Origin of the sequence: Streptomyces sp. KL116D (assembly GCF_030766975.1) — a bacterium.
Classification (GTDB): Bacteria; Actinomycetota; Actinomycetes; order Streptomycetales; family Streptomycetaceae; genus Streptomyces; species Streptomyces longispororuber_A.
Map to the genome: position 1 here is coordinate 1 of NZ_JASERH010000132.1, position 47,359 is coordinate 47,359.

Genomic DNA, 47,359 nt, shown 5'->3' on the forward strand with positions numbered 1-47,359 from the left:
GTCTTGCTGGTCTTGCTTTTCGCTTTCCGGCCTTTCGGCCTTCCTGCGGTGTTGACTCTATCAGATCCTTTCGGGCCTGATTCCCAGTCAACTGGGTTTGCCTTCGCAGCTGTTGGGCCGTTCCGACGAGTGAGACTTTAGCGGAATCCCGGCCCCCGACCTAATCGGGGTCCCGCTCTTTCGAACGTGGATTCCTCATTTCGCAAAAGCGCGCACAAAGACACGACGAAAGCTCGTCGAGCGTTTGAGTAGTTCTTGCGGAATGGTTGTCCGGGGACCGGCCAGAGGCGGCGCTCACGTCGGACAACTCGGAGAACACTACGTATCGGCCCGGGGCGTGTCAACTCGGTGCCCCGGGCCGACGGGCGGTCAGCTGTTGTTGCCGGAGGCCAGGGCGCGGCTGCGGTCGCGGGCGGCTTCGAGGGCGGCGATGAGGGCGGCCCGTACGCCGTGGTTCTCGAGTTCGCGGATCGCGTTGATGGTCGTGCCCGCGGGGGACGTGACGTTCTCGCGGAGCTTGACCGGGTGTTCGCCGCTGTCGCGGAGCATCGTGGCCGCGCCGATGGCGGACTGGACGATCAGGTCGTGGGCCTTGTCGCGCGGGAGGCCGAGGAGGATGCCCGCGTCCGTCATGGCTTCGACCAGGTAGAAGAAGTAGGCGGGGCCCGAGCCGGAGAGGGCCGTGCAGGCGTCCTGCTGGGACTCCGGGACGCGGAGGGTCTTGCCGACCGAGCCGAAGATCTCCTCGGCGTGGGTGAGGTGGGCCGCGGTGGCGTGAGTGCCCGCCGAGATGACCGACATCGCCTCGTCGACCAGCGCCGGGGTGTTCGTCATGACGCGGACGACCGGGGTGCCCGCCGGCAGGCGCTCCTCGAAGAACGTGGTGGGGATGCCGGCCGCGCCGCTGATGATCAGGCGGTCGCCCGGGACGTGCGGGGCGAGTTCCGTGAGGAGGGTGCCCATGTCCTGGGGCTTCACCGTGAGGATCAGGGTGTCGGCCTGCTTGGCCGCTTCCTGGTTGGTGACCGGGGTGACGCCGTAACGGGTGCGCAGTTCCTCGGCGCGCTCCGGGCGGCGGGCCGTGACCATGAGGTCGGCCGGGGCCCAGCCGCCGCGGATCATTCCGCTGAGGAGGGCTTCACCGATCTTGCCCGTGCCGAGCACGGCGACCTTGTGGCGCGTGGTCTGGGCGGTCGTCTCGCTCATGTGGTCGTGGGCCTTCCGTGTGCGTCGTCGTCCCGTCTCGTTCACGGGCATCCTCGCACCGGGCCGGACCGGGGCAGTGGCGCGTTTCGGTGGGCGGACGGGTCAGGGGGTGCGGCGGCGGAGGGTGGCGGCGCCGAGGGCGAGGACGAGGGTCGCGCAGCCCGCGACGATCAGGGCGTCTCGGATGTAGGTGGCGGTGAGGTCGGTGTGGTGGAGGACCTCGTTCATGCCGTCGACCGCGTACGACATGGGGAGGACGTTCGAGATCGCCTCCAGGACTGGCTGCATGCGGTCGCGCGGGGTGAACAGGCCGCAGAGGAGGAGCTGGGGGAAGATCACCGCCGGCATGAACTGGACGGCCTGGAACTCGGAGGCCGCGAAGGCGGAGACGAAGAGGCCGAGAGCCGTGCCGAGGAGGGCGTCCAGCAGGGCGACCAGGAGGAGCAGCCAGGCCGAGCCGGTGACGTTCAGGTCGAGGGCCCAGAGGGCGAGGCCGGTGGCCAGGGCGGACTGGATGATCGCCAGGGCGCCGAAGGCGAGGGCGTAGCCGCCGATCAGGTCCGCTTTGGCCATGGGCATGGCCAGGAGGCGTTCCAGGGTGCCGGTGGTGCGTTCGCGGAGGGTGGCGATGGACGTCACCAGGAACATCGTGATGAGCGGGAAGATGCCGAGGAGCGAGGCGCCGATGGAGTCGAAGGTGCCGGGGCTGCCGTCGAAGACGTAGCGGAGCAGGAAGAGCATCACGCACGGGACGAGCAGCATCAGGGCGATGGAGCGCGGGTCGTGGCGGAGCTGGCGCAGGACGCGGCTCGCGGTGGCGGTGGTGCGGTGGACGTTCATGACGGGCTCCGGGTGGGGTGCGCTGCGTTCGCCTCGTCGACGAGGTGGAGGAAGGCCTGTTCGACCGTGTCCGTGCGGGTGCGGGTGCGCAGGGCGTCGGGGGTGTCCTCGGCGAGGATCTCGCCGTCCCGCATGAGGAGCAGGCGGTCGCAGCGCTCGGCCTCGTCCATCACGTGGGACGAGATGAGGAGGGTGGTGCCGTTCGTCGCGGCGAGGTGGTGGAAGAGGGTCCACAGGTCGCGGCGGAGGACCGGGTCGAGGCCGACGGTCGGCTCGTCGAGGACCAGGAGCTCGGGGGTGCCGAGCAGGGCGACGGCCAGGGAGACGCGGCTGAGCTGGCCGCCGGAGAGGTTGCCGGCCAGGGCGTTCTCGTGGGTGGTGAGGTCGACGTCGGTCAGGACGCGGGTGACGTCCGCGCGGCGGCGGTCGGCGTGGGCGCGGCCGGGCAGCAGGATCGCGGCGAAGTAGTCCAGGTTCTGGCGGATCGTCAGGTCGAGGTAGACGGACGGGGCCTGGGTGACGTAGCCGACGCGGGAGCGCAGGGTCGGGTGGCCCGCGGGCCGGCCGAGGACGGTGAGGGTGCCGGTGACCTTGGCCTGGGTGCCGACGAGGGCGCGCATCAGCGTGGACTTGCCGCAGCCCGAGGGGCCGAGGAGTCCGGTGATCCGGCCGCGCGGGACGGTGAAGTCGATGCCGCGCAGGACGGTGTGGGGGCCGCGGACGACGGTGAGGCCGGTGGCGTGGACGGCGGGGGTGGTGGCGGTGACGGGTTCCCGGGCGGTGGTGCCGCGGGGGCCCGTGGGTTTATTCATCACATGATGAATAATTCTCCGTGCGGGAGCCCGCGTCAAGGGTGGTGGGGTGGTGGGTGCAGGCCCGGGTGCTGGTGTGGGTGTGCGTGCCGGTTCGCGTGCGTGGGTCAGGGGCGGCGTACGACCGTGAGGTCCACGGCGTACGCGTCCTCGACGATGCCGTCGGGGAAGAGCCGCAGCAGTTCCGCGCGCTCGTCCGCCAGGACCGGTGCCGACTTCTCCGGGCCCATCACCGCGAAGTACGAGCGGCTGCCGAGGTGGGCCAGGTGCAGGTCGACCGGGATGCGGCGGATCCAGTGCAGGCGGTGGAGGACGGGCTCGGGGGCCGGGGTCAGGCCGAGGGAGGCGATCATGCCCGGGGCGTCGCCGCTGACGCCGTGGCGGTGGTAGCCGGGGAGGCGCTTCTGGAGGCGGGCCTCCTGGGCGGCGATCCACTCGACGTCCGGGTCCGGGACGTTCCACCACAGGGCCAGGGCGCCGCCGGGGCGGAGCACGCGGAGCGCCTCCGGGACCGAGTGGGACGGGTCGGTCCAGTGCCAGGACTGGGCGTACGTGACCAGGTCGACGCTCCCGTCCGCGAGGGGGAGAGCGTCGCCGATGGCGCGCAGCAGGGGGACGTCGGGGAGGCTGTGGCGGAGGCGGGCGCCCATGCCGGGGCCGGGTTCGACGGCGATGACGTGGGCGCCGCGGGCGCGCAGCAGGGCGGTGGCGATGCCGGTGCCCGCGCCGACGTCGACGACGCGGCTGCCGTCGAGGCGCAGGTCCGCGGCGGATTCGACGGTGTCGAAGAGCTGGGGTGGGTAGCTGGGGCGGGCCGAGGCGTACTGGTCGGCGACCGTGTCGAAGGAGAGGGCGAAGTCGGGGTGGGCGGCCGGGTGGGTGTCGTCCGTCATGGCGTCATCCGTGCGTCATCCATGGCGTCATCCTCCTGGGAGCGCGGGCCGTCTGTCGTCGGCTCGGCGTGCTTCTGCCTGCCCTGTTTCCGTTTGCTCTCCGCCTGCTTCTGTCTGCCCTGTTCTTGCTGTTCTCCGCCTGCTTCTGTCTGCCCTGTTCTTGCTGTTCTCCGCGCGCTCCCGCCTCTTCTCCGTCTGCTGCTACTTGCGCTTTTTCTTGGCCGGGTTGCCGGTGCGGCGGTTGGTGCGGCGCTCGTACTGTTCGCGGGCCGTCTCGTACTCCTGCCGGCGCAGCTTCTCGCCCGGGGCCTCCGTCAGGCAGCGCAGGGCCCAGGCGAGCAGGACGCCGACGAAGCCGATCATCAGGAAGCCGCGCAGGGACGCCTGCTTCTCGGCGTCGGGGCGCTCGGAGAAGGCGCCCCAGGTGCGGGTGAAGGCGAGGGCGCTGCAGATGGCGAACATCGCGACGACCAGGATGTTCACGAAGGAGCCGACGTCGGCGACGGCGAGGCCCTCGTAGGCGAACCGCAGGACGAAGCAGCCGGCGGCCGCGGCGACGAGGGCGCCCACGCAGACCGCGGCGCGGCGCAGCGCGTAGTTGCCGCTGTGGTCGACCCAGGTCGTCCCGAAGAATCGGATCTCCTCGGGGCGGGGGCCGGGGGTGCTGGTGTCGGGGGTGCCGGTTTCGTCGCTCACCAGTCGATTATCACCGGGGCGGCGCGCGATGGGCGCGGGCCGCCCCGGGGTGGGTCAGGCGCAGCGGGGGGCCACGTAGCCGTCGCTGCCGGTCTTCACGTAGGCGTCCGAGACGTACTCGCCGACGCCGATGTTGTCCCAGACGCTCGACGTGCCGTACGGGCCTGTCACCTTCTCACCCGGCCGCTGGCAGAAGATCGCCACCTTGGCGCCCACCGGCAGCACGCGCACCGTGCGGTACTGGGTGCCGGGGCCGCTGCGGACGTTCACGCTGTAGCCGGGCGCCACCGGGTAGTACGTCTGCTGCGCCGCAGCGGGCGCGGCGGCCGGGGTGGCGGCCGCCGCCGGCACGGTCACGGCCGCCGTCGTGAGCAGGGCTCCCGCGGCGACCCCCGTGAGCAGTACCGCTCTCGTTCCCCTGAACCTCATGTGTGTTCCCCTCCGTCTCCGTACGGGCCGATCCGGTCGCCCGGTCGGCAGGTGGTCTCCGTGGTCGAGTCCCGGTCAGGCGCAGCGCGGCGCCACGTAGCCGTCGCTGCCCGTCTTCACGTAGGCGTCCGAGACGTACTGGCCGTTGCCGATGTTGTCCCAGAGGTTCGTGGTGCCGTACGTGCCGGTGACCCACTCGCCGGGCTTCTGGCAGTTGATCGGCACGCTCGCGCCGAGCGGCAGCACGCGCAGCAGCTGGTACTGGGTGCCCGGGCCGCTGCGGACCTTCAGGCGCACGCCCGACGCCACCGGGTACCGGTGGGCCGCCTCTGCCGCTGCGATGTCCGCCGCGTCTGCCGCGGCTATGTCCTCGACTGCTTCCGGTCCGTTCCCAACGGCCATGTAGGCCACCCCCGTTGAAAGATCCGTCCGTCGCCCCGTGCGACCCGCGCAGGCTAGCAAGCCCCTCCGGCATCGCACGCACCATCGACTAGGCTCCGTGCGTCGCGCTTGCGGACTCAGAACACGGGGGTGGACGATGCCGCCGCTGCGCAGCACCGGACCTGGCCGGGAAGCGGAACAGCCGGGGTACGCCGGTCGCTACCGCCTCGAGGAGTGCCTCGGGTCCGGCGGCATGGGCGTGGTCCATCTGGCCACGTCCGCATCGGGCCTGCGCCTGGCCGTCAAGGTGGTGCACGCCGAGTTCGCCGCGGATCCCGAGTTCAGGGCTCGTTTCCGGCAGGAGGTCAGCGCCGCGCGCCGGGTCAGCGGCGCCTTCACCGCGCCCGTGGTCGACGCCGACCCGCATGCCGAACTGCCGTGGATGGCCACGCTGTTCATTCCCGGCGACACCCTCTCGGAGCAGGTCAAGCGGAACGGTGCGCTGAGCGCCGCTGACGTGCGCAGACTGGGGGCGGGGCTGGCCGAGGCGCTGCGCGACATCCATCGCGTCGGCGTCGTCCACCGCGATCTCAAGCCGAGCAACGTGCTGCTCGCGGCCGACGGGCCCAAGGTCATCGACTTCGGCATCTCGCGCCCGGCCGACAGCGATCTGCGCACGGAGACCGGGAAGTTGATCGGCTCCCCGCCCTTCATGGCACCCGAGCAGTTCCAGCGGCCGCGCGAAGTGGGGCCTGCGGCGGACGTGTTCGCGATGGGCGCGGTGCTCGCGCACGCCGCGACCGGGCGCGGCCCCTTCGACTCCAACAGTCCGTACGTCGTCGCGTACCAAGTGGTCCACAACGAACCGGACCTGGCCGGGGTGCCGGACGATCTGGTGCCCTTGATCCTCCGCTGCCTGGCCAAGGACCCCGCCGACCGCCCCTCCCCCGCCGAGGTGATGGAGGCCCTGCAGCAGCCCGCGGCCACGCCCCGCATACCGGCGCAGCGGCGGCCGGACCCGCATGAGCTGGTCCCGGAGCCGAAGGGCGCCGACGGTGTCGGGCCCGGTGTGCGGACGCCTTCCAAGGTGCGGCCCGGGACCGTCGTCACGCGGCTGCGCGGCAGACGCTCCCGGGTGATCCTGGCGGCCGCCGTCGGCGTGCTGCTGGTCGCGGGCGCCGCCGCGGCGGCCGTGGGGACGCTGTCCTCGGACGACCCGGGTGCGCCGGACGGGAACCGGCTCGCCGCGGAGCCGGCCCGGTTCCAGCCCTGGAGCACCCGGCTCGGCTCGGCGGAGGGACTGCCGCCGGTGTGCGCCGCGGGGGCGGGCGCCCTGTACTGCGCCACCTTGGGCGGGGTCACCACGCGCCTCGACCCTGCGGACGGCCGGACCGTGTGGCGGCACTCCACGGGAGCGACGTCCACCGCGTCCGTGACGGTGTCCGGCGGCCTGCCGCACCTCGTCTCAGGGAACCGCCTCGCGGCGCTCGATCCCCGTACGGGCAAGGCGCGCTGGACCGTGGACACGACGGCGTACGCGGCCGTCGTGCACTCCTCCGACAGCACGCTGCTCGTCGCGGACGACGGAATGGTCCGGGCCCTGGACAGTGCGACGGGGCGGCCTCGGTGGACGAAGGAGATCGGCGGGCTCGGGACGCAGTGGGTGGCCGGTGCCGCGGGGACCTTCTTCGCCGCCACGCCCACGGACGACGGCTCGGCCACGACCGTGAGCGCCGTGTCGGCGAGCGACGGTGCCGTGCTCTGGACCGCCCGGGCCCGCGGCGGGCTGCGCCCCTTCGCGGCCGGGGCCGGAGCCGTGCACCTGCTGTCGGTCGACGCCGAACAGATGACAGACGCGGTCGTCCGGATCGACACGAAGAGCCGGGCGGTGCACCGCGTGGTCCTGCCCACCCCCGTCGACCAGGCGGAGGCCACCGAGAGCGGCGGCACCGTCTACGTCTACGCGGCCGGGGGCGCGCTCCTGGCCGTCGACACCCGCGCGGCGACCGCGGCGCGGGACGCCGTGCGCTGGCAGCGGGACACCTCGGTCAGCCGCCCCTCGCGACCGGTGGCGGCGGACGGCCGGCTCTACTTCACGTCCCCCGACGGCCGCCTCCTCGCCACCTCCGTCACCACCGGCACCCCCCTCGGCCAGACCCGCCCCCGCCCCGCCGCCCGGCCCGACCGGGTGGTCGGGGAGTTGGGGGCGCCGGTGGTGGTGGGTGGGCGGGTGTACGGGAGTGGGCCCGACGGGAGTGTCTTCGGGGTGGCCGGGAGCCGCCCCGGAGACTGGTGAGGACGGGGTGGCCGGGAGCCGCCCCGAAGACTGGTGACGTGACCTGTGACGGGTGACCTGCGGGGTCAGCCCAGCTTGGAGACGTCGCGGACCGCGCCGCGGTCGGCGCTGGTGGCCATCGCGGCGTAGGCGCGCAGGGCCGCGGAGATCTTGCGCTCGCGGCCCTTCGGGGCGTACACGCCGTTCAGGGCCTCGCGGCGGGCCGCCAACTCCTCGTCCGTGACCAGGAGTTCGATCGTACGGTTCGGGATGTCGATGCGGATGCGGTCGCCGTCCTCGACGAGCGCGATCGTGCCGCCGGACGCCGCCTCGGGCGAGGCGTGACCGATCGACAGGCCCGACGTGCCGCCGGAGAAGCGGCCGTCCGTGACGAGCGCGCAGGCCTTGCCCAGGCCGCGGCCCTTCAGGTACGAGGTCGGGTAGAGCATCTCCTGCATGCCGGGGCCGCCCTTGGGACCCTCGTAGCGGATGACGACGACGTCGCCCTCCTTGACCTGCTGCGTGAGGATCTTCTGGACGGCCTCCTCCTGCGACTCGCAGACGACGGCCGGGCCCTCGAAGGTCCAGATGGACTCGTCGACGCCGGCCGTCTTCACGACGCAGCCGTCCTCGGCCAGGTTGCCCTTGAGGACCGCGAGGCCGCCGTCCTGGGAGTAGGCGTGGGCGACGTCGCGGATGCAGCCGCCGGCCGCGTCCGTGTCGAGGGAGTCCCAGCGCTTCGACTGGGAGAAGGCGGTGGCGGAGCGCTCGCAGCCGGGGGCCGCGTACCAGAGGTCCTCGGCCTCCGGGGAGGCGCTGCCGCTGCGCACGTCCCAGGTGTCGAGCCACTCCTTGATCGAGGGGCTGTGGACCGTGTGCACGTCCTCGTTGAGCAGACCGCCGCGGTACAGCTCGCCGAGGATGGCGGGGATGCCGCCGGCCCGGTGCACGTCCTCCATGTAGTACGTCTTCGAGCCCGCGACGTTCGGCGCGACCTTGGCCAGGCAGGGGACGCGGCGCGAGACGGCGTTGATGTGGTCGAGGTTGTAGTCGACCTCGGCCTCCTGCGCGGCGGCCAGCAGGTGCAGGATCGTGTTCGTGGAGCCGCCCATCGCGATGTCCAGCGCCATCGCGTTCTCGAACGCGGCGTGGGTGGCGATGTTGCGCGGCAGGACCGAGGCGTCGTCCTCGCCGTAGTACCGCTTGGTCAGCTCGACGACCGTGGCGCCGGCCCGCTCGTACAGCTCCTTGCGGCCCGTGTGGGTGGCCAGCAGCGACCCGTTGCCCGGCAGGCTCAGGCCGATGGCCTCGGTCAGGCAGTTCATCGAGTTGGCGGTGAACATGCCGGAACAGGAGCCGCAGGTCGGGCAGGCGTTCTCCTCGATGCGGAGGATGTCCTCGTCGGAGATCTTGTCGTTCACGGCCTCCGACATCGCGTCGACCAGGTCGAGCGTGCGGACGGTGCCGTCGACGAGGGTGGCCCGGCCGGACTCCATCGGGCCGCCGGAGACGAAGACCGTCGGGATGTTCAGGCGGAGTGCCGCCATCAGCATGCCCGGGGTGATCTTGTCGCAGTTCGAGATGCAGATCAGGGCGTCGGCGCAGTGGGCCTCGACCATGTACTCGACCGAGTCCGCGATCAGGTCGCGGGAGGGCAGGGAGTACAGCATGCCGCCGTGGCCCATCGCGATGCCGTCGTCGACGGCGATCGTGTTGAACTCGCGCGCGATGCCGCCGGCCGCCGTGATGGCGTCGCTGACGATGCGGCCGACGGGCGCCAGGTGCGTGTGACCTGGCACGAACTCGGTGAACGAGTTGGCGACCGCGATGATGGGCTTCCGGCCGATGTCCGCACCCGGTACACCGGAGGCTCGCATCAGGGCGCGGGCGCCCGCCATGTTGCGGCCGTGGGTGACTGTGCGGGACCTCAGCTCGGGCATCGTCGCTCGCTCCTTCAGACAGAACTGACAGGTGTACGAGCCTACGCCGAGGTTCCGAGGCCCGGACAGGGTGTCCGAATGTCGGGACGATCGTCTCAGGATCGGCCGGTGACCTGAGAGCTTGCCGGCGAGCTCAGGGCCTGCCTGCGGGATCAGGACCTGCCTGCGGGCTCAGGACTTGCCTGCGGGCTCCGCGTGACCGGTGAGGTGGCCCTGGACGACGGGGGCGATCCGGGCGACGACCGTCTCCGGGTCCGCCGAGGCGAGCGGCTCCACCTTGATCACGTAGCGGAGCATGGCGGTGCCGACGAGCTGGGCCGCGGCCAGCGTGACGCGCAGTTCCGCCTCCTCGTCCGGGATGTCGAGGCGGCGGGCGATCCGGCCGAGCAGCTGGGCGGCGATGAGCCTGCGGAAGACGGCGGCGGCCGCCTCGTTGTTGACCGCCGAGCGCACGATGGCGAGCAGCGGGGTGCGGGTCGCCGGGTTCTCCCAGATGCCGAGGACGAACCGGGTCAACCGCTCCCCGATGTCGTCGAGCGGGCCCTCCTCCAGCACGGCCGGGGCCTGGAGCGCGGGCGCGAACGCCGTCTCGATCGACGCCGCGAAGACCTGCTCCTTGGTGCCGAAGTAGTGGTGCACGAGCGCGGAGTCGACCCCGGCGGCCTTGGCGATGCCGCGCACGGAGGCCTTCTCGTAGCCCCTCGCGGCGAACTCCTCGCGGGCCGCTTCGAGGATCCGGGTCCTGGTGTCACCGCTCTCGCTGCGCGCGGGGCGGCCGCGACGCCGGATCGGCTCGCTCATGAACGCGGCACCCGCATCGCGGACGCCAGGTGCAGCCGGGTGAAGGCGAGCGCCTCGGCGAGGTCGGCCTCGCGTTCGGCGCCGGACATCGCCCGTCGCGTGTTGACCTCGATGACCACGTGCCCGTCGAACCCGTTGCCGGCCAGCCGCTCCAGGAGCTCGGCGCACGGCTGCGTGCCGCGGCCCGGCACCAGGTGCTCGTCCTTGTTCGACCCGTTGCCGTCGGCGAGGTGGACGTGACCGAGGCGGTCGCCCATGCGGTCGATCATCTGCATCGCGTCGGTGCGGGCGGTCGCGGTGTGGCTGAGGTCGACGGTGAAGTGCCGGTAGTCGTCCTTGGTGACGTCCCATTCGGGGGCGTACGCGAGCATCTCCCGGTCCCGGTAGCGCCACGGATACATGTTCTCTACGGCGAACCGCACATCCGTCTCGTCGGCCATCCGCCAGATGCCGCCGACGAAGTCCCGGGCGTACTGGCGCTGCCAGCGGAAGGGCGGGTGCACGACCACCGTCGACGCCCCGAGCCGCTCCGCCGCGGCCTTCGCGCGCTGCAGCTTCACCCAGGGGTCCGTGGACCACACCCGCTGCGTGATCAGCAGACATGGCGCGTGCACGGCGAGGATCGGGATCTGGTGATAGTCGCTCAGCCGCCGCAGCGCCTCGATGTCCTGGCTCACGGGGTCGGTCCACACCATGACCTCGACGCCGTCGTAACCCAGGCGTGCGGCTATCTCGAAGGCCGTCGCCGTCGACTCCGGATAGACCGAGGCGGTCGACAGGGCGACCTTCGCATCCGGGATGCGCACCACTGGTTCTGCCACGGGGACAGAGTACGGGCCCCGGCATCGGCACGGGCGGCTCCGCCGGGGGTGGGTGGGCGGGATCACGTCCACCGCCCTGTCGCCGCGTCGCCGGGTGCGGGCCGGTGGGGGCTGGTCGCGCCCTGCGGCGCAGCCGGCTGATGACACAGCCCCGCGCCCCTCAGGGCACGGCTGCGCGCCGTGGTCGCGACTGGCTTGTTCGCCGACTGGAGGCGCGTCGTGGTTGCTCGCGCAGTTCCCCGCGCCCCTGGAGGCCTGCGGCCTCCTGGAGGCGCACGACGTGCGCCTTTCAGGGGCGCGGGGAACGGCGCGAGAAGTCCCACCGGCCCGCGCCCGGTGACGAAGAGTGGACGGCAGGCGCGTCCCGGGGTTCACACCCCGGGCAAGTGGTCCAGCCGGCGCAGGATGACGCCTTCCCGTAGCGCCCACGGGCAGATCTCGACCGATTCGACGCCGAAGAGGTCCATCGCGCCCTCCGCCACCAGCGCCCCGGCCAGCAGCTGACCGGCCCGGCCCTCCGAGACCCCGGGAAGCTCGGACCGCTCCGCCTCCGTCATCGCGGCCAGCTGCGGGACCCAGTCCTCCAGCGACTTGCGCTTCAACTCCCGCTGGACGTAAAGACCTTCGGCCGATCTCGCCGCCCCGGCCAACCGCGCCAGCTGCTTGAACGTCTTCGACGTGGCGACCACGTGGTCCGGCGCCCCGAACCGGCTGAACTCCCCCACCGTCCGGGCGATCTGCGCCCGCACGTGCCGCCGCAGCGCCTTCACGTCCGCCGGGTCCGCCGGGTCCCCGGGCAGCCAGCCGGCGGTCAGCCGGCCCGCGCCCAGCGGCAGCGACGCCGCCGCGTCGGGTTCCTCGTCGATCCCGTACGCGATCTCCAGCGATCCGCCGCCGATGTCGAGCACCAGCAGCCGTCCCGCGGACCAGCCGAACCAGCGCCGGGCGGCCAGGAACGTGAGCCGGGCCTCCTCGGCGCCGCTGAGCACCCGCAGCTCGACACCGGTCTCGTCCTTCACGCGCGCGAGCACCTCGTCGGCGTTGCTCGCCTCGCGCACCGCGGACGTGGCGAACGGCAGCAGGTCCTCGACGCCCTTGTCCTCCGCGGCCTCCAGGGCGCCCCGGATCGTGTCGACGAGCCGCTCCACCCCGTCGGGCCCGATCGCCCCGCGCTCATCGAGGAGTTGGGCGAGGCGAAGATCCGCCTTGTGCGAGTGCGCGGGCAGCGGGCGGGCGCCGGGGTGCGCGTCCACCACGAGCAGATGAACCGTATTCGAACCCACGTCGAGGACACCGAGTCTCATGTACGGAACGCTACTGCGCGTACGGGCGTTGCCGTCCGGCAAGGTCGGTACGGACTCCGTGACGCGCTTACTCTGGAACCGTGCCAAAGACGAAAAAGGCCAAGGCCGACAAGAGCGACAAGAAGTCCAAGTCGGCAAAGCAGAAGCAGAAGCAGGCCCCGACGACAGCAGGGTCCCAGGGGAGCCCGGACGAGAAGTCCATCGACTTCCCGCGGGCCTGGGTCGAGTTCCCGGATCCGGCGGACGACGAACAGGTCTTCCGCTGCGATCTGACATGGCTGACCTCTCGTTGGACGTGCATCTTCGGCAGCGGCTGCCAGGGCATCCAGGCGGGGCGCGCGGACGACGGCTGCTGCACGCTGGGCGCGCACTTCTCGGACGAGGACGACGAGAAGCGCGTCGCCGGGTACGTGGCACGCCTCACCCCCGACATCTGGCAGCACCACGACGTGGGCACGGAGACGGGCTGGGTGTCCAAGGACGAGGACGGCGAGCGCCAGACCCGTCCGTACAACGGCTCGTGCATCTTCCAGAACCGCCCGGGGTTCGAGGGCGGCGCGGGCTGCTCGCTGCACATCCTGGCGATCAAGGAGGGCCGCGAGCCGCTGGAGACGAAGCCGGACGTCTGCTGGCAGCTGCCGATCCGGCGCACCTACGAGTGGATCGACCGGCCCGACGACACCCGGGTGCTCCAGGTCTCGATCGGCGAGTACGACCGCCGGGGCTGGGGTCCTGGCGGCCACGACCTGCACTGGTGGTGCACGTCGGCGACCTCGGCGCACGGCGCGGGCGACCCGGTGTACGTCTCGTACCGCCCCGAGCTGACCGAGCTGATGGGCAAGGCCGGCTACGACAAGCTGGTCGAGCTGTGCGAGGAGCGCCTCGCGGTGCTGCCCAAGGGGCTGCCGCTCGTCGCTCCCCACCCGGCGGACCCGGCGGACCCCGCGTAACACCGAGCAACACCGCGTACTCGTGGGGCTCAGGGGGACTGCGTCGGCGACGTCGAGTCTCCCGGGCCCGACGGGTCGGTCGGCGCGGGCGAGGAGTCGGTGGGGGTGGGGTCGGGCTCGGACGGTGACGGGTCGCTCGGTGTCGGGTCCGGGTCCGAGGGCGTCGGATCACTGGGGGTCGGGTCCGGGTCGGACGGCGTCGGATCGCTCGGCGTCGGGTCCGGGTCGGGACCGCCGGTGCCGGGGCCGGGCCCCGGTGCCCCCGTGCCGGAGCGCCCGTAGCCCTCGATGGAGATGACGGCCCCGGACGGATCGATCCCGACGCGGGCGCTCCAGTGCCCCTCCGGCTCCCGGAGGTGGTCGACGTAGACCCGGACGGTGACCGACTCGCCGGGCCGCAGCGTGCCCGACGCCTGGCTCAGGTACAGCCAGGACGCCCGGGTGTACGCGGACCAGTGCACGGCCGAACTGCCGGACGCGGTCAGCGTGACGAGCGTCGTGTCGCCGCTGGGCTGGGCCTCCACGGTGAGCCGGCCGGGGCCCGTGCCCGCGCGCGTGGGCGGCGAGATGACCTCCACGGAGACGTCGGGCGAGCGGCTGCCGTTGGTGAAGCGGGGGTCGGGGGTGGTGCGCGCGTTGCCCGCGTTCTCGTACGCGTCGCCGGTCCGCTCCCCGCCCAGCTCGTCGGCCTCGCCCAGCTCACTGGCGCTCACCGAACGTCCGTCGGTGCCCTCGCCGGTCTGCGGCGCTCCCCGGTAGGCGGCCCACAGCGCGAGGACGGGCGCGGCCACCACGGTGGCGACGACGGTCGTCGTGACGGCTCGCGCGCGGAGCCGGTCGCGCCGGGCGGCCCGGTCCTTCGGATCCATCGGGAAGCCGCGCCGGTCGAAGCGCGGGGCGCCCGGGTGCGGGGCGTGCATCGCCTGGTGCAGGGCCGTGCGGGGCGCCTCCACGAGGGGCAGCGCGGCGGGGGTCACGGAGGTGCCTGGCCAGGTGCCGGGCGCGGCGCGCTCGGCGGTGCGGCGGCAACGCGGGCAGTCGTCGACGTGCCGGACGAGCTCGCGGCGCAGGGCGGCGGACAGCAGCAGCTGGTTGTCCCCGGTGAGGCGGGCGACGCTGGGGCAGGTGCCGGTCTCGACGACGGCGAGCGCGGCGCGGGTCCGCTCGACCTCGCAGGCGGCGGCGGAGAGCAGCTCGCGGGTGACGCCGGGGTCGGTGCCGAGGGCGGCGGCGACCTCGCGCGGGGAGAGCTGGTGACGCACGGCCAGTTCGAGCGCCTCGCGCTGCTCCGGGGTCGTGCCGGCCGCCTCCGGCCAGGCGAGCTGGGCGAGTTGGCGGCGGCGCTCCTCCTGGCGGAGCGCGTCCGGGGCCGGGGCCGGGTCCGGCTGCTGCTCGGCGGGCGGCCGCCGGTCGGTCCTGCCCGTGGCGTGGCTGCCCTGCCGCCTGCGCTTGGCCTCCGCGAGGCGGCGCAGGCAGGACCAGCGGGCCAGCGCGTACAGCCAGGCCCTGCGGTCGGCGTCGGACCCGGCGGACGGGGCGCGGCCACCGCGCCGCTCGGCGAGCGCGAGGGCGTCCCCGAGGGCGCCGATCGCCTCGTCGTGGTCGCACAGGACGGAGAGACAGTAGGTGAACAGGCCGTCCAGATATGGCTCGTAGCGGACGGGCGGGCGCTGGGGAACAGCGCGCGGCACCGGCCGCCTCGCCCCGGCGCGGTGCGCCCGGTGTGCGCCGGTGGTGTGCGTGGGGGGTTCCGGCCTGCTGCTCATCACCCGTGCGACCGTAGGGGGCGGGTGGAGTCCCTTCCGCCCCCTTGAGCACATTTAATCCTTACGGGTGAAACGATCCCTCAAAAGGGGACAGGAACCGCGGATTCCGTGGCCAGTACGGCTACGCGGGGCAACCGACAGCGGCACATGGCAGGGGCGATGGCCGTCGGACGGCGGTCGTCGGCCGCGTCGGCCGCGTCGGCCGCGTCGGCCGCGTCGGCCGCGTCGGCCGCGTCGGCCGCGTCGGCCGCGTTGTCAGTGGGGCCCGCTACGGTTCCCTCCATGGCTGCCCGTACCAAATCCGCGAAGGACCGTCCGTCGTACCGCTGCACCGAGTGCGGCTGGCAGACGGCCAAGTGGCTGGGCCGCTGCGCCGAGTGCCAGGCGTGGGGGACGATCGAGGAGTACGGCGCGCCCGCGGTGCGCACCACCGCGCCCGGCCGCGTCACGACGTCCGCCGTGCCCATCGGCGAGGTGGACGGCAGACAGGCCACGGCCCGCTCCACCGGGGTGCCCGAGCTGGACCGGGTGCTCGGCGGCGGTCTGGTCCCCGGCGCGGTGGTCCTGCTCGCCGGCGAGCCCGGCGTCGGCAAGTCCACGCTGCTGCTCGACGTCGCGGCCAAGTCGGCGAGCGAGGAGCACAAGACCCTCTACGTGACGGGTGAGGAGTCGGCCTCCCAGGTGCGGCTGCGCGCCGACCGCATCAAGGCGATCGACGACCACCTGTACCTGGCGGCGGAGACCGACCTCTCCGCGGTCCTCGGCCACCTGGACGCGGTGAAGCCGTCGCTGCTGATCATGGACTCCGTGCAGACGGTGGCCTCGCCGGAGATCGACGGGGCGCCGGGCGGCATGGCGCAGGTGCGCGAGGTGGCCGGGGCCCTGATCCGCGCCTCCAAGGAGCGCGGCATGTCCACCCTGCTCGTCGGTCACGTCACGAAGGAGGGCGCGATCGCCGGCCCGCGCCTCCTGGAGCACCTGGTCGACGTGGTGCTGAACTTCGAGGGCGACCGGCACGCGCGGCTGCGCCTGGTCCGCGGCGTCAAGAACCGGTACGGGACGACGGACGAGGTCGGCTGCTTCGAGCTGCACGACGAGGGCATCACGGGTCTCGCCGACCCCAGCGGCCTCTTCCTGACCCGGCGCGCCGAGCCGGTCCCCGGCACCTGTCTGACCGTCACCCTGGAGGGCCGCCGTCCCCTGGTCGCCGAGGTCCAGGCCCTCACGGTCGACTCGCAGATCCCCTCGCCGCGCCGCACCACCTCCGGCCTGGAGACGTCCCGCGTCTCGATGATGCTGGCCGTGCTGGAGCAGCGCGGCAGGATCAGCGCCCTGGGCAAGCGGGACATCTACTCCGCGACGGTCGGCGGCGTGAAGCTCTCCGAGCCCGCGGCCGACCTGGCCATCGCGCTCGCGCTCGCCTCCGCCGCGAGCGACACCCCGCTGCCCAAGAACCTCGTGGCGATCGGAGAAGTGGGCCTTGCGGGCGAGGTCAGGCGGGTCACGGGCGTCCAGCGCCGGCTGGCCGAGGCACACCGGCTCGGGTTCACGCACGCCCTCGTACCGGCCGATCCCGGCAAGGTCCCGCCCGGTATGAAGGTCCTGGAAGTCGCCGATATAGGGGACGCGCTGCGGGTGCTGCCGAAGAGCCGTCGCCGAGAGGCCCCACGGGAGACGGAGGAGCGCCGGTAGACTTTGCCCTGGTCTCGCCCGTGCGTACGAACGTGACGAACTCCAGGGCACCCCACAGTCTGCGATCCGGAGGAGTGCAGTGGCAGCCAACGACCGGGCGTCAGCTCCCGGCAAGTCCGGCGGGAGCTCCAGCGTGGACGGTCTGATGCGCGCCGCGCTGAGCGCGGTCGCGCCCGGCACCGGCCTGCGCGACGGCCTGGAGCGCATCCTCCGTGGCAACACCGGCGGGCTCATCGTCCTCGGCTCCGACAAGACGGTCGAGTCGATGTGCACCGGTGGCTTCATCCTCGACGTCGAGTTCACGGCCACGCGCCTGCGCGAGCTGTGCAAGCTCGACGGCGGCATCGTCGTCTCCTCGAACCTGGACAAGATCCTGCGGGCCGGCGTGCAGCTGGTCCCGGACCCGACGATCCCGACCGAGGAGACCGGCACCCGGCACCGCACGGCGGACCGCGTCAGCAAGCAGGTCGGCTTCCCGGTCGTCTCGGTCTCGCAGTCGATGCGGCTGATCGCCCTGTACGTGGACGGACAGCGCCGCGTCCTGGAGGACTCGGCGGCGATCCTGTCCCGGGCGAACCAGGCGCTGGCGACCCTGGAGCGGTACAAGCTCCGGCTCGACGAGGTCGCGGGCACGCTGTCCGCCCTGGAGATCGAGGACCTGGTCACGGTCCGGGACGTCACGGCGGTCGCCCAGCGCCTGGAGATGGTGCGCCGCATCGCCACCGAGATCGCCGAGTACGTCGTCGAGTTGGGCACCGACGGCCGACTGCTCGCCCTGCAGCTCGACGAGCTGATCGCGGGCGTCGAGCCCGAGCGCGAGCTCGTCGTGCGGGACTACGTGCCCGAGCCGACGGCCAAGCGCTCCCGCACCGTGGACGAGGCACTGACCGAGCTGGACGCGCTGCACCACGGCGAGCTGCTCGAACTGCCCATCGTGGCGCGGGCGTTGGGGTACACGGGCTCGCCCGAGGCGCTGGACTCGGCGGTGTCGCCGCGCGGCTTCCGGCTGCTGGCGAAGGTGCCGCGGCTGCCGGGCGCGATCATCGACCGTCTCGTCGAGCACTTCGGCGGACTGCAGAAGCTGCTCGCCGCCAGCGTGGACGACCTGCAGACGGTCGACGGGGTCGGCGAGGCCCGGGCGCGCAGCGTCCGCGAGGGCCTGTCCCGGCTGGCCGAGTCGTCGATCCTCGAACGCTACGTATAGCCGCGTAACCGCGTAACCGTATGGCCGCGTAGCCGTGCAGCCCGGACCGATCCGTCCGGGGCCGCTCAGTCGGCTGCGTCGGCTCAGTCGGCCTTCAGCACGAACGACGCCTGCGCCCCGGCCAGTTGGGCCGCCTTCACCTCGACCAGGTACGTGCCGGCCCCGGCCGCTCCCGCGGAGGGCGTCGCGCACTGCGGGGCGCTCGGCCGGCGGTCCCACGTCAGCGCGTGCGTGACCTTGCCGCCCGCCGGCACGCGCAGCAGCAGGGTGCCGGAGCCCGCCGGGCAGTCCTCGGACGACCAGAACTTCTTGTCGCCGTCCGCCTTGGTGATCGTCACCACGGCGCTCTTCGGGCCGAGATCGACCTTGCAGGACTTGTCCGTCGAGTTCTTGGCGATCAGTTCGAGCTTCGGCTTCTCGCCGGGGGTGTACGCGTTGTGGACGCTGCGCACGGACAGGGCGACGCCGCCCGCCGTGCAGTCGGGCAGGCTGGAGCCGGCCGGGACCTGGTCGCCCGCGGACGAACCGCCGCCACCGCCACCGCCGTCGCCCGCGTCACCGCCCGCCGAGTCGTCCGAACCACCGGAGCCACCGGAGCCGTCGCCCGACCCGTCGCCCGAGCCGTCACCGGAACCGGAGCCGGAACCGCCCGACTCGTCCCGCCCGCCCGGGTGTTGGCTGATCGCGGGGCCGGTGCCGGAGGGCCCGGGCGTGATCGACTCGGTCGGGTGCTTGCCGTTGGACCCGTCGGCGCCGTTGTTCCCGCCCCCGCCGCCCAGGTTGACGATCCAGAGGACCAGCAACGCGAGCAGCGCGAACACGGACAGCAGAACGGCCCTCCGTCGCCAGTAGATGGAGGAGGGAAGCGGCCCGATCGGATTGCGCAGAGATCCCACGGCTCAAACCTTACGAGAGATCGGGCCGTTGTCCGGCGCCCACCCGCCGCCTCGTCCCGCAAGTTTTCCGGATCATCATCACGCGGGGCCTTCCGCGGGCGCTCCGGGACCCCTGTCGATCGTCAGGTGAGGTGCGCGACCATCGCAGGATGTGACGCGCCCCGGTCATTGCGTACTGTCCGTGACCATGGGAACCATCGACTCCGATCTCTATCGCGGCATCACCGAATTCGCCCACGACACTCCTTCGTGGTTTCAGCATCTGATGGAGGTGTGGACGGAACTGGGTCTGCTCTTGTTCGCCGTGCTGTTCGTCGTCGCCTGGTGGCGGGCGCGGCGCGGCGATCCGCGGGCCCTCGCCGTCGCGGTGCTCGCGCCGCTGGCGACCGCGGTGGCGTACGTGTGCAGCGAGTTGATCAAGTCGGGGATCGACGAGGAGCGGCCCTGCCGGGCGGTCGCCGGGGCGCTGCCCTCCCTGGTCGACTGTCCCGTCTACGGGGACTGGTCGTTCCCGTCCAACCACGCCACCATCGCCGCCGCCGCGGCCGTGGGCCTGGCGCTCGCCTGGCCGAAGGTCGGGTGGCTGACGGTGCCGATGGCGATCCTCATGGCGTTCTCCCGGGTCTTCGTCGGCGTGCACTACCCGCACGACGTCGCGGCGGGCCTGCTGCTCGGCACCCTGGTCGCGCTCCTCGTCGTCCGGCTGCTGACGCGGCCGGGGGCGCGGGTGACCGAGGCGATGCGGGGGTCGGGGAACGGGCTCGTGCGGTGGTTCGCGGGTCCCGGCCCGGCCGGCCGCGGCCACGCCTCCGTCCACGCCCAGGGGCAGCAGCCGCGGCACGCCGCGCACCGCCGCTGAACCGCCCGACGAGAGACGGCCGCTGACGTGATGTCACCTGCACCTGGGTCAGCAGTCCCTACGTCAGCAGTCCCTACGTCAGCTGCCCCTACGTCAGCAGCCCCGCCTCGTACGCCACGATGGCCGCCTGGACGCGATTCCTGACCTCCAGGCGGTCCAGGACCGCGCTGACGTACGCCTTCACCGTGCCCTCCACGAGGTGCAGGCGCTCGGCGATCTCCGGGTTCGACAGGCCCGCGCCGACCAGGCCGAGCACCTCGCGCTCGCGCGGCGTGAGCGCCGCGACGCGCTGCCGGGCGGCGGCCTCGCGGGTCAGGCGGCCGCCCCCGAGGCCGTCGATGACGTGCCGGGCGACCTTCGGCGACAGGAACGCGGCGCCGTCCGCCACCGCCCGTACGCCCGACATCAGTTCGTGCGGATCACCGGACTTGAGCAGGAAACCCGTCGCGCCGCCGCCGAGGGCGCGGGCCACGTACGCGTCCTCGGAGAACGTGGTCAGCATCGCCACCGCCGTGCCGGGCACCGTCGCCGTGATCTCCTCCGCCGCCGCGAGGCCGTCCAGGCGGGGCATGCGGATGTCGAGGAGCGCCACGTCCGGGCGGTGGGCCTGGGCGAGGCGGACGGCCTCCCGGCCGTCGGCGGCCTCCGCGACCACGTCGAAGTCGCCGCCCGCGGCGAGGATCGCGCTCACCCCGGCCCTGATCATCGCCTCGTCGTCGGCGAGCAGGACGCGGATCCGTCCTGCGCTCAGCGGGCCCATTCGCGCTCCTCTTCCTGTACCTGGTCGGCGGTGCCCGCCCTGGGGATCACCGTCTTGTCGATGAGGGTGTGCGCCGCGTCGTCGTCGAAGCAGAGCCTGAAGTGCTCGACGGGCACGAAGAGTTCGCCGCTGGACCGGTAGTAGCGGCAGTCCGCGTGCGCCGGCGGCGGGGTGGGCGCGCGCTCGACGGGCGGGTCGGTGATGGTGCGGCCGGGCAGCCGGGACTCCACGTCGGCCAGCGGCGTCCCGACGCGCAGCTGGGCGAAGACCCGCGGGGTGAGGACGGCGTGGGTCTTCGTGTACGCGTACCAGGTGAACGCCCCGCCGATCAGGACGGTTCCCGCGACCGCGGCCGCCCCGAAGGCCAGGCCCACCCGGCGTCTGGCGGTGCGGCGGGCGTGCACGAACCCGGCGTCGGCGGGGCCGCCCTGCGGGGTGCCGGGCGCGGGCAGCCGGGCGCTCACCCGGAAGCCGCCCTCGTGCGGGCCCGCGTCGAAGGCCCCGCCGAGCGCCGTGATCCGGTCGCGCAGACCGAGCAGCCCGCTGCCGCTGCCGGGCGAGGCGGTGGCGGGGTGGGCCGGGCGGGTGTTGGTGACGGTGACCGCGGTGCCGGCGCCGTCCTGCCTGGCCTCCACGGTGACGGGGGCGCCCGGCGCGTACTTGGCGGCGTTCGTGAGGGCTTCCTGGACGACGCGGTAGGCGGTGCGGTCGTCCGTCTCCGGGGCGCTGACCAGCCGCACCGGGAGACCGGATCCGGCGGCCCGGTCGACGAGTTCGGCGACGGTCTCGCCGGGCGGGGCCGGGTCCTGTCGCCACCCGCCCGTCGTCCGCCCGGCGAGCGGGTCCTGCAGGCGTCCCGGGGGTCCCTCCCGCCTGAGCCGTGCGAAGCCGGTTCGAGGGTGGGGGAGCGTGCTCCCGGCGTGCCGGTCGCCGGCCTCCGTACCGGACGGGCTCGGGCCTGTGCCCGGTGCGGCGAGAGCGCGTGCCAGGCGTCGCGAGGCGGACGGGAGCGTGGCGACAGGGCCCAGTGGGGCCTGTTCGTCGTCGTCCTCGCGCAGCAGGCCGATGATGCCGTGCAGGCGGTCGGTGGCGTCGGAGGCGGCGGCGCGCAGTTCGGCGGCGGCCGTGCGGTGCTCGTCGGCGAGGCCGGGGGCGACCTGGAGGGCGCCCGCGCGCAGGGCGATGAGGCTGAGTTCGTGGCCCAGGGAGTCGTGCATGTCCTGCGCGATCCTGGCCCGCTCGCGCAGCCTGGCGCGGTCCGCGACGATGCGGTGCTCGCGCTCCAGCTGCTCGGCCCTGGCCCAGCCGGCGGCGGTCAGTTCCCGGCTCTGCCGCCAGTAGCGGCCGATGAGCCAGGGGAAGACCGCGCCGAACAGCAGCGTCCCCATGAGCACGAGCCACTCGGCGGCCGGGTCGACCTGCCGGACTGCGATCTTGGCGGTGCCGCCGGCGGCGAGCACGGCGAAGGCGAGGAGGGAGGGGCGGGCGGCGGGTGAGCGCAGGCCCGTCAGGTAGGCGAAGGCGGCGAGTGCGCAGCCGTAGGAGAGCGTGAACAGGGACGACGCGACGGCCAGGCCCGGCGCGGCCGCCAGCAGGAAGGCGGTGGCGGGCCGGCGGCGGTGCAGCGCGGTGGCGGCGCCGAGCGCGGCGATGCCGGCCAGCTGCTGCCAGGTGCTGTCGGGTTCGTGCAGGTGCAACCACTCGACGGCGAGGACCGGCAGGGCGAGCACTGCCCAGAGCGCCAGGTCCGCCACGAGGGTTCCGCGTCGGGCTCTCACTCCGTCGACGGTACAAGTGCGGACCCCGCGCGCACCGCTGCCGATCGTCAGGGGTGGTGCGCCCGCCGTGGCCACCGGGGGCTCCCCCGCCGAGGCCCCCGTCCGTGGCAGGATCGGCACTGCCATGACTGCGCCCACGAAGACCCCCACGCATCCCGATCTTCACGAACCCGTCATCGACTGGTTCACCGAGCACGCCCGCGACCTGCCCTGGCGGCGACCCGACGCAGGGCCGTGGGGCGTGATGGTCAGCGAGTTCATGCTCCAGCAGACCCCGGTGAACCGGGTGCTGCCCGTCTACGAGCAGTGGCTCGCCCGCTGGCCGCGCCCCGCCGACCTCGCCAAGGAGGCGCCCGGTGAGGCCGTGCGCGCCTGGGGGCGGCTCGGCTATCCGCGGCGTGCGCTGCGGCTGCACGGCGCGGCCGTCGCCATAACGGAGCGGCACGGCGGCGACGTCCCCACGGTCCACTCCCAGCTCCTCGCGCTGCCCGGCATCGGCGAGTACACGGCGGCCGCGGTCGCCTCGTTCGCGTACGGGCAGCGGCACGCGGTGCTCGACACGAACGTGCGGCGGGTGTTCGCGCGCGCCGTGACGGGCGTGCAGTACCCGCCGAACGCGACCACCGCCGCCGAGCGGAAGCTGGCCCGCGCGCTGCTGCCCGAGGAGGACGAGGTGGCGGCCAAGTGGGCCGCCGCGTCGATGGAGTTGGGCGCTCTGGTGTGCACGGCGAAGAACGAGAGCTGCCACCGGTGCCCGATCGCCTCGATGTGCGCGTGGCAGCAGGCCGGGAAGCCCGCGCACGAGGGGCCCGCGCGGCGCGGGCAGACGTACGCCGGGACGGACCGTCAGGTACGGGGCAAGTTGCTGGCCGTGCTGCGGGAAGCGGTGAATCCGGTTCCTGGTGCCGTGCTCGACCGGGTGTGGGACGAGCCGGTGCAGCGCGCCCGCGCCCTGGACGGCCTGGTCAGCGACGGTCTGGTGGAGCCGCTCGCGGGTGGTCTGTACCGGCTTCCGATGAGCTGACCGGGGCCTGTATTTAGGTCGTCCTTAGGTTCGTTACACAACCGACGGACAGCCGTGCGTTCGTCGAAGGCTGGAACGGACAACGCCGTGACAACGCCTCCGTAGCTTCTTCCTCGTAACCGCACAGGACCGGTGCGGACGGGGAACAGGCAGGAATCGGGAGGCGGTTGATCATGGCGCACGGCGGTGAGGTGCTCGAGTTCGAGGAGTACGTCAGGACGCGACAGGACGCCCTGCTGCGCAGCGCCCGTCGTCTGGTGCCCGACCCCGTCGACGCCCAGGACCTGCTGCAGACCGCCCTCGTGCGGACGTACGGGCGCTGGGACGGCATAGCGGACAAGCGCCTCGCCGACGCCTATCTGCGCCGCGTCATGATCAACACCAGGACCGAGTGGTGGCGCGCCCGGAAGCTGGAAGAGGTGCCGACCGAGCAGCTGCCCGAGTCCTCGGTCGACGACTCGACCGAGCAGCACGCGGACCGCGCCCTGCTGATGGACGTCATGAAGGTGCTGGCGCCGAAGCAGCGCAGCGTCGTCGTGCTGCGACACTGGGAGCAGATGTCCACAGAGGAGACGGCCGCCGCCCTCGGAATGTCGGCCGGAACCGTGAAGAGCACGCTGCACCGGGCGCTCGCCCGGCTCCGCGAGGAGCTGGAGAGCCGTGACCGCGAAGAGCTGGTGTCCCGCGCGCTCGAACGTGAGGAGCGGGAGCGTTGCGCGGCCTAGGCATACGTGCCTCTCGGATCCGTAGGGCCTTGAGACTTCTGAAGGCGGGGAGTTCGGCGATCGCCGGGCTCGCCGCCCTCGGGCTTTTTGTCGGGGCTCTGGCGTCCTGCTCGGCGGGCGGCACCGGCGCCCGCGACGAGGGCCCCGCCCGGACCGACCCGGTCGGCTCCACCCAGCCGACCACCACGCCCAGCGAGTCCGCCCCGGCGGCGTCGGACTCCCCGACGACGGTGAACGCGGTCCGGCTGGTGAAGGCCGACCCGCAGGTCAGCACCGACATCAAGCGCGACCTGAAGCCCTGCGTGGCGAACGAGTACCCGGTCGACGTGAGCTACGGAAACCTGACGGGCGGCGCGTCGAACGACGTGGTGGTGAACGTGATGACCTGCGGCGACGCCGTCGGCATCGGCACGTACGTATATCGCGACGAGGGCGGAAAGTACCAGAATGTCTTCCAGACGGAGGAGCCCCCGGTCTACGCGGAGATAGACCGGGGTGATCTGGTGGTCACCAAGCAGGTGTACGAGAAGGGTGACTCGGTCGCCTCTCCGTCGGGCGAGGAGGTCCTCACGTACCGCTGGAGCGGGGACCACTTCGCGCAGGAGAGCCGGATCCACAACGACTACAGCCACGCGGTGGACGGCGGGGCGTCCCCCGTCCCCACGGACGAGGGCTGAGACCGACCGAGCACGCACGAGTACCGAACGGAACGGGAGACCGCATGGCCGCCATGGGCGAGCGCAAGGGGGAGCAGACCCACGTCCTGTTCGTCGAGGACGACGACGTCATCCGCGAGGCCACGCAGCTCGCCCTGGAGCGCGACGGCTTCGTGGTCACCGCCATGCCGGACGGGCTGGCGGGCCTGGAGGCGTTCCGCGCCGACCGGCCGGACATCGCGCTGCTCGACGTCATGGTGCCGGGCCTGGACGGGGTCTCCCTGTGCCGCCGGATCCGGGACGAGTCGACGGTCCCGGTGATCATGCTGTCGGCGCGCGCGGACTCCATCGACGTCGTGCTGGGCCTGGAGGCCGGGGCCGACGACTACGTGACCAAGCCGTTCGACGGGGCGGTGCTCGTGGCCCGGATCCGCGCGGTGCTGCGCCGCTTCGGGCACGCGGGCGGCCCGTCGGCGGCCGGGGCGGGCGCGGCCGAGACGCCCGCCGACGCGTCCGGCGCCGTCCTGCACTTCGGCGACCTGGAGATCGACACGGAGGGCATGGAGGTGCGCAAGGGCGGCGAGACGGTGGCCCTCACGCCCACCGAGATGCGCCTCCTCCTGGAGTTCTCCTCGGCGCCCGGCACCGTCCTGTCCCGGGACAAGCTCCTGGAGCGGGTGTGGGACTACGGGTGGGGCGGCGACACCCGTGTCGTCGACGTCCACGTACAGCGGCTGCGCACGAAGATCGGCCAGGACCGCATCGAGACGGTCCGCGGCTTCGGCTACAAACTGAAGGCCTGAGCGGGCCGATGGGGAAGCGGATATGAGGGGGACGGCGGACACCCCGCACCCACACGACCCGGCCGACGACGGCGGCGGGGCGGCGCACACGGCTGCCCGGCGCCCGGCCGGACCCGACCCGGCCAGGTCCCCCTGGCCCCGCGTCCTGTCGCCGACGACCGGCCTCCCTGGCCCGCCGGCCCCGCGCAAGGGCGACGGCACGGGCGGCACCGGAGGCCCGGGCGGCACGGACGGGGCATCGCAGGCCGGCGGGGGCGGGCTGCTGCGGCGGCTGCTGCCGCGCCGGCTGCGCACCGGACTGCGCACCGGCGTGCGCTGGAAGATCAGCGTGGCCATCGCGCTGGTCGGCGCGCTCGTCGCGGTCGCGCTCAGCCTCGTCGTGCACAACGCGGCCCGCGTCTCGATGCTGGACAACGCACGGGACGTCCAGGACGAGCGGATCCAGTTCGTCCAGCGCCAGTACGAGGCGCGGGGCGGCAATCTGCCCGTCGGCTTCAAGGTCAACGATCCGACGATGCCGCGCGAGCTGCGCGCCAAGGCGCTGGACGGCCGCCGCGCCACGTACGTCTCGGAGCCGGCCAACGGCGTGCCCGACATCTGGGCCGCGGTCCCGCTGAGCAACGGCGACCTGCTGTCGGTGCACACCCGTTTCACCGACCGCAGCGCCACCGTCATGAAGGACCTCGACCAGGCGCTGATCATCGGGGCGATCTCGGTCGTCTTCGGTGGCAGCGCGCTCGGCGTGCTGATCGGCGGCCAGCTGTCCCGGCGGCTGCGCAAGGCGGCCAGCGCCGCCCGCGACGTCGCGCGGGGGCAGACCGAGGTCCGGGTGCGGGACGCGATCGGCGGCGTCGTGCGCGACGAGACCGACGATCTGGCGCAGGCCGTGGACGCGATGGCCGACGCCCTCAAGCAGCGTCTCGAGGCGGAGCGCCGGGTCACCGCGGACATCGCGCACGAGCTGCGCACTCCGGTCACCGGTCTGCTCACGGCGGCCGAGCTGCTCCCGGAGGGCCGGCCCAGCGAGCTGGTCAAGGACCGGGCGCAGGCGATGCGCACCCTCGTCGAGGATGTGCTCGAAGTGGCCCGGCTCGACAGCGCCGCGGAGCGCGCCGAGCTGCAGGACATCATGCTGGGCGAGTTCGTGAGCCGCCGGGTCGCGGCCCGCGCCGCGGACGGCGTCCGGGTCGACGTGGTGCACGAGTCGGAGGTGACCACCGACCCGCGCCGTCTGGAGCGCATCCTGTTCAACCTGCTGGCCAACGCGGCCAAGCACGCCAGACCGCCGATCGAGGTCAGCGTCGAGGGCCGGGTGATCCGGGTGCGCGACCACGGCCCCGGCTTCCCCGAGGAGCTCCTGGAGGAGGGCCCGAGCCGCTTCCGCACGGGCGCCGCCGACCGCGCGGGCCACGGCCACGGGCTCGGTCTGACGATCGCGGCGGGCCAGGCCCAGGTCCTCGGCGCCCGCCTCACGTTCCGGAACGTACGCCCGCCGGGCGGCGCCCCTGACACGCCCGCGGAAGGGGCGGTGGCGGTGCTGTGGCTGCCGGAGCACGCGCCGACCGCGACCGGCAGCTTCCCGATGCTGCGGCTGCCCGACACGAAGAAGTGACGGCGACGAGGACGTGACGGGGCGGCCGGGGCGCGGCTCCCGGCCGCGTCAGCCGCCCTGCCGTACGAGGGAGTCGGCCAGGCGTGCCGCCTCGTCCTCGCCCAGCGGGGCGTGCCCCAGCAGGAAGCGGTACCAGAAGACCCCGTAGACCTGGTCCACCATCAGGTCGAGATCGCAGTCCGCGGCGAGTTCGCCGCGCTCCCGCCCCCGGGCAAGGACCTCGCGCAGCGCCGACCGCCGGGCACCGGTGAACTCCCGCATCAGCTCGGCGAGATGCGGGTCGCGGGCGGACTCCCGCACCAGCGTGCGCAGGGCGGGGCCGACCGGCTCCGCCTGCGCGCCCGCGAACGTCGCGGCCACCACCGCGCGCAGGTCCTCGCGCAGCGAACCGGAGTCGCGCGCCGGCACGTCCTGCTCGGCCCGGCCGGTCAGCGCGTCGAGCAGCACCGCCCCCTTCGAGGGCCACCACCGGTACAGCGTCTGCTTGCCGACGCCCGCCTCGCGGGCGATCGCGTCCACGCCGACCGGCGCACCGTCCGCCTCCGCGAGCAGCCGCAGGGCCGCGTCGAGGACGGCGCGGCGCGCTTCCTCGTTGCGGCGGCGCCCCGTGTGGACCCGTTCGTTCATCCGTCCGCTCCTTGCGTCGATACCGCGATGCTCATCGTCCAGCGCCCCTTGACGAGACTACCGGTCTCGGTAACACTTACTTTATCGAGACCGACGGTCTCGTCAACAACTGAACCCCACGGGACACCGAGGACAGGGTCACCATGACTTCTGCAACACCCTCCACCACTCCCACCCACGCCGTCGTGATGGGCGGCAGCTCCGGCATCGGCGAGGCCACGGCCGCGCTCTTCGCCCGGGGCGGCGCCGAGGTCACGATCACCGGCCGCGACGAGAAGAAGCTGGCCGACGCGGCCGCCCGGATCGGCGGCAGCACCAGCACGCACCGCATGGACGCCACCGCGCAGGAGGACGTCGACGCCTTCTTCGCCGCCACGGAGCCGATCGACCACCTCGTCGTCGCGGTGAGCGGCGCGGCCGGCTCCGGCCCGTTCGCCGGCCTCGACCTGGCCGAGCTCGCCCACGGCTTCGACGCCAAGTTCTGGCCCCAACTGCGGATCCTCCAGGCGGCGTTGCCCCATCTGACGGAGCACGCGTCGATCACCCTCATCACCGCGGCCTCGGCCCGCGCCGCCTTCCCCGGCACCTCGGGCCTGGCCGCGATCAACGGCGCGCTGGAGGCCATGATCCCGCCGCTCGCCGTCGAGCTCGCGCCGCGCCGGATCAACGCCGTCTCCCCCGGCGTCATCGACACCCCCTGGTGGGACCGGGTGCCGGCCGAGCAGCGCGAGGAGCTGTTCGCCGGGCTCGCGGCGACCACCCCGGTCGGCCGCGTCGGCGCCCCCGAGGAAGTGGCCGCGGCCATCAACTCCCTGGCCACGAACGGCTTCATCACCGGCGTGGTCCTGGACTGCACCGGCGGGGCGAACCTGCCGACGGGCCGCTGAGCCGACGACGGCCGGATTGGCATCACGCCCATGACAGCACCGAGACCGGCCGAACAGCCGCCTGCGATACGGGAGTTGCCGCGCCGCGCCACCTGGTTCGAGCTCTTCTGCGACCTGGTGTTCGTGGCGGCGGTCGGACAGCTCACCCACCGCCTGGGCCACCATCCGAACGCCGCCACGATCGCGGCCGCCGCGGCACTCTTCGTACCGCTGTGGTGGACCTGGGTCCTGTACACGGTCCGCGCCAACCGCGCGGACCACGACCGCACCGTGCAGCGGCTGCTCACCACGGCCGGGCTCGCCGCGGTGGCCGGCCTGGCCGTCTTCCTCGGCCGGGTCGGCCACGACCAGGGGGCCGACACCGGCTTCGTCGTCTCGTACGTCTGCGCCCGGGCCGGTGTCGCCGCGCTGTACGCCTGGGACCTGCGCGGCGAGCCCCGGCTGCGCCGCATCACGACGGCGTACGTGACGGGGTCCGCGGTCACCGCGACGGTCTGGCTCACGGCCACGTTCACCCTCGAAGGACCGGCCCGCTACGTCACCTGGGGCCTCGCCATGACGGCGGAGCTGGCCCTGCCGCTGCTCGCCGGCCGGCGCCTGGCCGACAGTCCGGGCGACCCGGAGCACCTGCGCGAACGGTTCGGCCTGTTCACCATCATCGTGCTCGGCGAGTGCGTCCTGGGGTTCACGGGCGGCCTGGTCACGGCGCACCCGGCACCGGCGGCCGCGCTCACCGGGGCCGCCGCGTTCGCCCTCGCGGCGGGCCTGTGGTGGTCGTACTTCAGCGCCTCGGGCACCCGTCCCGGCGCCCACGAGGAACTCGCGGCGGGCGGCCGCCATCTGCACGTCTACGTCTTCGGGCACCTGCCGGTCCAGCTCGCGGTGGCGATCACCGCGGGCGCGGTCGGCGCGGCGGTGACCACGCGAGAGTCCCATCTGACCACGCCGCTCGCGGCCTGCGTCCTGGGCGGCACGGCCGTGTTCCTCGCGGCGACGGCCCTCATCAGGGCGAGCTTCACCGGCGTAGGGGAACGCGTGGTCCTGATCCGCCTCGCGACGTCGGCGGCCACGCTGTGCGCGCTGCCGCTGGCGGCGCGCCTCCCGGTGGCGGCGGGGCTGGCGCTCCCGGCGGCGCTGCTGGCGCTGTCGGTGGCGGCGGAGACCCCGGCTCACAGGAAGCGCCTGGAAGGCGGGCGAGGAACCGTACGAGCCACCACCGCGGACGCTGCCACCGCGGTGGACGCCGCGCCCACCGGCACCGCCGAGGCCCCCGCCTCCTAGGCGCACACCTCGCAGGCCCAGGCCCAGGCACACGGCAAACGGCCCCCGGTGCACCAAGCACCGGGGACCGTTCAGGCCGAGGGCAGCAGCTCCGCTCAGACGACGTCTGCCGTCGTCCCACTGCTCCGCGCGGCGTCCCCGGCCGCACGTCCCTCGGCCGGCTCGCGGTCCTGCTTCGGCGCCTTGTCCGGCCCGGCGCCGCGCAGCGTGACCTCCTTGACGAAGACCGCCGCGATCAGTGCGCCGATCGCCACCACGGCGCCCAGCATGAAGGCCGAGTGCGTACCGGACGAGACGGCGAACTGGTAGGCCTCCTTCACCGGCACCGGCAGCTTCGCCAGGCTCGCCGCGTCCAGCTGCGCCGAGCTCTCGGTGACCTTGCCGCCCAGCGCGCCGGCCTTCTCGGCCATGACGTCCTGCACCTTGTTGTTGAACAGGGCGCCCATGATGGCGACGCCGAACGAGGAGCCGAGCGTACGGAACAGGGTGGTGGACGAGGACGCGACGCCCATGTCCTTCATCTCGACGCTGTTCTGCGCGACCAGCATCGTGATCTGCATCAGGCAGCCCATGCCGGCACCGAGCACGGCCATGTACAGGCCGGAGGTGAAGCGCGAGGTCTCCGTGTCCATCTGCGCCAGCAGGAAGAGCCCGCCGATCATCAGGACGCTGCCGACGATCGGGAACACCTTGTACTTGCCGGTGTTCGTGGTCACCCGGCCGGCGATCAGCGAGACGACCATCATGGCGAGCAGCATCGGGAGCAGCAGCAGACCGGAGTTGGTCGCGGACGCGCCCTGCACGGACTGCTGGTAGAGCGGCAGGAAGAGCACCGCGCCGAACATCACGAAGCCGGTGATGAAGCCGATCACGGACATCAGCGTGAAGTTGGCGCTGCGGAAGATGTGCAGCGGCATGATCGGCTCGGCGGCCTTGGTCTGCGAGAACACGAACCCGACGAGCGCGGCGACGCCGATGCCGATGAGCTCCATGATCACGGCGGAGCCCCAGGCGTACTCGGACCCGCCCCAGGTGGTGACCAGGACGATCGAGGTGATGCCGACGGTGAGCAGGGCGGCGCCCAGGTAGTCGATCTTGCCGCTGGACCGCTTCTTCGGCAGGTGCAGCACGGCGGTGATCATCATGAGGGCGACGGCGCCGATGGGGAGGTTGATGTAGAACGCCCAGCGCCAGCCGAGGTGGTCGGTGATGGTGCCGCCGACCAGCGGTCCGCCGATCATGGCGAGGGCCATCACGCCGGCCATCATGCCCTGGTACTTGCCGCGCTCCCGGGGCGGGATCAGGTCACCGATGATGGCCATGACGCCGACCATCAGACCACCGGCACCGAGGCCCTGGACGGCCCGGAAGCCGATCAGCTGGCCCATGTCCTGGGCCATGCCGCTGAGCGCGGAGCCGATCAGGAAGATCACGATGGAGGTCAGGAAGGCGCCCTTCCTGCCGTACATGTCGCCGACCTTGCCCCAGATCGGGGTGGAGGCGGCGGTGGCGAGCGTATAGGCGGTGACCACCCACGAGAGGTGTTCGAGACCGCCCAGCTCGCCGACGATGGTGGGCATCGCGGTGCCCACGATCATGTTGTCGAGCATCGCGAGCAGCATGGCGATCATCAGCGCCATCAGAACGACCCGCACACTGCGTGGCTGCTTCACCTGCTCTTTGTCCTGTATCGCTGTCTGCGCCATGATCCCCACTCCCCCACGACCCGGATGAGATCCGGGACTTACTTGCCGCCCGGCTAGTTGCTTACAATGGGGACGGTAGAGCTCTAACTAGCCGGGCGTCAAGTAAGTTTTCTCCCAAGGGGCACGACATGGGCACGGGCATCAGCAAGCCGCAGCAACGGCGGGGGAACACCCGGCAGCGCATCCAGGACGTGGCGCTCGAGCTCATCTCCGAACAGGGCTACGAGAAGACGTCGCTGCGGGAGATCTCGGAGCGCCTCGGCGTCACCAAGGCCGCGCTCTACTACCACTTCAAGACCAAGGAAGACATCGTCGTCAGCCTCTTCAGCGACCTGATGACACCGATCGACGAACTGATCGCCTGGGCCAAGGAGCAGCCGCGGCCGATCTCCCTGGAGACCAAGCACGAGATCCTCGCCCGCTACAGCCTCGACCTCGCCAACGCCGCGCCGCTCTTCCGCTTCATGCAGGAGAACCAGGCCACGATGCGCGAGCTGAGCATCGGCGAGAACTTCAAGGACCGGATGAAGGACCTGCTCGACCAGCTGGTCCCCGAGGGCGTCTCGCTCACCGACCGGGTGCGCTGCTTCAGCGCGCTGTTCTCGATGCACGCCGGGATGTTCGTCCTCAAGGACGTCGAAGGCGACCCCGAGGAGAAGCGCAAGGCCATCCTCGAGGTCGCCACGGACCTGGTCACCCAGGCCCACCAGGGCTGAGCGCCCGTACGGTCAGACGCGCACGCCCTGCTTGTTCAGGAACGCGACCGGGTTCACGGCGGAGCCGTAGTTCGGCGTCGTGCGGATCTCGAAGTGCAGGTGCGGGCCGCTGGAGTTGCCGGTGTTGCCGGACAGCGCGATGTGCTGCCCCGTCGACACGGTCTGGCCGACGTGGACGTCGACCCGGGACAGGTGCGCGTACTGCGAGTACGTGCCGTTGGCGTGCTTGATCACGACGGCGTTGCCGTACGCGGGGCCGTCACCGGCGCCGTTCGGGCCGGTCTTGACGACGGTGCCGCCGTGCACGGCCTTGACGTTGGTGCCGATCGGCACGGCGAAGTCCTGGCCGGAGTGCTTGCCGGTGGACCACATGCTGCCGCCCTGCGCGTAGCCGGCGGAGAGCTTGTAGCCGGAGACCGGGTCGATCCAGGAGGCGGCCTTCTTGGCGGCGGCCTGCTGGGCCTGCTTCGCCGTGGCGGCGGTCTTGGCGGCGACCTTGGACTGGGCGGTGGCCTGGGCGGCGACGGAGGCGGCGGCCGAGTCCGGCAGCACGGTCGCCTGGGTGTCGGCGGCGAACGCGGCCCCGGTGCCCAGTACGGCGGAGACTCCGAAACCGGCGGCCACGACGGCGGCACGCTTGCGGAGCATCGACGTACCGGAACGGTGGGACAGGGTGCGCTTCGACATGCGGGAGACCTCTTCGAGCTGGGGGACATTCGGGTCCTGACGCCCGCCGGAACATGAGCGGACCCGGCGGGTACGAACGGACCCGGCACACGTCCTCGTGCTGCCGGGTCGGCCATCCCTTGGTAACCCCCACCCCGCCCCCCGCCCAAAAGCCCCATCTACTACGCAACCTCGTACCGCACCGCTCGCCCGATGGACGCTTGACACCTCCGCTGCGCCGCTCGCGCACTGCCGGATTTATCCCCCGATCCAGGGTTTAACCCCACTTCACGGACGCTCCCCCAAGGCCCACACGCCCTCGCCGCCCCACTCGACCCCGAAACGGACAAATCACCAGAACCCATCGACCCCGTAACAGCCACCCCGCGCCGCCCCTCATCCACTATTTCCCCTAGTACCGGACAAATCGCCTGTGCGGCATGTCACCGGGCGGCAAGATCCAACCGGGGGTGAATGTGACCGGGGCTACCCTCGGGGCGAGTTCCGGCGCAGCACGGCCACCACCAGCCGCACGAAGGGCAAAGCGACCGCCTGAGTGGGGTAAATCTCGCTAAAATCAAGGGACTTGCTCAGTTGCGCAGGACCGGGGGGACACATGGGCAACGCCACATCGGCCGACGTCGGCGACGGCGCGAACAGCACCGCACGAGGGGCTCACCGCAGCACCTTCGAAGGCATCGAGCTCGCCGACGCGGTCGCCTCCGTGCGCGACCAGCTCATCGAGGCAGCCGAGCGCGGGGCGGGCAAAGCCCTGTCCTTCGAGGTCGGTCCCATCGACATGGAGTTCGCTCTGGAGCTGCGTCGGGAGGCCAAGGGAGGCGGAAAGATCAAGGCCTGGGTCGCCGAAGCCGGTGCCGACGTCTCACGTGCCACCGGTCACACGCATCGGGTGTCCTTCACGCTCACCCCGCGCGACGCTGCGACCAATGCCCCCTGGAAGGTCGGCAGCACCCGCCCGACCGCCACCGACTCCACAGATGCCGCCTCCCCCTTCGGCCCTGCCGACGACGACCGGATCCCCCACCCTCACACCGGCGTATGACCCCGGCACGCCGCGCGGTCGCCGTACTGAGCGAGCTCCGCGGCAGCGGCGCCGCCCTCAACGCCCGCCTCGTCCTGACCTGCGCCCACGTCGTCGGCGCCGACCTCGCGCCCAAGGTCGCCCACCCCGACCACGGCGGTCTCATCCCCTCCGAGGTCATCTGGCGTGACGACGAACGGGACGCCGCGTTGCTGCACACGTCGGCGGATCTGCCCAGCACGGCGCACGTACGCGTCGGCCGCCTGGCCACCGACCGGGCACTGCCGGACTGCGAGATCGTCGGCTTCCCGGACATCCAACGGCACGGCACGGCCGGGCACCTGGCCGCCGACCAGTTCACCGGCACGGTGCTGCCCGCCGCGGCCCGCCCCCGCACCCTGCTCACGTTCGCCTTCGACCGGGCGCCGGCCGTGGAGCCGGCGGACGGCACGAGCCCGCTCGCCGGGCTGTCCGGCGCACCGGTCTTCGCAGGGGACGTACTCCTGGGCATCGTCACCGAGATCCCGCGGGGCCGCGGCCATCTGCGCGCCGAGGGCAGCCTGATCAGTGACCTGTCCGAATTGCCGAGCATCCCGTACGACCTCCCTGAGCCGGAGCCGATCAGCGACCACCATCCGCTCGACCGTGAGTACGAGCGCGAATACGCGCTGGCGGTCGCGAGCGCCTACCGGAAGATGAAGATCTTCGGCCTCGACGACCTCAGCCGTCGTGAGTCCGAGTGGGACCTCGACACCGCTTATCTGAGTCTGGAGGCGGCGCCCCGGACATCCGAGGCGGACGCACGCAACCTCGACACGGTCACGACCCGACGCCCTTCGTTCTCCGGACGCTCCGCCCAGCGGATCGACGCGCTCCTCGCGGACCGGCCGCGCGTACTGGTGCGCGGCGACGCCGGCGCCGGCAAGACCACCCTCGTGTGGTGGCTGGCCGCTCACGTCGCGGACGGCACCCTGGGGCCGCGCCTCGCCGAGCTCAACGGGCTGGTGCCGTTCATCGTCCCGCTGCGGACGCTACGTGCCCAGGCCGAGGCGTTCCCAGGACCCGCGCAACTGCCGTCGGTAGCCCGCCTGATGGTCGACGACCCGCCCCACGGGTGGGTCGGCCGGGTCCTCATGGCAGGCCGCGGCCTGCTGCTCGTGGACGGGCTCGACGAGGTACCACAGGCCGACAGGGAGGACGCCCACCGCTGGCTCGCCGCCCTTCTCACGCGCTATCCGCGCACCCGCTGCGTGGCCACGGTGCGCCCGTTGGCCGTCGAGCCGGACTGGCTGGGGGCGGAGAACTTCCAGGAGCTGCGCCTCCTGCCGATGCGGGACGAAGACATCCAGGAGTTCATCGCCTCCTGGCACCGCGCCGCACGACTGGACGACGACCCGGAGCTCGTGAGCGAGCTGGAGGCGGAGCTGTCACAGCAGTTCCGCCACAATTCCACCCTGCGCGACCTCGCCCGTACGCCCTTGCTGTGCGCGGTCATCTGCGCACTGCACCGCCGGCTCCAGGGCTTTCTGCCCGAGACGCGCTTCAAGCTGTACCAGTCGGCGCTGGGGATGCTGCTCGGCAATCGCGACATGCGGCGCCGGGTGGACGCCCCCGACGGCATCACCATGACGGTCGAGGAGCACCACCAGATCCTCCAGCGCATCGCGGTGTGGCTGGTGCGCGGCGGCCAGTCCGAGTTCACCCACGCCCAGGCCCTGCCGCAGGTGAAGATGGCGCTCGTCGGCATGGAACGGGTGCGCGTCCAGGGCATGCCCGAAGCGGTCCTCACCCACCTCCTCAACCGCTCCGGCCTGCTCCAGGAGCACGGCAACGACACCTACCAGTTCATCCACCGCACGTTCCAGGACTTCCTGGCCGCGAAGGAACTCGTCGAGAGCGGCTCACTGGCCGAACTCGTCCGCAACGCGGAGGACGAGCTGTGGCAGGACGTGATCCTGCTCGCCTCCGGGCACTGCCGGCGCGAGATCGGCGAGCTGCTCGACGATCTCCTGGAGAAAGCGGAGACCCCGCCCGCCTCGGACCGGCTCCGGGTCCAGCTCTACGTCCTTGCGGCCCTGTGCTCAGAGCACGCCGCATGGCTGGAGGCCGATCTACGGGACCGGATCCGGGACCGGATTTCCGGACTCGTGGCCATGATCACCGCAACGGAAGTGCCCCAGCTCGCCCGCCTCGGGCCCTACGTACTCTCGTTCCTTCCAGACCCCGAGAAGCTGGACCCCGCTCAGCAGAGCGCGATCGCCGACCTGGTCGGCAAAGTGGGCGGCCCTCAGGCCGTGCCGTACGCCCGCCGGCTCATCGACACTTCGGGCGTCTCCCTGTCGGCGCTCTCCCGCCTCGTCGGTGCGTGGGCGAACTTTCCCGCCGCTCCGTACCTGAGGGACGTCATCAGCCGGATGCCCGCGCGGGTCCCGATCCACGTCAGCACGCGGGAACAGCTGGGCCTGGTACACGAACTGCCCGGCAGCCGGGCCCTCGTCCTCAGCGGCCCCTTCACCTCGTCCGAACTGGACGAGACCCGCCTGCCGAAGACGCATCTCCTGCATCTACTGCGCCTGCCCGACCTCTGCGACCTGGATTTCCTTTGGAAGGCCGGCCGCGACCTGACGACCCTGAACATCAGCTCCAGCCTCCCCGCCTTGACCGACATCTCCGCTGTCGCGGGCCTGCCTGCCGTGGAGCAGCTCTCCCTCTCGCTCCGTACCGAGTTGCCGCCGGGCACCTTCGACTGGATCCCGGAGCTGTCCACCCTGCGCTCCCTGACGCTGGCCACACCGAGCGTCACGACGGTGGCGGCCCTGCCCGTGCATTCGGCCGTGACACGACTGGCCCTGCCGGATCTCCGCCTGATCGACACCCGGGGCCTCGAGGCCTGGGAATCTCTGACCTCGATCTCGGTGCACTCCCCGTTGCGCCCGATGCTGTTCTGGAATTTCGTGCGGGACTCGACCTCGATCGACACCGTTGAGACCTCGATGTTCTCGGTCGTCGGCACGACGGGGCTTCCCCCGATCCCGAACGTGACCACGCTGAGCCTGCGGGAACTCACCGACATGGACAGCGTCGAGGGCATCCTCGAGACGTTTCCGGCGCTGACGCACCTGCGCCTCAGGTCGAGAGTCGTCACCGCACAGACCGGGCTCGGCCGCTCCAGCCTGGCCCGGCTCCGCGCCACGCATCCACAGATTCGTTTCTCGATGTCGTAAATGCGGGTCCGTGCCCGAGAGGCGCAGACACGACAATGGGTGGCGCCGGGGCCGAAACCCCTGCACCACCCATGTCAGGCTTCACTCCGTACGGGAGCCGACAGCTCCCGGAGGGGCTACGCCTCCTTGCTCAGATTCGGACCCGCACCGCCACCAGCAGCCTGCTCGATCGGCGGGACGTCGGGGAGGGCCGACTTCTCCTCACCGCGGAAGGTGAAGGTCTTGTTCTCGCCCTCGCCCTCCGTGTCCACGACCACGATGTGCCCCGGACGCAGCTCGCCGAAGAGGATCTTCTCCGAGAGGGTGTCCTCGACCTCGCGCTGGATCGTGCGACGCAGCGGCCGCGCGCCCAGCACCGGGTCGTAACCCTTCTTGGAGAGGAGCTCCTTGGCGGACTGGGAGAGCTCGATGCCCATGTCCCGGTCCTTCAGGCGCTCGTCCACCTTGCCGACCATCAGGTCGACGATCTGGAGGATGTCGTCCTGCGTGAGCTGCGGGAAGACGACGACGTCGTCCACACGGTTGAGGAACTCGGGACGGAAGTGCTGCTTGAGCTCGTCCGACACCTTGTTCTTCATGCGCTCGTAGTTGGTCTTCGTGTCACCCGTGGCCGCGAAGCCCAGGTTGAAGCCCTTCGAGATGTCCCGCGTGCCGAGGTTGGTCGTCATGATGATGACCGTGTTCTTGAAGTCCACGACGCGGCCCTGGGAGTCGGTCAGGCGACCGTCCTCCAGGATCTGCAGCAGCGAGTTGAAGATGTCCGGGTGGGCCTTCTCGACCTCGTCGAAGAGGACCACCGAGAACGGCTTGCGCCGCACCTTCTCCGTCAGCTGGCCGCCCTCTTCGTAGCCCACGTAGCCGGGGGGCGAACCGAAGAGACGCGAGACCGTGTGCTTCTCGCTGAACTCCGACATGTCGAGGGAGATCAGCGCGTCCTCGTCACCGAAGAGGAACTCGGCCAGGGCCTTCGAGAGCTCCGTCTTACCGACACCGGACGGGCCGGCGAAGATGAACGAACCACCCGGACGCTTCGGGTCCTTCAGACCCGCACGCGTACGACGGATCGCCTTCGAGAGCGCCTTGACGGCGTCCTTCTGGCCGATGACCCGCTTGTGGAGCTCGTCCTCCATGCGGAGGAGTCGCGAGGACTCCTCCTCGGTGAGCTTGAAGACCGGGATGCCGGTCGCGGTCGCGAGGACCTCGGCGATCAGCTCGCCGTCGACCTCGGCGACGACGTCCATGTCGCCGGCCTTCCATTCCTTCTCGCGCTTGGCCTTCGCCGCCAGCAGCTGCTTCTCCTTGTCGCGGAGAGACGCTGCCTTCTCGAAGTCCTGGGAGTCGATGGCCGACTCCTTGTCGCGACGCACGCCCGCGATCTTCTCGTCGAACTCGCGGAGGTCCGGCGGCGCGGTCATCCGGCGGATGCGCATCCGGGAACCGGCCTCGTCGATCAGGTCGATCGCCTTGTCCGGCAGGAAGCGGTCCGAGATGTACCGGTCGGCCAGCGTCGCGGCCTGGACGAGGGCCTCGTCCGTGATCGAGACGCGGTGGTGGGCCTCGTAGCGGTCGCGCAGACCCTTGAGGATCTCGATGGTGTGCGGCAGCGACGGCTCCGCGACCTGGATCGGCTGGAAGCGGCGCTCGAGGGCCGCGTCCTTCTCCAGGTGCTTGCGGTACTCGTCGAGCGTCGTGGCGCCGATGGTCTGGAGCTCACCGCGGGCCAGCATCGGCTTCAGGATCGAAGCCGCGTCGATGGCGCCCTCGGCGGCACCCGCACCCACGAGCGTGTGCAGCTCGTCGATGAACAGGATGATGTCGCCGCGGGTGCGGATCTCCTTGAGGACCTTCTTCAGGCGCTCCTCGAAGTCACCGCGGTAGCGGGAACCGGCGACCAGCGCACCCAGGTCGAGGGTGTAGAGGTGCTTGTCCTTGAGCGTCTCGGGCACCTCGCCCTTGACGATCGCCTGGGCGAGGCCCTCGACGACGGCGGTCTTGCCGACGCCGGGCTCACCGATCAGGACCGGGTTGTTCTTGGTACGGCGCGACAGGACCTGCATGACGCGCTCGATCTCCTTCTCGCGCCCGATGACCGGGTCGAGCTTGGACTCACGAGCGGCCTGCGTCAGGTTGCGGCCGAACTGGTCGAGGACCAGGGACGTGGAGGGCGTGCCCTCGGCAGGACCGCCGGCGGTGGCGGTCTCCTTGCCCTGGTAGCCGGAGAGCAGCTGGATGACCTGCTGCCGCACCCGGTTGAGGTCTGCGCCCAGCTTGACCAGGACCTGGGCGGCGACGCCCTCGCCCTCACGGATCAGGCCGAGCAGGATGTGCTCCGTGCCGATGTAGTTGTGGCCCAGCTGAAGGGCCTCGCGGAGCGACAGCTCCAGGACCTTCTTGGCACGGGGGGTGAAGGGGATGTGGCCGGACGGGGCCTGCTGGCCCTGGCCGATGATCTCCTCCACCTGCTGGCGGACCGCCTCGAGCGAAATCCCGAGGCTCTCCAGGGCCTTAGCGGCGACACCCTCGCCCTCGTGGATCAAGCCCAGGAGGATGTGCTCGGTGCCGATGTAGTTGTGGTTGAGCATCCGGGCTTCTTCCTGAGCCAGGACGACAACCCGCCGCGCGCGGTCGGTGAACCTCTCGAACATCGTTAATCGCTCCTCAGAGCGGTCAGGCAGTAAGGGGGCTGTCCCCTCCCTGTCCTTCCGCAGCTTAGTCCCGCAAGCGGGGACCGCTCATTCCAACTGCCGACACCCGGCCGAGAACAAGAGGCTCCTCCTGACCCCGAACGCCGACAACTGCTCCAACCCGATGGTGCGAGACGATGTTCCCGCAGGCCAGGCAGATACCCGCACCGCCGCTACGCCGATGGCGAACGCGAGACGCCCAACCTGTTCGTGTCGCCCCTCTCACTAGGGATGTCTTACCCGCACTGACTGACACTCCATGCGGCGCGCGCCGGTTCCCTCCGCTACGGGCGAACATCCTTGCGCCATTGAACACTCCCTTACGCCCCCATTTCGGACACGCAGGGTATTCAGAACGCGACGTTGCGTAACTCCGGAGCCCCTCCGGCGGTTTCCCGGACATGGCCGCCCCCACTCCTCCCGCAGGCACCGCCACCACCGCCACCACCGTCCCCACCCCCCGTCGCCCGCTCGACGCCCCGGCGGGGACGGATCCGGTTCAGCAGTGGTACGAGGACGAGCTCGGCTGGGCCGCCACGGTGGGGCCCGAAGGGGTGCGGCTGCGCACGGGGCTCCGCTTCGACGTGCTGGAGCTGCCCGCCGACGCGGGCTTCGCGATGCTGCGCAGGTGCGATCCCCGGTCGCCGGTGGCGGTGCGTGGGGAAACGATGCAGCTACTGGTCGCCGCGGGGAGCGCGGACGAACTGCCGGGGCTGCTCGACTGGCTGGAATGGGGCACGCTGCCCCTCGACCTCGTGGGGATCGGGTCGGGCGGATTCATCGACGCGCCGACGCCCCCGGGATGGTCGGGCTCGCAGGAGGCCGCCGTGTGGGTGCGGCCCCCCGAGCCCGGACGCGAGATGGAACCGGTGCTTCCGGCTCTGACGACCCTGACGGCCGTCTCGACCTGGTCGGTCGTGGGGGGCGGTGGGGGCGCCCCCGATCTCGTACGACTCGTGGACACGGCGGCGACCCACTGCCACCGCGCCCGACTGCGCCGTGCATATACGGAGCCGACGCGTCAGCCGTTGGCCTTCTCGTAGGCCTCACGGATGGAGGCGGGGACGCGGCCCCGGTCGTTGACCTCGTAACCGTTGTCCTTCGCCCACGCGCGGATCTGGGCGGTGTCCTGGTTGCCACCGGACGCGGCGCGCGCCTTGCCCCGGCCGCCCGCGGCACGGCCACCGGTGCGACGGCCGCCCTTGACGTACGCGTCGAGGAGACCCCGAAGCTTGTCCGCGTTCGCGGTGGTGAGGTCGATCTCGTACGTCTTGCCGTCGAGCGCGAACGTCACGGTCTCGTCCGCCTCGCCGCCGTCGAGGTCATCGACAAGAAGGACCTGAACCTTCTGTGCCACCGGATTTCCTTTCATCGATATCTGAAGGGCCGGCCCCCCTGCGACCGCGGCCGCTGTTTCGCCGTCCCCTTGTTATATGCACTACTGCAGTACGTCGGAAAGCAAACCGCTTTTGCCGGAAAAACACAAACCCCTGGCCGAGATCCGGGAGAGATCCCGGAGTTGTACGCTGCCCGACCGGGGCCGAAAACATGCGCGTTTCGGACATAGGGACCGGGTCGTCTGTGCTTGCCGGAATACCGAACGCGACGATCACAGATGCAGAAGCATCCGGCTGTTGCCCAAGGTGTTCGGTTTCACTCGTTCGAGACCGAGGAACTCGGCGACGCCCTCGTCATAGGAACGCAGCAGCTCGCTGTAGACATCGGTGTCCACCGTATCGACGGGCGTCTCACCGATCTCCACGAAGCCGTGCTTGGCGAAGAACTCGACTTCGAAGGTGAGACAGAAAACCCGGCGAACGCCGATCCAGCGCGCCGTCTGCAGCAACTTCTCCAGGACCTGATGCCCCACGCCCGCGCCCTTGACCAGTGGATTCACCGCGAGTGTGCGGACTTCCGCCAGGTCTTCCCACATGATGTGGAGTGCGCCGCAGCCGACCACCTCGGCGTTGTCGTCGCGTTCCGCGACCCAGAACTCCTGGATGTCCTCGTAAAGCGTCACGGTGGCTTTGTCGAGCAGGATCCCCTGTCGGCTGTACGCGTCGAGGAGCCGGCGCACGGCCGGTACATCGGCCGTGCGGGCCCTGCGTACGGTGAGTGCTTTAGCGGCGGATTCGACGCCCGGGCCGACTTCGGGGAGCTCTGCTGGCATGACCGGACGCTATCGCCCGGGCCGCCCGGCCGCTTCCCCGGGTCCTGAGGGGACTTCCGGCGGCACTTCGGGCGGCACTTCGGCGGGGACTTCGGGCTGCACGATGCGCATGGCGTCCCGCAGGGCCTCGCGCTGCTGCGGCGACATCATGCCGAAGAAGGCGACCAGGGCCGCGGCGGGGTTGTCGCTCTGCGCCCATGCGTCGTTCATCAGCGCGGCCGAGTAGGCGGCCCGGGTGGAGACGGCCTCATATCGATAGGCCCGGCCTTCCGCCTCGCGGCGCACCCAGCCCTTCTGATGGAGATTGTCCAATACGGTCATGACCGTCGTGTAGGCGATGGACCGTTCCTGCTGAAGGTCCTCCAGGACTTCCCTGACCGTCACCGGGCGGTTCCACTTCCACACCCGTGTCATCACTGCGTCTTCGAGTTCTCCCAAGGGGCGCGGCACGAGCAGCACAATAGTGGGAGAAGCCGGTAATTCACCGTCGGACGTGGCGACAGGTATCGATCAATGACAAAAGGGGCGCCCTATGGGCGCCCCCATGCAGGGCTTCGCTGCTGGTCGCGGGCCGGTCAGGCGGTGGTGGCGTCCTGCTGGCGGGCGGCCTCGGCGCGCGCGATGGCGGCGTCGACGGCCGCGTCCTCCTTGGCCTTCCTGTCGCCGCCCTGCGACTTCACGATCGTCACGATCAGGCCGATGAAGAACACGGCCATCACTACCGGGGGCACGAGCGCGGAGACGTAGTCCATGCCCCCAGAGTAGCTAGCCCGCCGCCAACTCCTGCGGCGGGGCCGGTGGCTGTACGGGGCGGCGCTTGGGCGGGAACGCCTCGGACGGGGTGGGGACGGGGCGCGGCGGGGCCGGTTTGGGCTTGGCCGGCTGGTCGCCCGCGCCGAGGAGGCCGCCGGGCAGGGCGAGCAGGTGCGTGCGGGAGGCCGGGACGCGCGGCCGGTGCCGGGCCTCCAGGCGGTCCCGTACGCCCTGTTCGGCGAGGGCGCGGCAGCGGTCGAGCAGGGCCGCCGCGGCGGGGTTGCCGCGCAGGGCGCGCAGCGCCGCGAGGTCGTCGGCGCCGGGCCGGTGGTCCGCCGCCAGGGCGTCCTCCAGGAGGCTCAGGTAGCCGGTGACGGAGCCGGGCAGGGCGGCCCGGTAGCGGTCGAGGTCGGCGAGGAGGAAGGTCCGCATGCGGGCGGCCTCCTGCGTGGCGTCGTCGACCGACTCCGCGAGCCGGAGACAGTCCCGGACGTCCTTGTCCGAGGCGGGGCTGGGGTGGAGGGCGAGGGCGAGGGCGCGTCGGAGCACACGCAGCTCTTCTGCACCGAAGGCCATGCCGCCGCGGTTTCCGTAGGGCGTGGGCATGGAGCGACGGTACGGCCTATTACGGGCAAATCGGGTTAACCGGCAATTCCCGGGCGTTGCGCTTCGCCGGGTTGGGGTGGGTGCGCGCCGTGGGGGTGTGGGTGTGTCGTCGGGTGCGGGCCCGGTGGGGGCTGGTCGCGCAGTTCCCACCCAGCCGCGGACAGAGTCGGTCGCTCAGAGGCGGGAGACGTTCCGCTCGTAGACCAGGCGGAGGCCGATCAGGGTCAGCCACGGCTCGTGCTCGTCGATCACCGAGGCCTCACCCAGCACCATGGGCGCGAGCCCACCCGTCGCGATGACGGTGACGTCGTCCGGGTCGGTCGCCAGTTCCTTGGCCATCCGGTTCACGACCCCGTCGACCTGGCCCGCGAACCCGTAGACGATGCCCGACTGCATGGCCTCGACGGTGTTCTTGCCGATGACGCTGCGCGGGCGGGCCAGCTCGATCTTGCGGAGCTGCGCGCCGCGGACGCCGAGCGCCTCGACGGAGATCTCGATGCCGGGGGCGATCACGCCGCCCGTGTACTCGCCGCGGGCGGACACCGCGTCGAACGTCGTCGCCGTGCCGAAGTCCACGACGATCGCGGGACCGCCGTACAGCTCGACCGCCGCGACCGCGTTGATGATGCGGTCGGCGCCGACCTCCTTGGGGTTGTCCATGAGGATCGGGACGCCGGTCTTGATGCCGGGCTCGACGAGGACCGCCGGGACGTCGCCGTAGTAGCGGCGGGTGACCTCGCGCAGTTCGTGCAGGACCGAGGGGACCGTCGAGCAGATGGCGATGCCGTCGATGCCGTCGCCCAGCTCGTCGCCCAACAGCGGGTGCATGCCCATCAGGCCCTGGAGCAGGACGGCGAGTTCGTCGGCGGTGCGGCGCGCGTCCGTGGAGATGCGCCAGTGCTCGACGATCTCCTCGCCGTCGAACAGACCGAGGACGGTGTGGGTGTTGCCCACGTCGATGGTGAGCAGCATCAGACGGTCGCTTCCCGCAGGTCGAGGCCGATGTCGAGGATCGGCGATGAGTGGGTGAGCGCGCCGACCGCGAGGTAGTCGACGCCCGTCTTCGCGTACGTGGCGGCGTTCTCCAGGGTGAGCCGGCCCGAGGACTCCAGGAGCGCGCGGCCGTCGGTGAGCGCCACGGCCTCCTCCGTCTCGCCCGGCGTGAAGTTGTCCAGGAGGATCAGGTCGGCGCCCGCGTCGAGGACCTCGCGCAGCTGGTGGAGCGTGTCGACCTCGACCTCGATCGCGAGGCCGGGGAAGCGGTCCCGTACGGCCTGGAACGCCTGGGCGACGCCGCCCGCCGCCACCACGTGGTTGTCCTTGACGAGGGCCGCGTCGGAGAGGGACATGCGGTGGTTGACGCCGCCGCCCATGCGGACCGCGTACTTCTCCAGGGAGCGCAGGCCGGGGGTGGTCTTGCGGGTGTCGCGGACCTTCGCCTTCGTGCCCTCCAGCGCGTCCGCCCACGCGCGCGTGGCGGTGGCGATGCCGGACAGGCGGCACAGGAGGTTGAGCGCGCTGCGCTCGGCGGTGAGCAGGTCGCGGGTGCGGGTGGTGACCGACAGGAGCTTCTGTCCGGCCTCGACCTCGTCGCCGTCCTCGGCGTGCCGCTCGACCTCGAACTCGTCCGTGGCCACCACGGAGATGATCGCCTCGGCGACGCGCAGGCCCGCCACGACGCCGGCCTCGCGGGCCGTGAAGTCGGCGGTGGCGACGGCCTCTTCGGGGATCGTGGCGACGGTGGTGACGTCGACGCCGCCGTCGAGGTCCTCGGCGATCGCCATGTGGGCGATGTCCTCGACCTCGACCGGGTGCAGGCCCGCGTCGAGGAGGAGCTGGGCGAGCGACGGGTCGAGGCCGCACTCCATCGCGTCGTCGGCGCCGTCGTGCGCGCAGCCGCAGTTGTCGCCGCAGCCGCCGTCGGAGACGTCTGCCAGGGGAAGGTCGGGGGTGGCGCTCACGTCGGTCACTGCTCCTGAGGGGTCTTTGCCGTTGCCGGGAAGTCTGCGGTGGGTGTGGTGTGGGTGGCCAGGGTTCGGTCCGGATTGAGACGAACGACGATGTGGCGGCGCCAGTTCGTGTCGTCGCGGTCCGCGTGGTCCTCGCGCCAGTGGCAGCCGCGGGTCTCCTCGCGGCGGCGGGCCGCGGCGACCAGCACGCGGGCCACGCACAGCAGGTTGGTGGCTTCCCAGGTGTCGACGCCGGGCTCGGCCGTCTTGCCGTTCTCCGCGAGGGAGTTGGCGGCCTCGGCGTGGATGCGGCCCAGCTGGGCCGCGGCATCGGAGAGGGAGTCCGCGGAGCGCAGGACGCCCGCGCCGGCCGTCATCACGCGCTGGATGGCGAAACGTGCCTCCGGCGGGAGGAGCGGGTGGGTCGGGGTCTCCGGGTGCGGCACGGGTGCGGGCACGCGCGCGTGGAGGTGGTTCTCGGTGTGCTGCCGCGTGATCTCGTCCGCGATGCGCTCCGCGTAGACCAGGCCCTCCAGCAGGGAGTTCGAGGCCAGCCGGTTCGCGCCGTGGACGCCGGTGCAGGCGACCTCGCCGCACGCGTACAGGCCGGGCACGGTGGTGCGGCCGTGCAGGTCGGTGCGGACTCCGCCGGAGGCGTAGTGGGCGGCGGGGGCGACCGGGATCGGCTCGGTGACCGGGTCGATGCCGTGGGCGCGGCAGGCGGCGAGGATGGTCGGGAACCGGTGCTCCCACATGTCGGCGCCGAAGTGCCGCGCGTCGAGGTACATGTGCTCGGCGCCCTGCTCCAGCATGCGGCGCGTGATGCCCTTGGCGACGATGTCGCGGGGCGCCAGTTCGGCGAGTTCGTGCTGGCCCACCATGAAGCGCACGCCGTCCGCGTCCACCAGGTGGGCGCCCTCGCCGCGCACGGCCTCGGAGACGAGCGGCTGCTGGCCCTCGGCGTCCGCGCCCAGGAAGAGCACGGTCGGGTGGAACTGGACGAATTCGAGGTCGCTGACCTCGGCTCCCGCGCGCAGCGCGAGGGCGACGCCGTCGCCGGTGGACACGTGCGGGTTCGTCGTCGCCGAGAAGACCTGGCCCATGCCGCCGGTCGCGAGGACCACGGCGGGCGCCAGGACGGCGCCGACGCCGTCGTGCTGGCCCTCGCCCATGACGTGCAGGGAGACGCCGGCGGTGCGGCCCGCCGCGTCCGTCAGCAGGTCGAGGACCAGGGCGTTCTCGACGGTGCGCAGACCGCGCGCGCGGACCGCCTCGACGAGCGCGCGGGAGATCTCGGCGCCGGTCGCGTCACCGCCGGCGTGCACGATCCTGCGGCGGTGGTGGCCGCCCTCGCGGGTCAGCTGGAGCGCGCCGCCCTCGGCCTCGTCGAAGTGGGCGCCGGTCTCGATGAGGCGGCGTACGGCGTCGGGGCCCTCGGTGACGAGGGTGCGTACGGCCGCCTCGTCGCACAGGCCCGCGCCGGCGACGAGGGTGTCGTCCAGGTGCTGCTCGGGGGTGTCGCCGTCGCCGAGCGCCGCCGCGACGCCGCCCTGCGCCCAGCGCGTGGAGCCGTCGTCGAGGCGGGCCTTGGTGACGACCACGGTGCGCAGGCCCGCGGCCTCGCAGCGCAGGGCCGCGGTCAGGCCCGCGACGCCGGAGCCGACGATCACCACGTCGGCGTCGACGGACCAGCCGGGGGCGGGTGCGTGCAGGCGTATGCCTGTGCTGCTCACTGGTGACCTCCGAACGTCAGGGGCAGATTGTCGATCAGCCGCGTCGTGCCCACGCGCGCGGCGACGGCGAGGACGGCCTCGCCGTGGAAGCCGTCCGTCACGTCGGTGAAGTCGGCCGGGTCGACCAGGGCCAGGTAGTCCAGGGCGAACGGCGGCCGGTCGCGCTCGCGGCGGCCGGCCTCGTCAAGGACC

Annotated in this window: 44 protein-coding genes; 16 read left to right on the plus strand and 28 right to left on the minus strand. The window is 71.9% G+C overall.

Going from position 1 to position 47,359, the window contains the following annotated elements; genetic code table 11:
* Window positions 1-369: 369 nt before the first annotated feature.
* The 7 genes from proC to RBJ77_RS47975 all read right to left on the minus strand — a co-directional run bounded on the left by proC (window position 370) and on the right by RBJ77_RS47975 (window position 5,278).
* Window positions 370-1,206 carry a pyrroline-5-carboxylate reductase gene (gene proC / locus RBJ77_RS47945; RefSeq protein WP_372350731.1) on the minus strand — a complete coding sequence of 279 codons (837 nt, stop codon included), beginning with the start codon at window positions 1,204-1,206 and terminating at the stop codon, window positions 370-372.
* 102 nt (window positions 1,207-1,308) lie between these two features.
* Complete coding sequence (locus RBJ77_RS47950) at window positions 1,309-2,046, minus strand: ABC transporter permease (RefSeq protein ID WP_372350732.1); 738 nt, start codon at window positions 2,044-2,046, stop codon at window positions 1,309-1,311.
* On the minus strand, window positions 2,043-2,858 hold the full coding sequence (locus tag RBJ77_RS47955; protein WP_372350733.1) for an ABC transporter ATP-binding protein: 816 nt from the start codon (window positions 2,856-2,858) through the stop codon (window positions 2,043-2,045). Before RBJ77_RS47955 ends, RBJ77_RS47950 begins: the two co-directional genes overlap by 4 nt.
* 107 nt (window positions 2,859-2,965) lie before the next feature.
* On the minus strand, window positions 2,966-3,751 hold the full coding sequence (locus tag RBJ77_RS47960; protein WP_372350734.1) for a class I SAM-dependent methyltransferase: 786 nt from the start codon (window positions 3,749-3,751) through the stop codon (window positions 2,966-2,968).
* A 201-nt stretch (window positions 3,752-3,952) separates the two neighbouring features.
* Window positions 3,953-4,447: an EamA/RhaT family transporter gene (locus tag RBJ77_RS47965; protein WP_372350735.1), complete on the minus strand. Its 495-nt coding sequence runs from the start codon at window positions 4,445-4,447 to the stop codon at window positions 3,953-3,955.
* Between the two features lie 54 nt (window positions 4,448-4,501).
* Window positions 4,502-4,876: an SH3 domain-containing protein gene (locus RBJ77_RS47970; protein WP_372350736.1), complete on the minus strand. Its 375-nt coding sequence runs from the start codon at window positions 4,874-4,876 to the stop codon at window positions 4,502-4,504.
* 75 nt (window positions 4,877-4,951) lie between these two features.
* On the minus strand, window positions 4,952-5,278 hold the full coding sequence (locus RBJ77_RS47975) for a peptidase (protein ID WP_372350737.1): 327 nt from the start codon (window positions 5,276-5,278) through the stop codon (window positions 4,952-4,954).
* A gap of 136 nt (window positions 5,279-5,414) precedes the next feature.
* On the opposite strand from RBJ77_RS47975, the gene RBJ77_RS47980 reads away from it, so the two are divergent.
* Window positions 5,415-7,553 carry a PQQ-binding-like beta-propeller repeat protein gene (locus RBJ77_RS47980; RefSeq protein WP_372350738.1) on the plus strand — a complete coding sequence of 713 codons (2,139 nt, stop codon included), beginning with the start codon at window positions 5,415-5,417 and terminating at the stop codon, window positions 7,551-7,553.
* A gap of 65 nt (window positions 7,554-7,618) precedes the next feature.
* On the opposite strand, the gene ilvD is transcribed toward RBJ77_RS47980, so the two are convergent.
* The 4 genes from ilvD to RBJ77_RS48000 form a co-directional block, all read right to left on the minus strand.
* On the minus strand, window positions 7,619-9,472 hold the full coding sequence (gene ilvD, locus RBJ77_RS47985) for a dihydroxy-acid dehydratase (protein ID WP_372350739.1): 1,854 nt from the start codon (window positions 9,470-9,472) through the stop codon (window positions 7,619-7,621).
* A 171-nt stretch (window positions 9,473-9,643) separates the two neighbouring features.
* On the minus strand, window positions 9,644-10,273 hold the full coding sequence (locus RBJ77_RS47990; RefSeq protein ID WP_372350740.1) for a TetR family transcriptional regulator: 630 nt from the start codon (window positions 10,271-10,273) through the stop codon (window positions 9,644-9,646).
* Window positions 10,270-11,094 (minus strand): sugar phosphate isomerase/epimerase family protein, encoded by an 825-nt coding sequence (locus tag RBJ77_RS47995; protein ID WP_372350741.1) that lies wholly within the window; start codon window positions 11,092-11,094, stop codon window positions 10,270-10,272. The genes RBJ77_RS47990 and RBJ77_RS47995 overlap by 4 nt, the downstream gene beginning before the upstream one ends.
* Before the next feature lie 371 nt (window positions 11,095-11,465).
* Complete coding sequence (locus tag RBJ77_RS48000) at window positions 11,466-12,398, minus strand: Ppx/GppA phosphatase family protein (protein WP_255982371.1); 933 nt, start codon at window positions 12,396-12,398, stop codon at window positions 11,466-11,468.
* Window positions 12,399-12,478: 80 nt separating this feature from the next.
* Here RBJ77_RS48000 and RBJ77_RS48005 point away from each other — a divergent pair, with 80 nt between their 5' ends.
* Complete coding sequence (locus RBJ77_RS48005; RefSeq protein WP_372350742.1) at window positions 12,479-13,348, plus strand: hypothetical protein; 870 nt, start codon at window positions 12,479-12,481, stop codon at window positions 13,346-13,348.
* A gap of 29 nt (window positions 13,349-13,377) precedes the next feature.
* Here RBJ77_RS48005 and RBJ77_RS48010 read toward each other — a convergent pair whose 3' ends face one another.
* Window positions 13,378-15,114 (minus strand): hypothetical protein, encoded by a 1,737-nt coding sequence (locus RBJ77_RS48010; protein ID WP_372350743.1) that lies wholly within the window; start codon window positions 15,112-15,114, stop codon window positions 13,378-13,380.
* 282 nt (window positions 15,115-15,396) lie between these two features.
* Between RBJ77_RS48010 and radA the strand changes: the two genes are divergently transcribed.
* Window positions 15,397-16,806 (plus strand): DNA repair protein RadA, encoded by a 1,410-nt coding sequence (gene radA / locus RBJ77_RS48015; protein ID WP_372350744.1) that lies wholly within the window; start codon window positions 15,397-15,399, stop codon window positions 16,804-16,806.
* A 79-nt stretch (window positions 16,807-16,885) separates the two neighbouring features.
* On the plus strand, window positions 16,886-18,010 hold the full coding sequence (gene disA / locus RBJ77_RS48020; RefSeq protein WP_372350745.1) for a DNA integrity scanning diadenylate cyclase DisA: 1,125 nt from the start codon (window positions 16,886-16,888) through the stop codon (window positions 18,008-18,010).
* 83 nt (window positions 18,011-18,093) lie between these two features.
* Here the strand turns inward: disA and RBJ77_RS48025 are convergent, their stop codons facing one another.
* Window positions 18,094-18,906, minus strand: a complete 813-nt coding sequence (locus RBJ77_RS48025; protein ID WP_372350746.1) for a hypothetical protein — start codon at window positions 18,904-18,906, stop codon at window positions 18,094-18,096.
* 187 nt (window positions 18,907-19,093) lie between these two features.
* Here RBJ77_RS48025 and RBJ77_RS48030 point away from each other — a divergent pair, with 187 nt between their 5' ends.
* Window positions 19,094-19,765, plus strand: coding sequence for a phosphatase PAP2 family protein (locus RBJ77_RS48030; protein WP_372350747.1), 672 nt, complete (start codon window positions 19,094-19,096; stop codon window positions 19,763-19,765).
* A gap of 88 nt (window positions 19,766-19,853) precedes the next feature.
* Here RBJ77_RS48030 and RBJ77_RS48035 read toward each other — a convergent pair whose 3' ends face one another.
* Together RBJ77_RS48035 and RBJ77_RS48040 are read right to left on the minus strand one after the other, a co-directional pair.
* Entirely contained in the window at window positions 19,854-20,525 is a 672-nt protein-coding gene (locus RBJ77_RS48035; protein WP_372350748.1) for a response regulator, read from the minus strand.
* On the minus strand, window positions 20,513-22,303 hold the full coding sequence (locus tag RBJ77_RS48040; RefSeq protein WP_372350749.1) for a sensor histidine kinase: 1,791 nt from the start codon (window positions 22,301-22,303) through the stop codon (window positions 20,513-20,515). The genes RBJ77_RS48035 and RBJ77_RS48040 overlap by 13 nt, the downstream gene beginning before the upstream one ends.
* Window positions 22,304-22,427: 124 nt before the next feature.
* On the opposite strand from RBJ77_RS48040, the gene RBJ77_RS48045 reads away from it, so the two are divergent.
* The 5 genes from RBJ77_RS48045 (at window position 22,428) to cseC (ending at window position 27,123) form a co-directional block, all read left to right on the plus strand.
* Window positions 22,428-23,327 carry an A/G-specific adenine glycosylase gene (locus RBJ77_RS48045; RefSeq protein WP_255981678.1) on the plus strand — a complete coding sequence of 300 codons (900 nt, stop codon included), beginning with the start codon at window positions 22,428-22,430 and terminating at the stop codon, window positions 23,325-23,327.
* 173 nt (window positions 23,328-23,500) lie between these two features.
* Window positions 23,501-24,052 (plus strand): SigE family RNA polymerase sigma factor, encoded by a 552-nt coding sequence (locus tag RBJ77_RS48050; RefSeq protein ID WP_255981680.1) that lies wholly within the window; start codon window positions 23,501-23,503, stop codon window positions 24,050-24,052.
* Window positions 24,053-24,081: 29 nt separating this feature from the next.
* On the plus strand, window positions 24,082-24,729 hold the full coding sequence (locus RBJ77_RS48055) for a hypothetical protein (protein WP_255981682.1): 648 nt from the start codon (window positions 24,082-24,084) through the stop codon (window positions 24,727-24,729).
* A gap of 53 nt (window positions 24,730-24,782) precedes the next feature.
* Complete coding sequence (gene cseB, locus RBJ77_RS48060) at window positions 24,783-25,511, plus strand: two-component system response regulator CseB (protein ID WP_372350764.1); 729 nt, start codon at window positions 24,783-24,785, stop codon at window positions 25,509-25,511.
* Window positions 25,512-25,533: 22 nt separating this feature from the next.
* The gene (cseC, locus tag RBJ77_RS48065; protein ID WP_372350750.1) at window positions 25,534-27,123 is read left to right on the plus strand and encodes a two-component system sensor histidine kinase CseC; all 1,590 of its coding nucleotides are present in this window, start codon (window positions 25,534-25,536) and stop codon (window positions 27,121-27,123) included.
* A 48-nt stretch (window positions 27,124-27,171) separates the two neighbouring features.
* On the opposite strand, the gene RBJ77_RS48070 is transcribed toward cseC, so the two are convergent.
* Window positions 27,172-27,750: a TetR/AcrR family transcriptional regulator gene (locus RBJ77_RS48070; RefSeq protein ID WP_372350751.1), complete on the minus strand. Its 579-nt coding sequence runs from the start codon at window positions 27,748-27,750 to the stop codon at window positions 27,172-27,174.
* A 143-nt stretch (window positions 27,751-27,893) separates the two neighbouring features.
* Between RBJ77_RS48070 and RBJ77_RS48075 the strand changes: the two genes are divergently transcribed.
* The gene (locus RBJ77_RS48075; protein WP_372350752.1) at window positions 27,894-28,637 is read left to right on the plus strand and encodes an SDR family oxidoreductase; all 744 of its coding nucleotides are present in this window, start codon (window positions 27,894-27,896) and stop codon (window positions 28,635-28,637) included.
* A 30-nt stretch (window positions 28,638-28,667) separates the two neighbouring features.
* Window positions 28,668-29,918: a low temperature requirement protein A gene (locus tag RBJ77_RS48080; protein ID WP_372350753.1), complete on the plus strand. Its 1,251-nt coding sequence runs from the start codon at window positions 28,668-28,670 to the stop codon at window positions 29,916-29,918.
* 95 nt (window positions 29,919-30,013) lie between these two features.
* Here RBJ77_RS48080 and RBJ77_RS48085 read toward each other — a convergent pair whose 3' ends face one another.
* Complete coding sequence (locus RBJ77_RS48085) at window positions 30,014-31,624, minus strand: MDR family MFS transporter (RefSeq protein WP_372350754.1); 1,611 nt, start codon at window positions 31,622-31,624, stop codon at window positions 30,014-30,016.
* A gap of 128 nt (window positions 31,625-31,752) precedes the next feature.
* Here RBJ77_RS48085 and RBJ77_RS48090 point away from each other — a divergent pair, with 128 nt between their 5' ends.
* The gene (locus tag RBJ77_RS48090) at window positions 31,753-32,340 is read left to right on the plus strand and encodes a TetR/AcrR family transcriptional regulator (protein ID WP_372350755.1); all 588 of its coding nucleotides are present in this window, start codon (window positions 31,753-31,755) and stop codon (window positions 32,338-32,340) included.
* A 12-nt stretch (window positions 32,341-32,352) separates the two neighbouring features.
* Here the strand turns inward: RBJ77_RS48090 and RBJ77_RS48095 are convergent, their stop codons facing one another.
* Window positions 32,353-33,027, minus strand: a complete 675-nt coding sequence (locus RBJ77_RS48095) for a M23 family metallopeptidase (RefSeq protein ID WP_372350756.1) — start codon at window positions 33,025-33,027, stop codon at window positions 32,353-32,355.
* A gap of 595 nt (window positions 33,028-33,622) precedes the next feature.
* Here RBJ77_RS48095 and RBJ77_RS48100 point away from each other — a divergent pair.
* On the plus strand, window positions 33,623-34,069 hold the full coding sequence (locus tag RBJ77_RS48100) for a trypco2 family protein (RefSeq protein WP_372350757.1): 447 nt from the start codon (window positions 33,623-33,625) through the stop codon (window positions 34,067-34,069).
* Window positions 34,066-37,272: an NACHT domain-containing protein gene (locus RBJ77_RS48105; protein ID WP_372350758.1), complete on the plus strand. Its 3,207-nt coding sequence runs from the start codon at window positions 34,066-34,068 to the stop codon at window positions 37,270-37,272. The genes RBJ77_RS48100 and RBJ77_RS48105 overlap by 4 nt, the downstream gene beginning before the upstream one ends.
* A gap of 116 nt (window positions 37,273-37,388) precedes the next feature.
* Here the strand turns inward: RBJ77_RS48105 and RBJ77_RS48110 are convergent, their stop codons facing one another.
* A complete protein-coding gene (locus tag RBJ77_RS48110) occupies window positions 37,389-39,917 on the minus strand; it encodes an ATP-dependent Clp protease ATP-binding subunit (protein WP_018531902.1) in 2,529 nt (842 codons plus the stop codon).
* A gap of 440 nt (window positions 39,918-40,357) precedes the next feature.
* Between RBJ77_RS48110 and RBJ77_RS48115 the strand changes: the two genes are divergently transcribed.
* Window positions 40,358-40,999: an SCO3374 family protein gene (locus tag RBJ77_RS48115; RefSeq protein WP_372350759.1), complete on the plus strand. Its 642-nt coding sequence runs from the start codon at window positions 40,358-40,360 to the stop codon at window positions 40,997-40,999.
* Here RBJ77_RS48115 and RBJ77_RS48120 read toward each other — a convergent pair.
* The 9 genes from RBJ77_RS48120 to RBJ77_RS48160 all read right to left on the minus strand — a co-directional run.
* The gene (locus RBJ77_RS48120; protein ID WP_111662722.1) at window positions 40,978-41,313 is read right to left on the minus strand and encodes an Lsr2 family protein; all 336 of its coding nucleotides are present in this window, start codon (window positions 41,311-41,313) and stop codon (window positions 40,978-40,980) included. The genes RBJ77_RS48115 and RBJ77_RS48120 overlap by 22 nt on opposite strands.
* A gap of 252 nt (window positions 41,314-41,565) precedes the next feature.
* Entirely contained in the window at window positions 41,566-42,126 is a 561-nt protein-coding gene (locus tag RBJ77_RS48125) for an amino-acid N-acetyltransferase (protein WP_255983529.1), read from the minus strand.
* Between the two features lie 9 nt (window positions 42,127-42,135).
* Window positions 42,136-42,576: a BlaI/MecI/CopY family transcriptional regulator gene (locus tag RBJ77_RS48130; RefSeq protein WP_372350765.1), complete on the minus strand. Its 441-nt coding sequence runs from the start codon at window positions 42,574-42,576 to the stop codon at window positions 42,136-42,138.
* 125 nt (window positions 42,577-42,701) lie between these two features.
* The gene (locus RBJ77_RS48135; RefSeq protein ID WP_372350760.1) at window positions 42,702-42,878 is read right to left on the minus strand and encodes a hypothetical protein; all 177 of its coding nucleotides are present in this window, start codon (window positions 42,876-42,878) and stop codon (window positions 42,702-42,704) included.
* A gap of 13 nt (window positions 42,879-42,891) precedes the next feature.
* The gene (locus RBJ77_RS48140) at window positions 42,892-43,485 is read right to left on the minus strand and encodes a hypothetical protein (protein ID WP_372350761.1); all 594 of its coding nucleotides are present in this window, start codon (window positions 43,483-43,485) and stop codon (window positions 42,892-42,894) included.
* Between the two features lie 174 nt (window positions 43,486-43,659).
* Window positions 43,660-44,457 carry a type III pantothenate kinase gene (locus RBJ77_RS48145; RefSeq protein WP_255979661.1) on the minus strand — a complete coding sequence of 266 codons (798 nt, stop codon included), beginning with the start codon at window positions 44,455-44,457 and terminating at the stop codon, window positions 43,660-43,662.
* Complete coding sequence (gene nadC, locus RBJ77_RS48150) at window positions 44,457-45,455, minus strand: carboxylating nicotinate-nucleotide diphosphorylase (RefSeq protein WP_255979659.1); 999 nt, start codon at window positions 45,453-45,455, stop codon at window positions 44,457-44,459. The genes RBJ77_RS48145 and nadC overlap by 1 nt, the downstream gene beginning before the upstream one ends.
* On the minus strand, window positions 45,452-47,167 hold the full coding sequence (locus RBJ77_RS48155) for an L-aspartate oxidase (RefSeq protein ID WP_372350762.1): 1,716 nt from the start codon (window positions 47,165-47,167) through the stop codon (window positions 45,452-45,454). Before RBJ77_RS48155 ends, nadC begins: the two co-directional genes overlap by 4 nt.
* The coding region (locus RBJ77_RS48160) for a pantoate--beta-alanine ligase (protein WP_372350763.1) at window positions 47,164-47,359 on the minus strand (196 nt) is incomplete at its 5' end. The genes RBJ77_RS48160 and RBJ77_RS48155, both read right to left, overlap by 4 nt.

What these genes read in the sequence shown, in the direction of transcription:
- RBJ77_RS48080 (WP_372350753.1), top strand. Translation starts at nt 28,668, where the DNA reads ATGACAGCACCGAGACCGGCCGAACAGCCGCCTGCGATACGGGAGTTG.
- RBJ77_RS48105 (WP_372350758.1), top strand. Translation starts at nt 34,066, where the DNA reads ATGACCCCGGCACGCCGCGCGGTCGCCGTACTGAGCGAGCTCCGCGGC.
- RBJ77_RS47950 (WP_372350732.1), bottom strand. Translation starts at nt 2,046, where the DNA reads ATGAACGTCCACCGCACCACCGCCACCGCGAGCCGCGTCCTGCGCCAG.
- RBJ77_RS47970 (WP_372350736.1), bottom strand. Translation starts at nt 4,876, where the DNA reads ATGAGGTTCAGGGGAACGAGAGCGGTACTGCTCACGGGGGTCGCCGCG.
- RBJ77_RS47990 (WP_372350740.1), bottom strand. Translation starts at nt 10,273, where the DNA reads ATGAGCGAGCCGATCCGGCGTCGCGGCCGCCCCGCGCGCAGCGAGAGC.
- ilvD (WP_372350739.1), bottom strand. Translation starts at nt 9,472, where the DNA reads ATGCCCGAGCTGAGGTCCCGCACAGTCACCCACGGCCGCAACATGGCG.
- RBJ77_RS48100 (WP_372350757.1), top strand. Translation starts at nt 33,623, where the DNA reads ATGGGCAACGCCACATCGGCCGACGTCGGCGACGGCGCGAACAGCACC.
- RBJ77_RS48010 (WP_372350743.1), bottom strand. Translation starts at nt 15,114, where the DNA reads ATGAGCAGCAGGCCGGAACCCCCCACGCACACCACCGGCGCACACCGG.
- RBJ77_RS48090 (WP_372350755.1), top strand. Translation starts at nt 31,753, where the DNA reads ATGGGCACGGGCATCAGCAAGCCGCAGCAACGGCGGGGGAACACCCGG.
- RBJ77_RS48145 (WP_255979661.1), bottom strand. Translation starts at nt 44,457, where the DNA reads ATGCTGCTCACCATCGACGTGGGCAACACCCACACCGTCCTCGGTCTG.
- RBJ77_RS48050 (WP_255981680.1), top strand. Translation starts at nt 23,501, where the DNA reads ATGGCGCACGGCGGTGAGGTGCTCGAGTTCGAGGAGTACGTCAGGACG.
- cseB (WP_372350764.1), top strand. Translation starts at nt 24,783, where the DNA reads ATGGGCGAGCGCAAGGGGGAGCAGACCCACGTCCTGTTCGTCGAGGAC.
- RBJ77_RS48135 (WP_372350760.1), bottom strand. Translation starts at nt 42,878, where the DNA reads ATGGACTACGTCTCCGCGCTCGTGCCCCCGGTAGTGATGGCCGTGTTC.
- RBJ77_RS48115 (WP_372350759.1), top strand. Translation starts at nt 40,358, where the DNA reads ATGGCCGCCCCCACTCCTCCCGCAGGCACCGCCACCACCGCCACCACC.
- RBJ77_RS47980 (WP_372350738.1), top strand. Translation starts at nt 5,415, where the DNA reads ATGCCGCCGCTGCGCAGCACCGGACCTGGCCGGGAAGCGGAACAGCCG.
- proC (WP_372350731.1), bottom strand. Translation starts at nt 1,206, where the DNA reads ATGAGCGAGACGACCGCCCAGACCACGCGCCACAAGGTCGCCGTGCTC.
- RBJ77_RS48030 (WP_372350747.1), top strand. Translation starts at nt 19,094, where the DNA reads ATGGGAACCATCGACTCCGATCTCTATCGCGGCATCACCGAATTCGCC.
- RBJ77_RS48045 (WP_255981678.1), top strand. Translation starts at nt 22,428, where the DNA reads ATGACTGCGCCCACGAAGACCCCCACGCATCCCGATCTTCACGAACCC.
- RBJ77_RS48070 (WP_372350751.1), bottom strand. Translation starts at nt 27,750, where the DNA reads ATGAACGAACGGGTCCACACGGGGCGCCGCCGCAACGAGGAAGCGCGC.
- RBJ77_RS48095 (WP_372350756.1), bottom strand. Translation starts at nt 33,027, where the DNA reads ATGTCGAAGCGCACCCTGTCCCACCGTTCCGGTACGTCGATGCTCCGC.
- RBJ77_RS47955 (WP_372350733.1), bottom strand. Translation starts at nt 2,858, where the DNA reads ATGAATAAACCCACGGGCCCCCGCGGCACCACCGCCCGGGAACCCGTC.
- RBJ77_RS47960 (WP_372350734.1), bottom strand. Translation starts at nt 3,751, where the DNA reads ATGACGGACGACACCCACCCGGCCGCCCACCCCGACTTCGCCCTCTCC.
- RBJ77_RS48085 (WP_372350754.1), bottom strand. Translation starts at nt 31,624, where the DNA reads ATGGCGCAGACAGCGATACAGGACAAAGAGCAGGTGAAGCAGCCACGC.
- RBJ77_RS48140 (WP_372350761.1), bottom strand. Translation starts at nt 43,485, where the DNA reads ATGCCCACGCCCTACGGAAACCGCGGCGGCATGGCCTTCGGTGCAGAA.
- RBJ77_RS48125 (WP_255983529.1), bottom strand. Translation starts at nt 42,126, where the DNA reads ATGCCAGCAGAGCTCCCCGAAGTCGGCCCGGGCGTCGAATCCGCCGCT.
- RBJ77_RS48000 (WP_255982371.1), bottom strand. Translation starts at nt 12,398, where the DNA reads ATGAGACTCGGTGTCCTCGACGTGGGTTCGAATACGGTTCATCTGCTC.
- RBJ77_RS48110 (WP_018531902.1), bottom strand. Translation starts at nt 39,917, where the DNA reads ATGTTCGAGAGGTTCACCGACCGCGCGCGGCGGGTTGTCGTCCTGGCT.
- radA (WP_372350744.1), top strand. Translation starts at nt 15,397, where the DNA reads ATGGCTGCCCGTACCAAATCCGCGAAGGACCGTCCGTCGTACCGCTGC.
- RBJ77_RS48075 (WP_372350752.1), top strand. Translation starts at nt 27,894, where the DNA reads ATGACTTCTGCAACACCCTCCACCACTCCCACCCACGCCGTCGTGATG.
- RBJ77_RS48035 (WP_372350748.1), bottom strand. Translation starts at nt 20,525, where the DNA reads ATGGGCCCGCTGAGCGCAGGACGGATCCGCGTCCTGCTCGCCGACGAC.
- cseC (WP_372350750.1), top strand. Translation starts at nt 25,534, where the DNA reads ATGAGGGGGACGGCGGACACCCCGCACCCACACGACCCGGCCGACGAC.
- RBJ77_RS47975 (WP_372350737.1), bottom strand. Translation starts at nt 5,278, where the DNA reads ATGGCCGTTGGGAACGGACCGGAAGCAGTCGAGGACATAGCCGCGGCA.